The sequence below is a fragment of the Marinobacter sp. DY40_1A1 genome, from assembly GCF_016597815.1.
In the GTDB taxonomy this organism is placed as follows: domain Bacteria; phylum Pseudomonadota; class Gammaproteobacteria; order Pseudomonadales; family Oleiphilaceae; genus Marinobacter; species Marinobacter xiaoshiensis.
Genome location: NZ_VCHA01000003.1, coordinates 230,687 through 286,552 on the forward strand (window position 1 = coordinate 230,687; position 55,866 = coordinate 286,552).

Here is a 55,866-nt window from a genome sequence, read left to right on the forward strand (position 1 = left end):
TTCTGGGCGTGGATGTAGATCTGTTCTTTGTCTGCCTCATCTTCAAACCGCAGCTCGTTACTGCCCTCGCCCTTGTGGGTCTGGGTTTTCAGGGTGGTGCGGGTTTTGTGTTCCGGCAGCGCGTAGGGCGGTGTGTTGGTGGCGTGGTAGGTTCGGCCGGTGATGATGGGCTGGTCCGGGTCGCCATCAAGGAAGGAGACGATGACTTCGTTGCCGATTCTGGGCAGGGCCATAAAACCATACTGGCCGCCAGCCCAGCCCTGGCTGACCCTTAGCCAGGCGCTGCTGTGTTCGTCATTCTTGCTGTATCTGTCCCAGGGGAAGCGGACTTTTACCCGGCCAAATTCGTCGCAGTGGATTTCTTCCCCTTCGGGGCCGGTCACTATGGCGATTTGCGGGCCGTCCATTAGAGGACGATGGCTAACCGTTGGCCGCCAGGTTTTGTCGGCGGGTACGGCACTGAAGGTGTTGTGGTAGGTAGTGGGGCCAGAACCGCCCTCTTCTTTCATGGCCTGGGGCTGTTTGCCGGTGTGGGTCACCGCCGTCAACAGCCAGTCCCGATTCAACTTGGGGTTGTCGTGTTCGGTGAGTTCGGTTTTGGCGCCGCAGGTGAAGTCTGCACGGTTGCTTTCGCCGTTAGCTGTGCTGGCGTCGTTTCTTAGGGCGTCGAGCCTGGCTTCGGTAAACGGCTGGCCGCTGGCATCGGCTTTGAAGCGGCCGGGATAGTCAAAGTGCTGGTAATCCTGCCGTTGATTGGCACTGGTGGTACTGTGTTCGTGCATCAGCGCATAGGCAGGGTTTTTGAAGGTGTAGTCTTTGGCGGCTACGGACGCGGCGCGAACCCGTTCTTCGTAGCGAAAGCGGAATACCACAGATTGTTTGGTACTTCCGCCAGCTTTGCCGTTGTATTCGGCGGCTTCAAGTTTTGGTGCGTCGCCGTGGTGGTCGGCAATAATCAGGCCGGGTTGTTCGCTGCCATCCACGCTGCCGTGCTGGTAGCGGTAGTGCCAACCTTCTTCGGCAGCCAGTCGCCCGATAAAGGCTAGGTCGCTTTCCCGGTGCTGTACGCAGTATTCCCGTTCCTGGGGGGCACGTTTGAGATCAAATACGGTATCTACGGTGCCCCGCTCTTCCAGCAGGGTACGCACAATGGTGTCTGTGGTTTGAGTCTGGAAGATGCGGCTGTTGTGCATCAGCCCCAAGCGCCATACAGGCGGCTCGATAACAATCTCATAGCGGGTGCGGCGGTGGCCGGAATCGCCCCGGGCGAATTCACTGACTACGCCGGTGAAGCGGCGAAGAGGCATGCCGTCCTGCCACACCACCAGATCGACTGGCTGCTCCAGAACTTCGGATGCATCTATGTCCGGGTCGGTACTGGCCAGTTCAAGGCAGCCATGAAATAGCTCGGATAGTCGTTCCGTTAGCGTGAAGCCAACAACGGAAAATAGATCAGAGGGGAGTTCGCCAACACGGGCGGTAAACTGCAGTCCGCTTGCTTGGGGCATATCTTCAATCCTTGAAGGTATGGTTCTGTATGAGTCCGGGCAGGGATTCTGTCGTAAAAGCGGCGGTTAATCAAACTCTCGCTGCTTCAAAAGCGCACCAGTTCTAATCAAGCAAAGGATCAGGCCGAGCCGTGCGCCTGTGCTTTCGCCCGGAAGGGTCGGGTCCACCACTCAGACATGAGCACGCCGAACAAGGTCAGCCCACCACCAATAAAGTGGTGCGAACCCAGTGTTTCGCTCAGCATCACCGAAGCAATCAGCGCCGTTAAAATGGGAATGAGGTTGAAGAACACGGAAGTCCGGCTGGGGCCCAGGTGCTTGATGCCGGTCATCCATGCCAAGGGTGCACCAATAGATGCAAACACACAGGCGAACAAGACCAGTGGCAAGTTATCACTGTTCAGCCCGGTTTGTGGAAGTAGCGCAAACAGCGGGAACAAAACCACGACGGCCACAAGCACTTGCGCGTAAAGCAACTGCATTGCAGGCAGGGGTATCTGCCATTTTTTCAACAATGTGCTGTATATAGCGTAGGCAGCCACAGCTACCAGCATCATGCCGTCGCCGCCATTGATCCCCTGCTGGGCAATAGCAGTCAAATCCCCGGAGGTGATTACAATCAATACGCCAAAAAATGAAAACAGCGATCCGACCACGGCACCTACTGTGAGGCGGTGGCCCAATGCCAGGATGGCCAGAATAAGAGACATCACAGGCATGAGCGCCAATACAATGCCCATGTTGGTCGCAGAGGTTTTAGGTGCGGCAAAATAGGCAAGGCTTTGATAAATCGCCATACCCAGCACACCCAACACAAAAATCTTGCCCAGATTTGCCTTCACCACTGGCCAGGATCGCAGCGTTGGCCGCAATAGCAAAGGCGTGAGGATGACAGCCGCAAACAGCCACCGATAAAACCCGATTTCTGCCGGAAAAATAACACCCACAGCCAGCTTGTTAACTACGGTATTCCCCGCCCAGAAAATGACAGCCAGTAGCGGAAACGCATAATACATAGTCACAAACCCCAGAAAACGAACGAATAATCAGAAGCGTCATTATCCGCTTGCACTTATTAAAGGCTATACTGAGTTCTACGGCGCACGGCTTATGCTTGAAACAATGCCGAAAGTTACCAAGCCCACCTTGCGCCGTGTTCATAAGCAATGTGCTCATACTTACTTTTCAAAATGGCCCGTCATGAAACTTTTAGTCCGTAACCTCGCACGCACCACAACAGAACAGGAAATCAGGGAGCTGTTTGCTGCTCATGGTACTGTCACCGAGTGCACACTGGTTTTAGATAAAGAAACCGGAAATTCCAAAGGCTTTGGATTTGTGGAAATGCCACACGCGAAGGAAGCAAAGATGGCTAAGGCCCAGCTGAACGATGCTCGTGTGGGAAAAAACAAAATACGGGTGAAGTACGCTCAGGATAAGGAACAGCAAGCAGATACCAATAGCTGACGCCTTACACTGCTGGCTCATTGGCTACGCGTTCTTCTATGCACTCGTAGCCTCCCATCTCAAATTCCCGACAAATAAACGGTCGCTTGTCGTAAATCGAACACGACATAGTCTTGCGATCCAGCGCCGCACACCAGCCATCATCCAGCCGCTCCATGGTTCTGCCGCCCCACTGATCGGTTTCAATAAACCGTTCTGGCACGCCTGTCTCGGTAATCAGCATAACTTCCAGGCGACAACAGCAGGCCTGGCAATTTGAGCAGCTAATACCGGGATCAGACATGGCAGTTATTCCCACAAGTTGTTGGCGCTACTCTATCAGAGCAAGTCTTTGCGTAGCTGTGATGGGCTCTTGGGTGACAGCAAACCCGGAGCAACATCCAATACCGATCTGGCACCCACTTCGCCGGCGCTGGCCATCTTATGAACAGCTCGGGTGTAGGCTACCAACACACTGGCTGTGAACTCAGGGTTGCTACCAAGCGCCAGTGAATACTCGATGGTTTGCTTGCTCTGGGTACCGGTTTCGCCACTGCGAATCACGAAGCCGCCGTGAGGCATGGCACTGTGTTCCGCCGCGAAGGTCGCCTCATCAATGAAGTTAACCGTGGTATCGAAAGGCTCGAAATAGTCCGGCATGGTCACAATGCTGTTTCGCACTGTGTCTGCATCTGCACCCTCTTCCAGAACAATAAAGCACTCGCGCACATGTTTTTCCCGGGTGGTCAGTTCAGGCTGTTCACCGTTGCGCACCCGCGCAATGGCGTCCTGAGATGGAAGGGTGTATTGCACACCTTTTTTCACGCCATCCACACGACGAACCGCATCTGAGTGGCCCTGGCTCAGGCCTTTGCCCCAGAAGGTATAGGTCTCGCCTTCCGGCAATATGGTTTCACCAAACAAGCGGTTCAGTGAGAACAGGCCGGGGTCCCAACCCACAGACATCAATGCAACCTTACCGGCTTTGCGTGCAGGTTCATCCAATGCCGCGTGGTATTCGTTCACTTTGGCGTGGGTATCAAAGCTGTCGACGGTATTGAAGAACTGTGCCAGATAAGGGCCTTGCTCCGGCAGATCAGTTTTCGAGCCACCGCAAAGGATCATTACATCAATGTCGTTCTGGTACTGCTCAATATCTGCCATGGCATAAACCGGCACTTTGCTGTCCAGAAGAGCCACACTGGCAGGGTCGCGGCGGCTGAACACACCCACCAACTGCATATCCGGATTCTGTGCCAACGCAGCTTCCACACCCCTACCCAGATTGCCGTACCCGGCAATGGCTACTCTAATCTTGTCTGCCATGTTTACTAATCCTGTACCGTTTGAAAATTTGCGTGGGAAGCTCATCACGTAAGCCGTAACGAGCCCCAAGAACTGAAAGAGTTGTGACTACAGGTATTATGAACGTCAAGCACTCTTATACGACAACTCGATACCTGCCTTGGCAGCCCGTGCTGCGTGCAGCTTCTTGTAGCTTTCGATCAGCCGCAGGTGCCTATCCAGACCTTCCAACTGCATATTGGTCGGGGTCAGGCCATAGAAGCGAACGCTGCCATCCACTGAGCCAACTACGGCGTCCATGGTCTCTTCCCCAAACATACGTCGGAAGTTAAACAGGTAATCGCTTAGCTCAAGCTCTTCATCCAGAGTGACTTCCAGCACTGCGCACATGGCTTGATAGAACAGCCCACGCTCCACAGTGTTGTCGTTGTATTGCAGGAACATCTCCACCCTCTCAAGGGCGTCTTCGTATTGCTTAAGCGCCAGATTGATCAGCAGCTTCAATTCCAGAATGGTGAGCTGGCCCCACACGGTATTTTCATCAAACTCTATGCCGATGAGGGTAATAATGTCTGTGTAATCATCAATCTGGCTGTCGTCGAGGCGTTCAACCAAAGCGGCAAGTTGCTCGTCGCTCAGGATGTGCAGATTGAGAATATCTTCGCGATAGTCCAGTGCCCGGTTGGTGTTGTCCCAGATCAGATCTTCTACCTGGTAAACCTCGGAGTAGCCGGGCACCAGCATTCTGCAAACCGGGGCGCCCAACTCGTCATAAATCGCGGTGTACACTTCGTGACCCATGTCTTCAATAATACCGAACAGGCAGGCGGCCTCTTCTTCGGTGGTGCCGGAGAAGTCCCACTCATGAAACTCAACATCCGCTTTGGCGCTAAAGAATCGCCAGGACACTACACCACTTGAATCGATAAAGTGTTCAACGTAATTGTTGGGTTCGGTGATGGCCAAGCTGTTGAAGGTTGGAGGAAGGAAATCGTTCAACCCTTCAAAGCTGCGGCCCTGCATCAACTCGGTCAGGCTGCGCTCCAGCGCAACCTTCATGGTGGGGTGCGCGCCAAACGAGGCAAACACACCACCGGTTTTCGGGTTCATGAGGGTTACGCAGGCCACAGGGAACTGCCCGCCAAGGGAGGCGTCTTTCACCAGTATGGGAAAGCCCTGGGCTTCCAGCGCCCGCACGCCTTCAAGAATATCCGGGTACTTTTCCAGAACGTGCATCGGCACATCCGGCAGTGCAATTTCTTCCTGGATGATCTGCTTTTTCACTGCCCGCTCAAGGATTTCCGACAAGCACTGCACCTGCGCCTCTGCCAAGGTGTTCCCGGCACTCATGCCATTGCTCAGAAACAGATTTTCAATGAGGTTACTCGGGAAGTAGACGGGGACGCCGTCGGAGTGGCGCACGTATGGCAGAGCACATATTCCCCGCTCCAAATTGCCAGAGTTTGTATCGATCAGATTGGAACCACGCAGTTCGCCATCCGGGTTATAAATGGCGAGGCAATGCTCGTCCAGAATGCCTTCTGGTAATTCGTCGTCAGGCCCAGGCTTGAACCAGCGCTCTCTCGGGTAATGCACGAACTCGCTGTTGGCTATTTCCTCACCAAAAAACTGATCGTTGTAGAAGAAGTTGCAGTTCAGGCGCTCAACAAATTCGCCCAGCGCTGAGCACAGAGCGCTTTCTTTGGTGGAACCCTTGCCGTTGGTGAAGCACATTGGCGAAGCCGCATCACGCATGTGCAGTGACCACACGTGGGGCACGATGTTGCGCCAGGAGGCAATTTCAATCTTCATGCCGAGACCGGCAAGAATGCCGCTCATGTTGGCAATGGTTTGCTCCAGCGGCAGATCTTTACCCTCAATATAGGTATCGGAGCCCCCCTCTGGCTTGATCGTCAATAATGCCTGAGCATCTTCATCGAGGTTATCAACGATTTCAATCTGGAAGTCCGGGCCGGTTTGCACAACCTTCTTGACCGTGCACCGGTCGATGGAGCGCACGATTCCCTGGCGGTGTTTCTCGGGCAGGTCGTCCGGCAGCTCAACCTGAATCTTGAAAATCTGTTTGTAGCGGTTTTCCGGATCAACAATGTTGTTCTGGGAAAGGCGGATGTTATCGGTTGGAATATCCCTCGCCAGGCAGTACACCTTCACAAAATAAGCGGCGCACAGGGCGGATGAAGCCAGAAAGTAGTCAAAAGGGCCGGGGGCCGAGCCGTCGCCTTTGTAGCGAACGGGCTGGTCGGCAATCACCGAGAAGTCATCAAACTTGGCTTCAACCCGGAGATTGTCGAGGTAATTGACGTTGATTTCCATTGCGAGGGTACTCAATTTAGAGATTTCGGCGCGCCTTGACCATAAAGTGCGGGCCATTCAGGCCGGCCATTATAGACGTAACGCTACGCCACTCATACCTCGTACCAATCACTACCTCTGCAACGTACTTACTCTGTAGGCCTGACAGCTGGTGGCCGAAAAATCCGCCACACCCGCTGCAACTTTTCTTTGGGCAGGATCACCAACAAGTTACCGGCAAGCACCAGGGATACGCCCGCAACTGCCTCAACCGTCCAGATGTAATTCTCAAAAACCGTTGACAGCGCAAGCGCTACAATTGGGAAGAGCACCATGCAGTAGGCCGCACGCTCCGGCCCTATCCGCCCGAGCAACGTAAGGAAACTGCCAAAACCAAGAACAGAGCCGATCAAAGCCAGGTAGACCAAAGAGCCGGTGTAGCTCCAAGTGGCCTCAAAAACGAATGCCTCACCCCTGCCCCAGGCAATGAGCGCCAGCAAAAGAGCGCCGTAAGCCATACTGTAGGCGTTGGTTTGCATAACAGGTAGTTTCGATGCCTGGTTGCGGGCAGAGAGCATGTTGCCGAAGGATGTGATGAAGGTTCCTGCCAAGCTGAGAATGATGGCACGTAAGGTGGCACCATCGGCGTCCAGCGCGCGAACCTCCGGCAAAAACACCAGGATAATCCCCACAAGCCCAAGCGCCGCGCCCCCAATCACTGCACGGGGCATTCGATTGCCGAAGAACAGAGCGCCGTTGATGATATTCATCACAATAATTGTGGAAAACACCACGGCAATTAATCCGCTGGTGATATCTGCAGCCGCCTGATAAACCAGCATGTAATTGAAGCCAAATAGCATCAGCCCCTGACCTGCCATCCAGAGATGCTGCCGGAAACCAAATCGCATATTTCGTCGGGTCAGGCTGCACCAAAGCATCAGCACCAGCGCAGACAGCCCAAATCGATAGGCAATGGACACATCGCCCGGTACTTCACCCAATTGCAGAGGGATCGCTATAAACGTCGAGCCCCAGATCAACACGGTCGACAAATAGAGTACAAAAGTGTTCGTCAGCATAGGTAAAGCAGCCTTCAGCCGTGATCAGAAACCGGCTACGCCTTACTCGCCACCGATCCACAATTGAGCGAACTCATTGTCCTACTTATAGTTATCTTGCTCAACAGTTTTATACCAATGTATAGAGGCAAAAACCCGGGGAAGGAATCACATCAGGAGAGGTTTCGGGGCACGAAACATCGTGCCCCGGCAGGTGTTACTCGGGCTTGTAAAGACGCTGAATACTGGAGAAATCCAGTGTTCCATTGCCCTGTTCTGCATGAATGGAAAACAGATTACGGGCAAGAGAACCCATGGGGATAGCCGCCTGATTCTTTACGGCGTTATCGAAGGCCAAGCCAAGATCCTTGTTCATCAGGTTGACCAAAAAGCCTCCTTGGTAGTCACGGGATGCAGGTACACCATCCATCACGCCTGGCCAGGGGTTGTAAACATTCAACGCCCAGTTTCCGCCCGAACTCTGCTTCATAACTTCGGAGAGAACCGCAGGGTCCAGGCCGTTTTTCACACCCAGCGCCAATGCTTCACTGGTGCCTGCCATCAAAATGGCAAGCAGCATGTTATTGCAAATTTTCGCGACCTGACCAGCACCATGATCGCCAGCATGGAAGATGTTCTTGCCCATGGCTTCCAGAATCGGCTTTGCTTTAGTAAAGGTCTCTTCATCGCCGCCACAAATGAAGGTCAGTGTGCCCGCTGTCGCACCACCTACACCACCGGAAACAGGCGCATCGAGGAATGGAATACGCTTGGTCTCAGCCTGTTCCGCGACACTGCGAGCCGTTTCTGGCGAGATGGTGGATGAGTCGATAACCATCGTGCCCTCGGGTAGAGCCGCCAGCAACCCATCTTCACCCAGATACACAGCCTCAACGTGCTTGCCTGCCGGTAGCATGGTGATCACGCACTCAGCTCCTTTGGCCGCTTCGTGGGCTGTATCTGCCGTTTTTGCGCCTTCTGATACCAGCGCGGCTACTGCATCTTTTGACAGATCAAAAACGGTTACTTCGTGCCCGGCTTTCACAAGGTTGCTGGCCATTGGGCCACCCATGTTGCCCAAGCCTATGAAGGTAATCGTTGCCATAATCATCCCCTTGTTTTTGTGTTCGGTTGAGTCGGCCGCCACTACTCAGGCGGCCGGTCAGGCTATTTTTGGAAAAAGCCGTCAATCCACTCGCTGTCCATTTCTTCCAGCGACGCGTAACGCCAGCGGGGCTGTCTGTCCTTGTCGATCAATAGCGCACGGACACCCTCGGCAAACTCGCCTTTAATCAGGCAGTTTTTAGAAAGTATGAGCTCCTTATCAAGCACTTCCCGAAGGCTATCCAGGCGGCAGTTTTGCAGGTGCTGCCAGCACAGAGCCAACGACGTTGGCGATGCAAACGCCAGAGGCTTGGTTGATTTGGCCAACCAGCCGTCACCGCCGGCCAGTTCTTTCATCTGTGCAACCATTTTGGCCAGATTGTCGGCATCGGTTACACGATTGATCTCATCGAAGTGAGCCCGCACCTGAGATTCCGGCAAGGCATCAGCACTTTGGTTTTCATGCTTTCTAAGCACACTACCCACGACAGCAAATGCATCTTCGCCCTGCCAGTTGTGCGCCGTTAAATCCGCGACCACGGCTGCTTTAACTTCATGCCTGATAAAGCGATCGGCAAGGCCCACAAAGATGGCGTCAGCGGCATTCATGCGAGCGCCGGTCAACCCCAAAAACAGGCCGGTGCGCCCTGGTGTGCGGTTCAGGAACCAGCCTGCGGCTACATCCGGGTAGAGCCCTATACTACTCTCTGGCATTGCCAGCATAGAGGCTTCCGTAACAACCCGATGGGAGGCGCCGGCCATGATGCCGATACCGCCACCCATAACAATCCCGTGGCCCCAACATACAACCGGCTTGGGATAGGAGTGGATCATATAGTCCAGCTCATACTCTTCCGTAAAGAAGGTCTCTCCCGCGCTGGCACCTCCGCCACTCTTGGGCTCGGTCATGCTTCGGTAGAGCGCCACAATGTCACCGCCAGCACAAAACGCCTTGTCGCCTTCAGCTTCAATCCAGACAGCGCGAACGCGATCGTCCTCAGCCCAGATTTTGAGCTGAGGCGTCAGCATCCGGATCATCTCAAGAGACAGTGCGTTCAGCGCTTTTGGCGTATTCAGCCTGGCCACAGCAATTACTGCGCCGTCGGCGGCCTTCCGCTCTTCAAAGACAACCGGCTGGTTACTTTCTACAGATTGTTGATGACTCATAACAATTCCTTGAACCCTATGCCTCAGGGATTAAAAGGCTTTTAGCGGTTTTTCCATTCCGGCTTACGTTTTTCCAGGAAGGCATTCACGCCTTCTTTCTGGTCTTCGGTGGAAAACAGCTCAACAAAAAGTTCACGCTCCATGCGCCAGCTGTCGGAATGGCTGCGGCCATCGCGGGAGCTCATCACCAGCGTTTTGCAGCGGGCAACGGAAGACGGGCTCTGCTTGCAGGCCATTTCAGCCAATTCCAGGGCCTTTTCCAGGCCTTTGCCACTGGGGACCACTTCCTCAACCAGGCCGATCTGCAAAGCCTTGTCGGCCTTCACTCTCTCGCCACACAGAATCATGCGCTTGGCCCAGCCTTCGCCCACAATCCAGGGCAGGTTCTGGGTTCCGCCAGCACAGGGCAGCAAGCCAACCGTCGCTTCTGGCAAAGCCATCTGCGCATGCTCTTCGGCAATACGGATATCGCAGGCTAGGGCGCACTCAAGCCCGCCGCCCATGGCGTAGCCGTTAATCGCAGCGATGGATACACCACGGAACGCGGTCAATACCGCAAATGCCTCACCAAAGAGCTGAGCCATTTCATTGGCACGGGCCTTATCGCCATCGGCAAAGGTTTTCAGGTCAGCACCGGCGGAGAAAAACTTCTCGCCTTGCCCGGTCAGAACCAATGCAAAAATATTCTTGTCCTCATTAAGCTCACGGACGATGTTTGTCAGCGCAGCCAAAGAATCCACTGTCCAGGTATTGGCCGGTGGATTGTTGATGGTCAGTATTGCAATGTGTTCGCGTTTCTCGAGCTGAATCAGATCGCTCATCATCCTTCTCCTGTTATTTTTGCGATTTATTGAATGGCCTCGGCCACACCGTCATCCAACAAGCGACGGGCAATAATCAGACGCATAATTTCGTTGGTACCTTCCAGAATCTGGTGCACACGCAGGTCGCGCAGGAAGCGCTCCAGAGGGTACTCCCGTATATAACCGTAGCCTCCGTGCAACTGCAGTGCATCATTCACCACTTCAAAGCAGGCATCAGTTGCGAAACGCTTCGCCATGGCGCAGTGCAATGTAGCTTCAGAATCGCCGGTATCCAGTTTATAGGCACCAAGACGAACCATCTGCCGGGCTGCCACCAGATTGGTTGCCATATCTGCCAGTTTGAATTGCAACGCCTGGAAAGCGGCCAAAGGCTTTCCGAACTGTTGCCGTTCGTGCATATAGTTGCGGGCTCTCACCAGCGCAGCTTGGGCACCACCCAAAGAACAAGTGGCAATGTTAAGGCGCCCACCATCAAGGCCCTTCATGGCAATGGCGAACCCGTCGCCTTCTTCACCCACACGATTGGTGACCGGAACACGTACATTTTCAAGGTTAACGGTACGAGTTGGCTGGCTGTGCCAGCCCATTTTCTCTTCGTTCTTGCCGTAGGTGATACCTTCCGCGTTGGCCGGGATCACAAAGGTGGAAATACCCTTGGCGCCTGAATCTGCCGCACCCGTGCGCGCCATCAACACAAGAATGTCCGTCTCACCGGCACCGGAGATAAACATCTTGCTGCCATTGATCACATAATCATCGCCATCTCGCACAGCTTTAGTGCGCAAACTGGCCGCGTCAGAACCCGCACCGGGTTCCGTCAGGCAGTAAGATGCCAGCAGCTCCCCGCTGGCCAGTTTCGGCACCAATTCCTGTTTAAGGTCATCGGGCGCGAAGCTCGCAACCATCCAGGTCGCCATATTATGAATCGTGATAAATGCAGCCGTTGAAGGGCAGGCAGAGGCCAGTTCTTCAACAATCACAGAGGTATCCAGCCGGGAAAGGCCCATGCCGCCAAGCGCCTCCGGGGTATAAATGCCCATAAAGCCCATTTCGCCAGCTTCTTTCAGAACGCTTACCGGGAAAATATGCTCGTCATCCCACTTGGCTGCGTGGGGTGCCATGGCTTTTTCAGCAAAGGCTCGAGCGGCCTCGCGGAACGCCAACTGGTCTTCAGTGAGGTTAAAATTCATCGTTTCTCTCCAAGTTCTGCGCGTTCTGCACGTTCTCCAGATTAACCTGGCTCAAGTGTGCTTGTTCACTCGGGATGAAAAAAGGGGCCGGAAACACGTTCCGACCCAAACCAACCCACCTTCAAAACAGTTAACGCAGCTGGATAGAGAAGTTCGCCTCAGATGATGTTGCCTCACTGGAGAACCAACGGGAGGTAACCGTTTTAGTCTCAGTGTAGAAGCGAATGGCCTGCTTGCCGTATGCGTGCTGATCACCGTAGAAAGAGCCTTTCCAGCCGGTGAATGAGAAGAACGGCAGGGGCACAGGAATGGGAATATTTACACCCACCTGCCCCACTTCAATTTCATGCTGAAACTTACGGGCCGCGCCGCCGGAGGCAGTAAAGATCGATACACCATTACCGTATGGGCTCTTGTTAATCAGCTCGATGGCGTCTTCCAGGCTGTCCTCTTCCATGCAGGCCAACACAGGGCCGAAGATTTCTTCGTTGTAGATGTCCATTTCGGTGGTCACGCCGGTAAACAGTGTAGGGCCAACCCAGTTGCCATCGGGCAGTCCGTCTACAGTGCAGCCACGACCATCCAGAAGCAGGTTCGCACCCTGGGCCTCACCCGTGGCAATAAGTGCTTCAACACGCTCTTTCGCCTTGGGGGAAATGACTGGTCCATAGCTGGCACCGGAGTCGTTCCAGGCACCCGGGCGAATCTTCGCCATGGCTTCTTTCAATTCAGGAATCCAGGATTGGGCTTCACCCACAAACACGGCCACGGAGATAGCCATGCAACGCTGACCAGCTGCACCTACAGAGGCGCCAACCAGAGCATTGATTACCTGCTGTTTATCAGCATCCGGCATGATCACCATGTGATTTTTGGCGCCAGCAAAGCTCTGAACGCGCTTCATGTGGCGGGTACCGGTTTCGTAGATATAACGGCCCACAGGCACAGAGCCCACAAACGATATGGCTTTAATGGCAGGGTCAGTAAGCAGAACATCCACCTGTTCCTTGCCGCCATGAACAACCTGCAACACGCCCTTGGGGGCACCAGCCTCTTCAAACAGCTCAGCAAGTCGCATCGGAGTCAGCGGATCCTGCTCGGAAGGCTTGAGAATAAATGTGTTGCCGCAGGCGATAGCGAGGGGGAACATCCAAAGTGGGATCATCGCTGGAAAGTTGAACGGCGTAATACCTGCACAAACACCCAGTGGCTGGATCCAGGAGTGGGTATCGACTGTACGCGCTACGTTTTCAACCGTCTCACCCATCATCATGGAAGGGATGTTGGCCGCATGCTCAACCACTTCAATACCGCGCCACACATCACCTTTGGCATCATCGAAGGTTTTACCGGTTTCCTGAGAAAGAATTTCTGCAATTTCGTCGTGATGTTCTTTCAACAGAGCCTGGTAACGCATCATCACGCGGGCACGCTCAGAGACCGGAACCTCTTTCCAGGTTTTGAACATCTCGCCAGCCGTATCGATTGCCTTACGCATTTCAGCATCGGTTGCGCATGGAACCCGGGCGATCACTTCGTTATTGGCCGGATTGGTCACATCAATCCATTCGTTGGTCTGGCTCTGAACAAATTCACCAGCAAGGTACAGTGGAACGTTTTTCATGTCGGTATCCCTGTTTGTTGTTGTGCGAGAGGCTGGCCAAAATCAGGATCACTTTGGCTATGTATGGATAGACCTTAGCACGCCCATCAGCACTTGGTGATTGACTAAATTTCGACCTTGATGGACTATCTTTCGATTACAAGATGGTGAGCAGCAGTAACAATCATGATTCAAACCTCCCAGTGGCCAGTGCCCAAAGACAGCATTCGCTATGTGGTGCCTGCCTCTATTATCAGTCTTTTGTCTGAGCACCCACTTACGCGTGATCTCTACCCGTTGGCCTTCGGCCATTACCGCCGAGCCACGGGACACCACATGCACCGGGAGAATCACCGCGACAATCTTTTGATTTACTGTACCGATGGCCGGGCATTCCTGAGCGTAAAAGGTGTGCCCTACACACTGGAGGCAGGAGACCTTCTCTTGCTGCCTGCGGGCGCCAGCCATCGCTACACAACAGATCCGGATAATCCCTGGACGATCCACTGGGTTCACTACACCGGGCCGCTGTCAAACGAGTTCCATAAGTACATGGGGTTTGATGATTCAACACCCGTCCGTCATCTGGGGCGCCAACCCAGGCTTTTAGTGGATTTTAATGGCTTGCTCTCCGTTCGGCAGACTGGCTTCCGTGCACAGGGGCTGATTCATGCTGCCAATCGACTAAGGCAACTGCTTGCTGCAATCCCCATCAGCATCGATGAAACAAGCCATGAACGAAAAAGCGAACTGGATACCATCAACAACTATATGCACGAGCATCTGGACAAGCGCATCACCCTGGAGCAACTAGCGGATCTTGCCGGGCTATCTCCCACGCACTTCGCCACTCGCTACAAAGAGCAGACCGGAACCTCTCCCATTCAGCACTTTTTGCACCTCAAGGTAGAACGCGCCTGCCAGATGCTGGACACCACAAACCTGAGTTTTGCCGAAATAAGCCATCGCCTGGGCTATGACGACGCTTATTATTTCTCCCGACTGTTCAAGAAAGTAATGGGGCAATCGCCCAGAGACTACAGGCATACACCAAGGCACTAACAATGAATTGGCACGGCACAACAGGCCAGTTACTGCCTTGCCGCCATCTACGACTTTTGTTGGAGTAACGAAACCGCTAGTCTTCGGAACAAAGACACAATAAAGAGCACACGAAATGGCTACGCATACATTTGAAATTGATGAAACCTTCAATGTACCCCGCAGCAGGGTGTTTGCCCTGTTTGCCGACCACCAAAGCTTCGGAAAGCTACTGGGCGCACCCGTAAAGCGCATCAAAAACAGCGGCCAGGCCGACCCTAACGGCTTGGGTTCTGTGCGTAAGGTTGGCATTGGCCCTTTTGGCCTGGAAGAAACCGTCACCAGCTTCGAACCGGACATACTGATTGAATACACAATCACCAGCATGAGCCCGATTCGCAATCACCTGGGCCGGATTCGCTTTGAGGATACGCCGGAAGGTTACACCCGCGTGCGCTACCGGATTACCTTTGAAGACCGCGTTCCCTACACAGGCAAACTGCTTAGCGCTGGTCTGGAGAATGCCATACGCCGCGGCATGAAGAAGGTACCAAGGCTGGCCTGAGCCGCTTTATTCAAGCGAAACAAATCGTTACTTGATGGATATCAGATAATTGACCTGAGGCAATTGTTGTTATCCATCAATTTTGTACTCTCCGCGCAACTTGCAATATCCGGCGATATAGCCGGCCTTCCTTTACTGCGGAGATCAAGATGGCGAACGAGCCGATTGTCCTGTTCGATAACGGGCATCATAAGTGCCTGATGTTTGATTCCCTGGTCACCGGAGAAGGTGTCCAGTCCAATCAGTTCCTGCTAGTCGATGGCAAACACGAGGCCCTGATTGATCCGGGCGGCGACCTTACCTACACACCCCTTGCGGTCGCGGCCTCCAAGTTTATGAACATAAAGGACATGGATTTTGTGTTCGCATCTCACCAGGACCCAGACATAATTGGCGCCATCGACCGCTGGATAGTCCATACCAATGCGAAAATTGTGACATCCAAACTGTGGGCAAGGTTCCTCCCTCACCTGGTGTCCAGCTATGTCACCAACCAGCTGAGCGGAAGCGTTTATGATCGCATTGTCAGCATTCCGGATTCGGGCGCCAACGTCAGGTTCGGGGATTCCTACCTGCAGTGCCTGCCAGCCCACTTCATGCACTCGGTAGGGAACCTGCAGTTTTATGATCCCGTCTCGAAAATTCTGTTTTCAGGCGATCTCGGAGCGTCCATGGGCGCAGACGATGACCATCTGCCCGTAAAGGATTTCGACCAACATATTCCTCACATGATGGGATTCCATCGGCGCTATATTGCTTCAAACAAGGTCTGCCGACTTTGGGCCAATATGATCCGGGATATGGACGTTGAAATGATCGTACCTCAGCATGGAAAGCGCTTCGAAGGGCCTGCGATGATTGACCGCTTCCTGACCTGGGTAAGCAATGTTGAATGTGGTATCGACCTGATGGTGCAGGACAACTATCGTGCCCCTGTTGACTACATCTAAGCGCCAAACGGGTAACCTGAGGGACAGGTCCGTCAAATAGACCTGTCCCAAACTGCTATTCTTGCGTAAAATCCCACTTTTTCCCCAGCAAGTATGAGGCAGCGCAAAAAATGGGCAGAGCCTATCAAAACCGCAAAGAATCCATGGCCAAAACGGCGGCGGCCAAAACCAAGGTGTATAGCAAGTACGGGCGCGAAATTTACATGTCGGCCAAGTCTGGCGGTATAGACCCCCAGGCCAACCTGTCTCTGCGAGGGCTGATTGAGCGCGCGAAGAAAGATCAGGTTCCTTCCCATGTTATTGAAAAGGCGATTGATAAAGCCAAGGGCGGCGCAGGCGAAGACTACTCAACCGCTCGCTATGAAGGCTACGGCCCTGGCAACTGCATGGTCATCGTTGACTGCCTGACCGACAACCCGAACCGCACTTTTGGTGATGTTCGACTGGCCTTCACCAAAACCAAATGCAAGATCGGTACGCCCGGCACCGTCGCTCACATGTTCGATCACTGCGCCATTTTCGTTTTCAAAGGTGAAGACGAAGACGCCGTGCTCGAGGCGCTGATGGAAGCCGATGTCGACGTTACCGACATTGAAAACGAAGAAGGCCAGATCACAGTATTCACACCAAACACGGAATACGCCAAAGCTCGCCAGGCGCTGACAGAAGCCTTTGCCGATATCGACTTTGAAGTTGACGAAATTCAGTTCCTGCCTAAAACCACCACACCAGTGGAAGGCGATGATATCCCGTTGTTCGAGAAGTTTTGCGATATGCTGAACGAACTGGATGACGTGCAAAACATATTCCACAACGCAGAATTGCCAGAACAGTGAGCCAGCCAAAGCCACGAGTGGCCATTCTCAAAACCGGTAGCACCTACCCATCCATCGAAGAGCAGTTCGGTGACTTTGAGCAATGGTTCCTGCGCGGGTTATCGCCTGATCTTGACGTTACCGTATTTAATGCTCAGGCTGATGAGCTACCGAGCGATCCAGCCGATTGGGATGGCATCGTAGTAACAGGTTCACCCGCCATGGTCAGCGATCGCGAACCCTGGAGCGAACGAGCTGCTCAATGGGTGTTACGGGTGGTTGATATGAACATCCCCATGCTGGGCGTATGTTACGGACACCAGCTTCTCGCCCATGCCCTGGGCGGTGAAGTAGGCTACCACCCAGAAGGCCGCGAAAGTGGAACCAGAAGGGTCGAACTGCTTGCCAGCGCCCAGGATGATCCTCTGTTCCGCGACATGCCAAGAGTATTCAGTGCACAACTCACTCACATGCAGTCGGTACTGAGCCTGCCCCCAGGCGCTGTTTTACTGGGCCGCAATGAGTTTGAGCCGCATCAGGCTTTTCGGTTTGGCGAGCGCGCCTGGGGCGTGCAGTTTCATCCGGAGTTTTCCAGTGCTGTGATGAAAGCCTACCTCACCGTGCAAGCGCCCGCTTTGGAGCAGGAAGGGCTTGACCCACAAGCCATGATTAACTCGGTTGAAGAGGCACCGGAAGCCTCTGGGCTGCTGGAGCGCTTCTCTAGATTGGTAAAACACAACCACGCAGGTTAAATCTGCACCGGGCTGCTTATGGCATTGAAGGTATTGCTCGCATTCGTAGTTCTGACACTGGTGGGTGTGGGTTTGTTTCATTCTTACAAACCCCTGCCTCCCGGTATCAGCCATAATGGCGACACACACCCTCTCAATGACGCAATCCTGCTAAAGGATTCGACCAATCATCACAACAATGGCTCAGAAACCCGCGACCACGAAATATTTGACGAAATCCTGCGCCTCATCGGCCAGGCCCAGTCCTTCATTCTGGTCGACATGTTTCTTTTCAACAGCAGCAGCCCTGAAGGCGTGGAGCACCGTCACCTTTCCGAGCAGCTAACCCATGCCCTGATCAACCGGAAGGCAAAACTGCCGGAGCTGGAGATTATTGTTATCTCTGACCCCCTGAACACTCTTTACGGAGGCTCAGAGTCACCCTGGTTTCAGGCGCTTCGGCAGGCTGGCATTTCCGTAACAGAAACCAACTTGCGGCCGCTTCGTGACAGCAATCCTGCCTGGTCTGCCATCTGGCGCGTTTGCTGCCAATGGTTTGGTAACAATTCTGAAGGCGGCTGGCTGCCAAATGCCCTGGGCACAGAACCTGTCACCGTTCGCAGCTACCTTGCCCTACCCAACTTCAAAGCAAACCACCGCAAGGTTCTGGTTACTGATGAAGGGGATAAGCTACGCGCCCTGATAACATCTGCCAATCCTCATGATGGCAGTAGCCGGCACAGCAACATTGCCATTAGCTTTACTGGCCCTGCGGTTGCTGATGTTCTGAAAAGTGAGCAGGCGGTTCTGGCCATGGCATCTCAGTACAACCCAGTACTGGACGCACTGATTAGCCGGACAAGTTCAAAACTATCGACGGCTGAGTCGGCTGATAGTGCGACTGGCTCCGTTGCAATCAAAACAGAATCGGCCATTCGGGATACCGCGCTCGAAATGATCGCCAAGGCCCAAAGCGGCAGCCGCCTGGACCTCGCCTTCTTCTACCTCTCGCATCGCGGAATAGTCACTGCCCTGCTTGACGCGCATGATCGTGGTGTACAGGTGCGGGTGCTTCTCGATGCCAATAACGAAGCATTCGGCCATCAGAAGAGTGGCATACCGAACCGCCAGGTTGCCCTGGAACTTCACAAAGCCGGCATCCCTGTGCGCTGGTGCAACACCTTTGGGGAGCAGTGTCACAGCAAATTGTTAATGCTGAGCCCCTTGGCAGGCTCCACCGAACTTCTTCTGGGTTCCGCCAACTTTACCCGGCGCAATCTTGATGACCTAAACCTGGAAACCAATGCCTGGGTAGCCGTTCCAGCAGATTCGGAAGTGGCTACGAAAGCCGCTGGCTTCTTTGAAACTCAGTGGCAATCGGGCCCAGGTAGTGATCCGGTACTTAGTCTGCCCTATGAGCGCTGGGCTGATAACTCCCGCCTACGCTACTGGCGCTACCGCTTGATGGAAGCCACCGGGCTGTCTACTTTTTAAATCAACCTCTCTGCCCGGCACCTTCGTTACCGAACGTCTCCCTATGCCTTCTGCTTATGCCATCAGGTTTGGTTTTTATCTGGCCTCCATCTAAGCTGGCGCATATCAAAACCAACAATAACAAGGAGATACAGCATTCTCAACAGAGCTACCATGGTATTTGAAGGCCAAATCAGCGCCGGTCTGGTGAACATTTTTTGTTCCCTCCGGCGGATGCCTGGACCAACCTCCTGCAACCCTTCCGGGCTCTGCCTGTACTGGCAATTTTCGGGCTCAAGGCGAAAGACATCATGGGATATTGCCTGATGTTACTGGTCATCACGGGCGTGATCATCAGCGTGGGGCTTACATGGCTTTAAAAACAGAAAACCCACCGGGGGCAAGGTGCCCCCGGTATCTATAGCGGTTTATAGAATAGCACCACATCCTTGCACGGCACCGTCATAGCCCACCCCATACGCTGAGCAATAACGTTTAAGGTGGCTTCCCGATAGAATACAACGTGCGTGGGGTCCCTCCGATAATGCCACCGGTCAAATTGGTCATCACTGGTCTGAAAGCAGGTCATTATGCCCAACCAGCCCCCAGGCTTTAACAATCCATTCAGCTGGCTGAACACCTTGGCGGGGTAATGTAAATGCTCCACAACCTCTGTGCAGGTAATGAAATCATACTGACGGCTGAGGGCTGATTCGGCTGGGTAGAAAAATGGATCGTAGAGCTCCACACCCATACCCGCCTCCCGCATCATTTTTGCAAGCGCAGGGCCCGGACCACAGCCGAAATCCAAACCGCAAGCCCCTGGCTGGATGCAAGCAAGCATGGGCAGGGCAAGTTTTTCAAGAAAAGACCGGTACCCTGTGTCATCCGGATCGTTGTTGTGAAGGTTATAAACGGCACGCTCTTCTTCCGGCGCAAGCCAGTTTACCTGGGCCATAAGGGTTGCCTTGCAATATGGACAACGCAGATATTCCTTGCCCGCCACAACCCTGAACCGCGCCAACAAAGCCTTCTCACAAACCGTGCATGTAGCATTTACGCCCGGACTGACTTTCGAATTTCCCTCGGATACCACCGTCATTTTCTGCAAATGCACCCCAACTCAGTAAGCTCAAACCTGACAAATGTTTCATTGTCATTTCCGGCCATGATGGCCATTTCGTGACAGACCCCCAAAATGCCGCCAGCGCCGCACGCCTATACTGCCAGCCAAGGAAACCCTGCAGTAACGGATTTTCGAAACTAATAACAATCGTAAATCATGACGATGTTAAGGGCTATGCTCGCCCCAGGGACAGGAATATGGACATTTCAAATAGTATGGCTCTTCAGGTGCCACTGATTTCTGCACGCTATGCTCGTCGTTTCATGGAATTCATGGAGCGACGAGGGGTAAAGCGGGCGGTCCTTCTCAGCGACACCAGCATAACCGACTCCATGCTCAATGATCCGGACGCAAGCATAAGCATGCAGCAGATAACGTCAGCACTGCAAAAAGCCGACTGGCTGATGAACGATGAACGGGCGGCTTTCCAGTTTGGGCAACAGTTGGATCTGCCAAGCCATGGTCTGCTGGGCTTTGCAGTGCTTGGCCAAGACAACCCCCGGCAGCTCATCAGTATGATCGTGCAATATCTCCGGGTGGGGCTCCCACTTATGGACATGGAGCTGCACTCTACCGGATCAACCTTCCACATCCGACTGCTCGATACCTGGGGGCTTGGTGAGCTGGCTCCCTGCGTCACGAAAATGTACATGGGCAGCATTCATCGCGTATCTGCAGAAATCTGCGATCATTTCAATTTCCAGTTTGCTTTCTCCTCTAACCGCGACACCAGCTCATGGCAATCACTCGCGCCAGACTGCGAGTTCCACTTTGATGCGCCATATAACCAGATTTCCATGGCGCTGAAGGGACAGCCTACCCAAAAGGACACTGTCAGCCTGAGGTTTCTGCTTGCTCGCAGTCGCAACGCCAAAGAAGAAAAAGCCGGGCTGGCTGATGAAACACTGATGCAGGTTCGAGACATGGTTATGAGCCAGCCAGGCCGATCCTGCACCACCGCAAACATTGCCCGGCGCCTGGATATCAGCACTCGCACCTTGCGCCAACATCTTGCCAGTGCAGGTACGTCGTTTCGTGAAGTCAGAAATGAAATTCGTGAAAACTTCGCAACTCTTTATCTGAACGACACCAATGTGCCATTGGAATCTATTGCCGAAAAACTCGGGTTCAGCGATCAGGCAAGTTTTACCAAGGCCTACCGCGCCTGGACTGGCAAGACTCCCGGCGACGTGCGAAAACAATCCCGTAAAACAACCTGACCCCTGACAAAAAAGACGTGACCGGAGCAATTTGAAGCCGGTCACGGTTTCAACATTCTCCGCACCTTCTCTCCGCTTTGAACAAAGACCATGCCGGGAACGGCAATGACCCCTGGCCACCTTCAAAGGCCTAATACTCGGGCACACTTGCGTTTAAACGCGTGGCAAAAGGGTATTTTGCATGTCCGATCGAGCAGTCCTTAGTCGGTGCAGTCTGCGCGCCCTCCTATAACAACGATGCTTTACAGAGGACGAACTCATGAAACTCAGGAACTCCATCCCCCGCGGTCGCGTGCTTGCACCCGCCCTGGCGGCTGCGGCATTAATGTCCGGCGCCGGGAGCGCTATCGCTGCCCCGGTCTCCACAAATCTCCAATTCAGCTGCCCATTTCCACTCATAGGCGAACAGCCCATCAGTGCCGAAATCACCGCCGATATTCCAACAAACGCAGTCGTGGGCACTCCTTTGCCCGCCTTTGCGGTAACGGCAATGACACTGGTAAACGAAGATTCCCGCACCGGTCTCAAACTGGTTGGTTCAGAAACCGTTGAAGGCACAGCGGTAAATACCAATCAGATTATTACCGCTGGTCGCACGGTCGAGCAAACTGTCACTCTGACAATTCCCCCAAGCCCCATCCCGTCAGCATCCGGCCCATTCACTGTTCCGGCCAATGGCCAAGCTCCGGAATTCACCTTTACCGACCAGGACGTTGGTAACGCGGAAATCCGCGTTGGCGGCCTCACGCTGAATCTGGTGGCTCGCACCGCCAGCGGTGACATTGCACCGGCTCCAATTGGCGAAATCACAACAAACTGTACCCTGCTGGCAGGTCAGGACAACCTGCTGCAAACAGTGACCGTGGAAAATGACACTGTCGAAACACCACGCCTTGCCGTAAATCGCACCGACGTAGCCTTTGGCAACGTGCAGGCGGGTCTTACAAAAGATGAAACCGTTACACTGAGCAATACTGGTAATGCCGCACTGGGCATCAACAGCATCTCGATTGCTGGTACAAACGCCAGTGCATTCATGCAAAGCAACAGCTGTAATACCATCGCAGCCGGTGCAAGCTGTAACGTAAACGTTACCTATATTCCAGACGGCGAAGGCCCACAGAGTGCAACTCTGACCATTAACTCAACCGACGCGGACAACAGTTCTGTCGACGTTGCACTGACTGGCCGCAGTGTTCTTGCACCGGTTCCTGAAATTGCTGTAACACCCGGTTCTGTAGATCTTGGCCGGATTCAGCTGGGCCAGAGCAAATCTGCTCAGGTCACCATCTCCAACAACGGCACCGACACCCTCCTTATCAACAGCATCAACGTTGCAGGCCAAGACGCTAGCGAGTTCCTGCAGACCAATAACTGCACCACGGTCGCACCTGCACAGACCTGCGCCATCGATGTTGGCTTCACAGCCGCTTCCGCAGGCGTGCGCAATGCACAGCTGGTGATTTCTTCCAGCGATCCTGAAAACGCGGAGGTCTCAGTGGCCCTGACCGCTGAAGGCTATGAAGCACCTACGAATGAACTCGAGCTGTTATTGAGCCTTGCAGGTTCTACCTACATTAAATCCTCAGACAGCAGCCTGCCTTTGACCGGCAGCATCGCAACACTTCTGGAATTGGCTAGCGGTACCTTCGAAGCCGATCTGAACGTTGACCCCACTGTTGGTCACTTCTCAATCAAACTTCTGTTCAGTCGCCTGAAAGCGACAGCCAACGTAGAGTTCCAGCAGTCTGAAATGACCACTGGCAGCCTGGTAAACGGCAAGCTGACCGCCAACTCCCACCTGTTTATCAAGGTGCCCAAGGTTCAACTCAAACTGTTCGGCCTTCCCATCAAAGTTGGTGGCGGCGATCAGTGCCAGTCAATCCAGCCTGTGGATATCACCTTGACGTCCAAAGATGGCTCTAACTTCTCGCCTGCAACTGGCGGTGAAGTAAGCGGCGTTTATGACCTGCCACCACTGGAAAACTGTGGTCTTCTGACAAGCGTTCTTAACCAGTTCCTGACTGGTTCCGGCAACACCATCGACTTGACGTTGACTCCGGAACTGTAAGGAAAAGAGGGCTGATTGAACAAAGCCCCAACAGGTCAGCCGGCATAAAAACCGGCTGACCTACATAACAAAAGCAAAAAAGGAATAATTATGAAAAGCCTGAAGAAATCAGTACTGGTGCTGGCAATTTCAAGTCTGTCGCTCGCGGCGCACGCGGAATTAAAGCCCCTTGAAGACACCCACATGGGTAACATCACCGGCCAGGCCGGTGTCACCATTGAGCTGGAAACCCAGGTCAATATTGGAGAGTTCCGCTATACGGATGAAGGCTCACTGTCCGTAAAAGACATTTTCATTGGCGGTGCTGATCGCACAGACATGTTTGCTGAATTTACAGATCCCGGAATCCGGAATCTGTTGTTTGGCCAGTCCAGCACCCTGATTGACAACATCAAGGTAGAAATTGACATTGCAGATGATGGTGACGCGCTCATCAACGTATTCCCATTGGTTGCTGCGCCGATCGATTTCTCTGTAACCACTGGCGAATGGTCACTACAGGGACACACTGATTCCACCCTGCTGGCCAACAACTTTGCCATGGACGGCATCCTGACGGAGCTGAGAATTCGCATCGACACAGCAACCGACAAGATGAACGTGCAAACCATGTTTGCCATAGACGACCTGGATGTCGATATCCCGTTTCTGGCTCTTGGCATTCGTGATATGCGCGTGACCGGCGCTGACTTCGATCCAAACAACCCGCTTATCACCCGTCTTGGCGCGAAAGTGGATTTGGATATCTACAACGGTGCACGGGCCAACGGCAGTTCAGCTTTGGCAATTGATCTGAATACCTTTGAGGCTGACATAACCATCGGGCAGGTGCTCGTAGGCGGCACCTCGATAGGTTCAGTTGCTCTGGACAACCTCGCAATCCAGAACACATCCATGCGGATATACGGGCACTGAAAAAATGGCCTCCGGTTTACCGGAGGCCATCAACTGCGTATGCCCCGGAGTTCTTATAGCGTTTCAGTGATTGAGAAAATGCCTCCAGAAACTCTGATGATGTTCCCGGACTGAAAACCAGGTAAACCGGCCCACCACTGACGGGCTTCTCCGACGCCCTGATCTGATGCGTAATGCCCAGTCGCTCCCCCTGCCCCCGAACAACATTCCGATTTGCCAGCATGGCATCAATACGTCCTAGCAAAAGCATCTTGAGCCCAGACTCAATAGTTGGCATATCCACTTGCTCAAAATGAGTGGCGGCCCTGACTTCAGATGAATAAACATAGCCGGGAGACACACCAACATTCATCCCTCTCAGGGAATCCAGACCCTCATACTCAAAACCTTTTTCCTTCAGCGTGTATACCGCCGTTTCACTAACCAGAAGAGCCTCTTCCGGAAAACGAAAGATTTTCTCCCGCTCATCCGTTATGCCTATACCAATAATACCGTCACGCGAATTTTCTGATACCAGGCGCTGAGCCCGTTTCCAGGGAACGAAATCCAGCTTTACGTCATATCCCATGCTTTCAAGCACATCCCTCGATATGTCCCAGAGCACACCGCTTGGCCCCTGTGGAGTATCATCAATCAATCCAGGCCATTCCTCCGTTACCAGGTGAATCGTCTGCGCGGAGGCTGGAAGAGCAAGCAGCAGAACCAGACCTGCGAAAGCTTTTCGTAGGCGCACTGCCCACGGCAAGAGAAAATACTGGGTATGATTCATTGATGCCTACGCCCTCAGGGCTGATAAGTACGTGTAAAAATAATGACAGACTGAACTATAAAGCGCCAACCGGTGGGCTGCGAGACAGCCAGCCGCCTGCTATGATGCCCCGTCTCAGCCTCACAACCGGACAATAAATGACCAGCAATCATTCCACGCGCCTTAATAAATACATCAGCGAAAGCGGCATGTGTTCACGCCGGGAAGCGGATCGTTACATTGAACAGGGCAATGTCTACATCAATGGCAAGCGCGCCAGCGTGGGCGACCAAGTATCACCCGGCGACACGGTAAGAGTTAATGGCCAAGTGATTGAGCCTCGGGCGGAAGAAGATCTGGTATTCATCGCTCTCAATAAGCCGGTGGGGATCGTCAGCACAACCGATGATGCGGAAAAACACAACATCCAGCGCTTTGTTGGTCACAGTACGCGCATTTTTCCAATCGGACGCCTCGACAAAGATTCACAGGGGCTGATTTTCATGACCAGCAACGGGGATCTGGTTAACAAAATCCTCCGCGCCGGCAACAATCACGAAAAAGAGTATGTAGTCACCGTTGATAAACCCATCACCGCGGCGTTCATAAAAGGCATGTCCGGAGGTGTACCCATCCTCGGCACTATGACCAAAAAGTGCAAAGTGGTTCAAGAAAGCCGTTTTGTATTTCGCATCATACTGGTGCAGGGGCTGAACCGGCAGATTCGAAGAATGAGTGAACATTTCGGGTTTGAAGTAACCCGGCTTGAACGTGTTCGTATTATGAACGTCAATCTCAAGGGGTTGGCAGTGGGTCAGTGGCGGGATCTTACAGAGAAAGAACTGGCGGGCCTATACGATGCCATACGGGATTCTTCGTCTGATGGCGCGCCAGCCAAGCCCGCCGCCAGGAAAAAGGCGACTGGCAAACCCAAGGGTTCCCCGCGCCCGCCTGCACCCGGGCCAAAAACTGGCCAGCGGGATAGCAATACAGGCAGAAAAAAAACCGGGCCTTCGAACACAAGGCCCTCTGCAGGAAAAAAACCTGTGTCGTCAAAGCGCCCCAAAGCCGGAAAGCCACGGCAGCGCAGTGTTAAGCGATGATCGCCAAGCACGAAATGGCGGCTGCATCAGCGAAGATTTAACCAAATCAATGCCAGGACAGCCATTGTCAGCAAAAACCAGCGGGCATAAGAGTCCGGCTTACCCTCAACGGTTTCCGTGGCAGGAACGGCCTGACCATTTGCCTCATACTCTGCAATCACCTGCCGGGCCGGATAAAGATCCTCATCATCTACATGCACATTGCTAAAACCCGCTGCACCAATCTCACCCATTGCACCCTGCAGATAAAGCCCGCCCACATGGGTTTTAATGCCGCTGGCGTTCAGTAACCCGGCAACGATATGCGCTTCTGTGATGTCCTTGGCACGATAGGCTATTTGCATCGCCCTTCTCCTTCTGTGAAATTTGGGGGCATCAACCGCAAAAATCTGCGATGCTTTATACTCAAAGCATAGTGTGCCCGGCCCATCCGGGCCAACTCTCAGGATACGGGCTACTCATGTTCTGGATTATCGCCACTGTCGTTCTGTTTATTGTTGCACTGACCTTTCTTCTTTTCCGCATAGAGGACCTTTCCCACCTGGACAAGGAAACCTATTCAGTAAGGGCAACAAGCCCCAGTGCAGAGAACCAGAATGTTTTGGAGCGATTGAAGGAGATGCGCAGAGCTGGTATCGGGCTTCGCGGCAAAGCAAGACTCATGGCACTTCGTAAACATCTGGACAGCCTGAGTGATGGCCTTGAACTTACATCAGAATTTCGGCGATGCGATAACCCTCGCGGCGAATGGGTGATCGCGCCGGGTTGTGATACCCGCAGGCGCATTCTCTACATCCATGGCGGTGCATGGGCAGCCGGGAGCTCCCGAAGCCACAGGGCCATTACCAATCGGCTGTCCCACATAGCCAATGCAGCCGTCTTTGCCGTGGATTACCGCCTGATGCCAGAGCATCGTTTTATGGATGGTGTGCGTGATTGTCGTGAAGCCTACACCTGGCTGGTCGATAACGGCCCGGAGGGTGCTGGGGAGGCATCATTCATTCTGGTGGCGGGAGACTCTGCGGGTGGCAGCCATACACTTGGCCTGCTGGCCTGGATTCGTGACAGCGGCCTGCGCCAGGCAAACGGCGCCGTGGCGTTTTCACCGTCCACAGATCTCACTCTTTCAGCACCGAGCAACCGTAACAATATCTCTACAGATCCTATGCTGGGGCCTGTTTTTGGCGGTCTGTCGAAGATTCCAAAGCCGGTTATCTGGTGGGCAACACTGGCGGCTTTCCGTATTTCACCAACCAGTCCTGTTGCATCACCCCTGCTGGGTAATCTTGCTGATTTGCCCCCTATACTGATCCAGGCCAGTACGTCCGAGATGCTACTGGACAACGCCCGGCGATACGCCGCCAAAGCAAACGCTGCAGGCTCACAGGTGGAACTGCACACCTGGTCGGACATGGTTCACGTATGGCAGATTTTTACACCCGTGCTACCAGAGGCTGAAGAGGCCTTTGCAGACGTAGAGGCCTTTATCAAGAAGATTGAAGCCGTCAACCGCGAATCAGAGATGACTCACACCTGAACCTTGCCGCGCAGTGCTTTGGTTTTGCCTTTTTGAGTTTTTTTATCCACTCGTTTGCGCTGGGCAGATTTGGATGGCCGGGTAGCACGGCGCACTTTCTGTACCTTGACTGCCTCCTGAATCAGCTCTTTCAGGCGCTCAAGCGCATCTTCCTTATTCAGCTCCAGTGTACGAAACGACTGGGCTTTAATAATGATCACACCTTCCTTGCTGATGCGCTGGTCCTGCAGCGCCATGAGGCGCTCCTTGTAAAACGGCGGCAGTGCAGAGTTTGGCACATCAAAGCGCAGGTGCACCGCCGAGGCCACTTTATTTACATTCTGCCCACCGGGACCCTGAGACCGAATCTGGGTAATCTCAATTTCCCATTCAGCAATTTCGACAGCATTTGATAGTTTCAACATGCCGCAAGGATACCAAATCGTGCAAACCGTAACCTGACATAACTGCAGTTCGGTAATAAAGTAGGTTCAAAGAACGATTGCTCAGGTATTTGTATGTCTCAGGTTTTCAGGTTTGGCTTTATTATTTTTCTTTCCTCCCTGTTTCTCGGTGGTTGCGCCAGCAACCAGGCTCTGCAATCCGGCAATGCTTCAGCACAATACTCATCACCCGAGTTCATACCGGGTAATGCGAAAGCTGAAAAGCTGTGGCAAGCCTTCGAACGCTACCAGGGAGCGCCGTATCAATACGGCGGCACCACTGCGCAAGGGTTCGACTGTTCAGGTTTTATAACAACGGCCTATCGTGAGAGTTTGGGGCAAACCCTGCCGCGCACAACCTCGAAAATGCTGAGCTATGGCGATGTCGTTCATCCGGGAGACGTTGAACCTGGTGATATCGTGTTCTTCAGAATCGCGGGGAAAGACCAGCACGCTGGCATTTATATGGGCGATAACCGCTTCATCCATGCATCAACGTCGTCCGGCGTCATCATGTCGAATCTGAATGGGTATTACTGGAAAGATCGCTTCTCAGGCGCTCGGCGGTTTGACTAGGACTTCCTGATTATGGCTCCAGGCTGCCATTGAGAGCCAGTTGAAGAGCAATGGCAGCCATCATCACACCAATAACGCCATCAATAACTCGCCAAACCAGTGGGCGAGACAGGACAGGCGCCATTGCTGACCCACCCCAAGCCAACAAGCCGAACCAAAGAACAGACGCACTGCTGGCGCCCGCTAAAAAAGCGGCTGCGCTTGGCTGCTGGGCACCCACTGCGGGCACTAACAGTAAAGTATCAAGATATACATGAGGGTTAAGCAGGGTAACCGCCAGGGTGGTGAGCAACACGCCTTTCACACTTCGGCGCGAAACCTCTCTGGCCTCAAGCGTTGCCCTGCCCCGACTGGCGCGAACAAAGGCTTGTACCGCAAGCCAGCCAAGAAAAACCACGCCAAACCAGCGCAGAACCTCCAGCGCCTGAGGCATGGCCATTAAGGCAGCACTAACTCCGAACATACCAAGGGTGAAAAGGGTGATATCTGCGGTCATGCACACACCGGCCGCCCACCAGTGGTGCTCTCGCCGGATAGCCTGACTTAGCACATAGGCATTCTGTGCACCGATCGCAACAATAAGCCCGCCACCGACTATTAAGCCCGTAAAATAACTTTCAACCACAGGTTTTCACTCCAAATTTTATGCCGCAAGAATAGCCGCTTCTCCGTATACTTGAAATTCATATTCATAATGCTGCATTAATTTCTCTTATGATCGATTACAAATTACTGGAAGCCCTCGCAACGGTTATCGAAACAGGCGGTTTTGAACGGGCAGGTGTCGTGCTTGGCCTGAGCCAGTCCGCTATTTCACAGCGCATCCGAACTCTGGAGATCCGGATCGGACAACCGGTTCTATTACGCAGCCCTGTTCCAAGAGCCACGCCTGCCGGGCAGCGGCTGCTAAATCACGTTCAGCAGGTTCAACTACTTGAAAGGGATCTGGCAAAATCCCTTCCATCGCTTCCCGAACCGACAGCTCGATTACGCATCGCCCTGAATGCTGACAGCCTCGCAACCTGGTGGGCCAGCGCCATCGGCGAATTCTGTCGGGACGAAGCATTGTTGCTGGATATGGTCATTGAAGATCAGGACATAGCACTGCGCCGCATGCGTGAAGGTGATGTGGTCGCATGCCTGTGCAGCAATTCACAACCCGTACCCGGGGCTCGCTGCGTTCCGCTTGGCAAAATGTCCTATCTGCCTCTGGCAACACCTTCATATAAAGCACAGCATTTCAGTCAGGGCTTTAATGAGCAGAGCCTTCAATCAGCACCGGCAATTGTATTCGGGCCAAACGATCAGCTACAGCATCGGTTTTTGGCTCAGAGTGGCTACCATGGCGCCTTCCCCTATCATTTATGCCCGTCTTCAGAAGGTTTTGTGAAACTGGCTCTGGCAGGCATGGGTTACGGCATGATTCCGGAGATTCAGGCAAAGCCTGACATCGAGGCAGGGCGCCTTATCAGTATTGCTCCCGGTCAATCACTGGAAGTAACCTTGTACTGGCACTTCTGGCGTCATAGCGGGGGTGTTATCGAGCGGCTGACGGCAGCATTGAAAGCGGCACGCTCTTAATCTCTCGAGTGCAGGCTTATGCCAAACCACTCAGGAAACCGAAGCAGACAGAACAGCGCTACCATGTCGTAAACGCCGTGCCAGATCATAACCAAAAGGATGCTGTCCGTCATCGCATAAGCCAGGCCCAAAACCAGCCCAAGGACGGTAGCCACAATAAAGTAAGTGAAGGATATGTAGTGGACCAGGCCAAAGAGTACTGACGCTATCAGCACGGCAGGTATAGCGCCTGCGCTTGTGGCGAGCCAGCCTTGCAAGGCTCCCCTGAACAAGAGTTCCTCCCCCACCCCGGCAAACACCGAAAGCAGAAACAGAACGAACCATGAATACCCTGACGCAAACCGGTGCAAGCCGTGCATTTGGCGTTCGAAATTGCCCGGGAACAGACCTGGAATCTGACTGACCAGCAACAATGCGCCGTAGGTGCAAAGCGCACCCAGTACTCCATAAAATACGCTTGGCAGAATCCCGGTACCAAACGTCTGAATCGGGATATCGGCGACCAGAATCACCAACAACCCAGCAACCCCTATCCCACCCTGAAACATCAGGGCGGAAACAGGAGAAACTTTCGCGCGATTGTGTTTCGTCACCGCCGATTACTTTTCAAAAAGCCCCTTCACCGGGAACAGGTCATCGTATTGTGGCGCCTGCTTCTGGGCCTTAGCCTGGAAGGTTTTCATCATATCGGTGGGTCTGAACATTCCTGCCTGCCAGGTTGCCATGTACTTCAGGCTATCAGCGACCGTATGGTCACGGCTGTAGTTCAGCATTTCTTTACAGCCGGTAACCGCCAGCGGTGAATTAGCCGCAATTTGAGAAGCAATATCCATAACGCCTGCAATCAGTGCGTCCTGATCAGTGAAAACAGCATTCACAAACCCCAGCCCTTTGGCTTCCTGCGCGGTAAACTTGCGACCGGTGTAGGCCAGTTCACGCACAACGCCTTCCGGCATCAATTTGGGCAACCGCTGCAGAGTGCCCACATCGGCGGTCATCCCCAGTTCGGTTTCCTTGATAGTGAAATATGCATCTTCCGTGCAGTAACGGCTATCTGCCGCACATACCAAATCCAGAGCACCACCAATACAGCCTCCATGAATAGCGGCAAGCACTGGTAAACGAACATTTTCCAGCGACGTGAGAGTATCCTGAAGCTGCATAACAACCCGGCGCAGATTCTCTGCCATTCGGCCAGGATCACCGCTCATAGGCACTGCCTTGGAGTCTGTAAAAACACCAAGATCCATGCCGGCTGAAAAGTGCTTCCCCGTGGACGACACTACAATTACCCGGGCATCAGTGTTCGCTTCGATGTCCTGCATGCACTTGGGCAGTTCGAGCCAAAAGGCCTTGTTCATGGAGTTCAGTGCTTCGGGGCGACTGAACTGCACATGGGCAATCTTGTTTTCGACACTTACAGAAAAACTTTCGTAGGTAGATAGCTCAGACAAGGCGGAAACTCCTTTGTTAATTAATTGATATTTCAAATTGCTGAGGCAAACATACCTCATGTTGCTGAAAATGTCGGGTTTATGCGTACAAGAAAGTCCTTTGCTTTTCATCGACCAGCAGGTACAGTGGCCCTCGTTGGAAAGATTTAGCAAAGCACTTCATCAATATGACGCATTCCAGTAGTTGTACGTCCTGTTTTTGATCACGCCCGTTGTTTGTTTCCGCATACCGCTGACCAGCCATCAAAATGATGATCTGGCGGCACTTTAAAAGATTGAAATCAGGATTATATTATGTCTACTGTTACCGGTACTGTTAAGTTTTTCAACGAAGCAAAAGGTTTTGGCTTTATCACTCGTGAAGGCGGCCCCGACGTATTTGTTCACTACAGCGCTATTCAGGGCGGCGGCTTCAAGACTCTGGCTGAAGGCCAGCAAGTTGACTTCACCGTGACTCAGGGCCAGAAAGGTCCTCAGGCTGAGAACGTTGTTGCTGTTTAATTAACAGTCAGCGTTAAAAAAAGGCGGCTTCGGCTGCCTTTTTTGTTGCCCGATTTTTTTTACCGCTGCAGCTCTCCCTCCTGCTCTACACGATTTCGTCCTCCAGCCTTGCCGCGATATAACGCCCGATCTGCACGGCTTATCACAGATGCCAGATCGTCATTTGCACAGACCTCGCTCACACCAACGCTGATAGTTACATCAATCGACTCACCTGTAGCCTGCTTCCAGTCATTACTGCGGAGTGCAACTCTGATCCTCTCGGCACTAGCCAGTGCACTTTCAATTTTGGTATCCGGAAGAATAACCAGAAATTCCTCGCCTCCCCAGCGTGCAGCAATATCCTGGACTCTCAGCTGTGCCGGGATTAACCGCCCGATTTCAGTCAGAATCGCGTCACCCGTCCCATGGCCAAACTGATCGTTGAATGACTTGAAGTGATCCACATCAAGCAGCATGAATGCGACAGGGTGCCCCACCCTGCGAAAGCGTGCGATTTCATTTTCAGCCAGGTCGCTTCCATGGCGACGATTTAAAAGCCCAGTTAGCGAATCAACCGTGGCCAGCCTCTGGAGTTTGCGCTGTGCTGAAACCACCATCCTCATATAAAAGAATGACAGGTAAGCAAACATCGCAAATACAACACTAAGATTGAACAAGTGAACGCCGAGCAAAGCGCCTGAAGGTATTGGCTGGAAGGGCTCCATGAACCACATAAGAATATCGAGCCCTATGTAGTAACCCCACAACACGACTATCAAGGAAATAATAGTACCCGGGCGCACCGAGCTGATACACACGGTAGGGATAAACATTAGCAAATAGTAGTGAAAGCCACTCTCCCATCCGATCATCAGGGTTCCAAGTGCGGAGTGGATAATGACCTCTGACCAGATAAGCGCAATCGCAAGGCGGTTCTGCCTGCGATTGATCGCATAATACGCAGCCGTATACATAGCCACGCTGGCAACGTTTATCCACGCCAGGATAGGTGACCCGAGAAAAAGAAACAGGAAGAAAAAAGATATATCGATGGTCGCGGCAAGCTGACATACCCGGCGTGTAACTCGCCAGAACTTCACCCCTCGCTCACGCCGCGATGCGGACGTGACAGCACCACTGTGGTCAGCCATAAACTGCAAAATCCCTAACTATTAAACAATCTGTCCGGCCCCAGATTTTGCCGTTAAAGCTGCAGCAAGCGCACTCAAAGCTTTGAGCCTGGCTATGACCTTGTAGCCCATGACTTTAGCACATAAATGAATCCCCACTCAGTTTTTTGGATGTGCGTCTAAGCAGCCTCTTCAGCAGGCTGCCTCCGTAAAAACATGCATTGACACTTTCGCAAACTCGCCATAACATCCATACAAAATGAATCTTATTGTTCACCCAGCAGGAAACATCAAATGACACAACTATTTAAAGAAGTGACCAGCTCAAACGAAGGCGCCAAAGCGAGCGCAGATCAACCCACAGACGGTGCCGTTCAACAAACTGCTAACGCAGCCGAAAGCACAGAGAAAAACACAGAAAAGAAAGGCAAGCACGGGGATCCGGGCGTTTGCTGCGGTGGCTGCTCGTAAGCGCGCAGCAAATAGAATTGGCACCGGTGGCGCTTCTACTGCATCTGCTATTTGCAGGAAACGCCACCGGGGTTCTCACGGGAAAAGGCTCAATGCTCCATTCCGTGCCCTGAATGATCCATTTCCACCTCTTTAGTGTCAGCGTCGAGCGACTGCACACTTAGCTCTACATTAACTGCTTCTGCGCCTTCAAATTCCAGCGTCAGAGGAATGCTCTCCCCTTCCTTGATAGGCTCCGCCAGCTTTTCCAGCATCAGGTGATAGCTGAGGGGCTTGAGTTCTACTACACCACCTGCTGAGATGGCCAGCCCCCCCTTAACCGACTGCATACGCATAACACCATCCACCATGACTGTTTCATGAATTGAAACATGTTCAGCTTTGGGTGTAGTTGCACCAACCAAGGTCACAGTCTTATCACTGTGATTTTTAATAACCAGATAACCCACACCCATAGGCGTGCCCGGCGGCGTTGGCCGGCTCCATGGATGTCCTATTTCAATATCTCCCACAGAATATTCATGGGCCATGGCAACACTGGCAAAAACCGAGGTAAGAGATGCGCTAATGGCAAACAGCAAAATGTTTAGTTTTTTCATGAACTCTCGCGTCGCTACTATTGATCTGGAAATGACTAATGTCAGAAGTGAAGATGACAATGTCCACAGTGTTGCTTTCAGCTCAACCCGACGCAAGAATTAAGGTGCGTCGAATGGTCGCAGCGAGCGAGATTAAACCCGGCTTCAGGTATCAAGCTTTCTTGACAAACTCGGATTTCAGCTTCATGGCGCCAATACCATCAATTTTACAATCGATATCGTGATCCCCTTCAACAAGACGAATACTCTTCACCTTGGTGCCCACTTTTACGACTGAGCTGGACCCCTTAACCTTCAGATCCTTGATGACGGTCACCGCGTCACCATCCTGAAGTTCATTACCGTGAGCATCACGTACTACTTTACCTTCTGCTGCAGCTGCCGATTCGGCCTCTGTCCACTCATGGGCGCACTCAGGGCACACGAACTGAATGCCATCTTCATAGGTGTATTCAGAAGCACACTGGGGGCAAGGAGGAAGTTGAGACATTGGATTTTCCTGTTAGTTGAATTTACGGGGATTATACCACCTGGAACATTTCTGTTCTGGCGGTGTAAATTGGCGCCCACTTCCACACCTGTTGCCACAACAGGTAAACTCCTCTTCATCATTCAACCGCTAAAAAACCGCTTAAAGGAATACGCCATGGCAATCTGGGTCGACGCCGACGCCTGCCCCGTACCCATTCGGGAAATACTCTGCCGCGCGGCCACCCGCTGGCAGGTTCAGACAACGTTTATTGCCAACCATATGATCAACCTGCCGCCCAGCCCTTACATCAAAGCCAGGCAGGTAATGCAGGGTTTCGATGTGGCGGATAACGAGATTATGGATCAGCTCAGCGCTGGTGACCTGGTGATTACCCAGGACATCCCGTTAGCGGCTGAAGCTATTGAGAAGGGTGCGGATGTGTTTAACCCAAGAGGCCAGGCCTTCACCAAGGAAAACATCCGCCAGCGCCTGGCTATGCGGAACTTCATGGAAGAGATGCGTAATGCCGGACAGGTTACCGGGGGTGCGGCACCATTCAATCAGACTGACCGAAAAGAGTTCGCTGACAAACTGGACAGCTGGTTACAGCGCAACCGCAAGCCCGATAACAACTAACGCCGCAAAAAGGCCAGCACCCGCCGCAATTTTTAGCCCTTCCATCATTTCCTGTTCTGCCGTCATGGCTGTATCTCCCTGTGCTTATGGTGTAAACAGATTCTGTGAAGATTATTTGTGCTGTATGAACAAGCACAAAAATATCTTAATGATATTGATTATCATTTGCAATGCTTAAAGGACGACTCATGCGCCTTATTCAATTCTTGATGCCGTTGAGCGGCATGCTACTTCTAAGCATCCCCTTCGCTATAGCAGCCCAGACATTTAGCAGCCATAACACGCGCTTCAGCCTGGAAACCGTTGCTGGTGGGCTCGAACACCCTTGGAGCCTGGCCTTTCTCCCCGACGGATCCATGCTTGTTACGGAGAGAGCGGGCCGCCTGCGAGTCATCAAGAGCGGAAGGCTTCTGCCCCAAGCCATTGAGGGGCTTCCATCACTCGCTGTGTCTGGCCAGGGCGGATTGCTAGATGTGGTTCTGCACCCGGAGTTTGCAGACAACAAAACACTCTTCCTCAGCTATGCACATCGCTCCAGCCAGGGAATGACTACTCGCGTAGCCCGCGGGATTTTTGAAGGAGAGCGCCTGAAAGATGTCAGCACCATCTTCGAAGCGCTCCCTCGCTCCAATACGTCCCGCCACTTTGGTGGGCGCATGGCATTCGACGCATCCGGCTACCTCTACATATCCGTTGGTGACCGCGGTGAGATGGATCGCGCTCAGGACACCCGGGACGATGCCGGCGGCGTTCATCGCATTACACTGAATGGCGAACCGGCTCCCGGCAACCCGGGGCTTGATGACCCAAGCATAAATGATACTTTTTTCACCTGGGGAAACCGCAATATTCAGGGCATGACCCTGCATCCTGAGACCGGAGAGCTCTGGACTCACGAGCACGGCCCGCGCGGTGGCGATGAAATAAACATTCTGAGCTCCGGCACCAATTACGGCTGGCCTGAAATCACCTATGGCATTGGCTACTCCGGGCTTCCGATAACCTTGCATACTGAAAAAGAAGGCATGGCTCAGCCCCTGCACTACTGGGACCCATCCATTGCGCCCTCAGGCATGGCGTTTTACACCGGCTCTGAATTCCCCCAATGGCAAGGTAGCCTGTTCGTAGGCGCACTCAAGCTGCGCAAACTGGTACGACTGGAAATCGAAAATGGGCAAGTAATGGAGGAAGAAGATTTGCTCACCAGCCTGAACGAACGTATTCGCGACGTTCGAACAGGGCCAGATGGCAGTCTTTGGTTACTGACAGATTCGTCAAAAGGGAAAGTCTACCGGGTGGTGCCTGCTCAGTGAGGGTCGCCGGTGCGTTCGGTTTTCTCAAACTGGGGCAGCGCATCGGTAATTTCAAACCAACCCGACTTCGAGCCTGTGTAGACATGCTGCACCCGCCCCTTTTCTATGGGTTCATTGATAGCGCCCACTCGCAGTCGAAGAATGCCCGGAATTGCATCTACGCGACTGTACAAATGGCTGCCACAACGGCTGCAAAACGCCCGATATTTTCCGGGACGTGACTCGTATTCAGTGAGTTGTGCTTCTCCGGACAAAAACCGGAAGCGCACTTTCTGTAGCGGGGAGCTGGCCGAAAACGCACTGCCATGGGCCCGCCGGCATTGACTGCAATGGCACAGGGACAGCGGCCCCAAAGGGCCGTCGTATTCAAACGTAACATCACCACACAGACACTGGCCGGTATACATAGGCATCCTGACAATCGTTTCATGAGCACATTAATGGATGATTATAATACCTGCCTTACAGCCCATGAAACAGAGTTGCCGTACAGAGATCCCCACTGGAGCTGCTATCCATACTGCGTTTGCAGATAGGCCAGTATGCGAGCAGATTCAAACAGCCCTTCCCCGGTATTCGGATCTTCAAGGTAAGGTACCTGTACCCGGCCGTGAGCCTTGAAAAAGGCATCTCTCTTACCACCCGGAATTGGTGTGTATGGCCCTGGCTTGATTCGCTGTGCTGCCGGACCTATTTCCGTCCAGTGCTCTTTGCCGAGATTATGCAGAGTGTAGGGAACTTCCAGCTCACACAACTTCTCTCGCACCAGCCGGGAGAAGGGACTGCCCTCAAAACTCCACAAATGCAGCGGTTGCTCCGGCTGGTTTCCTGCACTGGCACGCAGGCCTCGCATGGCGCTGGCAACAGACGCCATCGACCCCAGAATCGGCTGCCAGACTCGTTCACGGTAGTAGCCGGGAACCTTACAACCAGCATATTGCCGAAACAGGTACTCGATGATGGCTTCCGATTCATACATTACAGCACCGGTGTTCTGGTCAACCAGCAAAGGGAACTGCTGCTTCCCACCGGTCGCTTCTGCATGCTTGCGGAATACGCGGCCACCTTTGGGACAAGGCCGAATTTCCACATCAAGATTGAGGGCTGTCAGTGCTTCGCGAACTCGCCGGCAGTATGGGCATCCCTCCATGTCGTAAAGTATCAGGGGCTGCTCGGGCTGAGGTACCGCTTTTACTACGAGGCACCCACGCCAGGCTGTCAGCGAGGAGGTACCCACGGAACCCAGCACCTTTGCATGGTGAGTCAGCACATTAGCCATAATTGAATCCTTTTGTTGAAAGCACCGTTATTATCATCAGATATCCCGTTTTTTCATTGGCCAACAATACCACCGGATACTGGCCGCAACGCAACTTACACCCTGTGACAAACCCCAATACAAACAAGCTGTCTACTGGCATTTTTTAACGTCATGTAGAGGTTTTCTGCATAGTACATTTACCAAAGATGGGCTATTGTTTAATCAGCGAACCTCTCCGCACATTTTATCGCGTGGCCATTAGGATGATTTTGGGTATGCCGCAAACAAACAGCGCAGGAACAGCCACTCGCCGGCCAAAGCGCCCTGCCTTGGTTCTGGCCGCGGCGCTTGCTTTGACTCCAGTCTTGGCAAACCTGCCATCAGCACTGGCTGCCGACAGTGGCGATGCCAACTACAGCGACAACCGTCTGTGGGCCAGCCAGATGAGGGATTTCGCCATGAAATCCCTCAACAGTGACGAAGCCCTGAGCATGGCCGCAATTCCCTTGAACGGCCCCGGGCTTGATCAAAACATTAACGCCGACGTGCCCATGAGCCCGGGCTCTATCATGAAGGTGATCACAACCTACGCTGCCCTGGAGATCCTTGGCCCCACGCACCACTGGGATACGGATTTTCTGACTGACGGGCAGATGGTTGGCGATACTCTCGCGGGCAATCTCTACGTGCGCTTTGGAGGTGATCCCAAACTCACCTTTGAACGACTCTGGACAGCCCTGCGGGAACTCCGCGATATGGGGATTAACCGCATTGATGGCAACCTGATATTGGATGGCAGCTATTTTAAAATTGACGGCGGCTTCCCTGCCTTTATAGACAATGGTGACAATCCGCACGCGCCGTTTTTGGTTGAGCCTTCTGCTTACCTGACCAACCTCAACCTAATACACTTCCAGATTCGGGCTGACGAGCGTGGCACTCAAGCCTGGAGCACACCCGCTCTTGGCGAAGTTGTTATCGACAACAGGGTAACAGCAGTAGCCGAAGGGCCCTGCCCATCACGTCGCAGTTTCGATTGGGAACCGATGGCCCAGGCAGGCGGAAAGGTAACTGTGCGGGTAACGGGAGAACTGCCACAAGGATGTCGCACCACAACTTATCTGTCGTTGCTTCCCCATGAGCAATACAGTGCTTCGATGATCCGCAGCCTCTTTTCGGAAATGGGCATCATCGTAACTGGCGGAAGCCAGACAGGGCTAACTCCGGAAACTGCGCGGCTGGTTATGAAAACCACATCGCCAGATCTGGTTACCATGGTGCGGGACATCAATAAGTGGAGCAGCAACGTGATGGCTCGGCAACTGCTGCTGACCATAGGCGCTCAAAACCGGCTGGATAGTGAAAACGACGACCGGGTTGCCGGCATTCGCGTTATTTATGACTGGCTGGGAAAGAAGGGCATAGATACCACCGGAATGGTAATCGATAACGGTGCAGGGCTTACTCGCCATGGCAGAATTACTGCCAGACAAGGCGCCAAAATTCTCCAGCACGCTTGGAACAGCCCCTACTCTTCAGACCTTATGGCCTCCATGCCGATTATTGCTATGGACGGAACCATGGCTCGCCGCCTTCGTAATACTGGCATGGATGGCGAAGGCCGCATTAAAACCGGCTATCTGGAAAACGTGAGGTCCATTGCTGGCTTTACACGGGATGAGAACAATACAACCTGGGCTGTTGTGGGCATGGTGAATAATGATCCGGCCTGGAATGGCCAAGCCGTTCTTGACCGGATTCTTTACTCTCTGCATTACCGGCCGCCTGTTGGAACGGCTCTATCACAAGCCTCTCCCGAAACGTCTGCAACCACTATTCAGTAAAAAAGACCCCGGAGATCCGGGGCCTTGGCTTTTGCTGAAACTGCGGCGCGCCCTATCAGGGTTGTGGCACCACAAAATTATCAAACAGGATCAGTCCGAGCTGGTTGAGTGGAGCCTGCTCCCCAGGATCGGCATCCCGGGCAACCGCCGTGTAAACATCGCCCGCATTCAACTCGACGCCCTCAGCACTAATCGCCACGGTACCCGTGCCGGTCGGAGTAATGTAGACGTTGTAAGTTCCGTCTGCCACGGCAAGATAATCTGTCACGGCCTTGAAGGGCACGTTTGACAGAGCTGGGGCAAAGTTACCAATGCCGCTCTGAGTCCCGGGTACCAGGTAAATATCGACGTTACCTGCCTGAGTAGAAGCATGAATGATTCTCAAAGAAGCCTGGGTCGCAATGCTGCGCACCTGATCTTCAACTACCAGAGCCTCAATACCAGCCAGTTGACCAACTGCCAGCGCCGTGTAGCCCTGACCATTAACAAGTGGCAGCGTCTCATCAATCACGACCAGCCCACCACCGAGGCCAGTTCCAGCGGCCGCAACCTGAATGCGAGCATCCCCGGCTGGCAAGGCAGCATAACCATCCAGGAAGGCGAACGGAGCAACACTGCCAAATGCAATGTCTGCCAATGGAGTTGATTGTCCATCAACATACACGTCAACGTTTGGCGCATCAGAGGAAGCATGAACAACGCGCACACCGGCTGCCTGGTCTGTGTCGTAGATTTCTGCGACATCACCACCGTTCAACACAACGAGGCTAATCGGGCTGGCGTCACCATTGGCGCCGGTGTTATCAACAGCGCCAATCAATAGATTGGTGCCTGCCTGCAAAGACACTTTGCCACTATCAAAGACAACAGTGCCTGAACCCGCGGGGGTCACACGAATCTGGTAATCATTTGCCGGCAACTCCAGTGGTCCAATGCTCTCTTTGAAAGAAAAACTGAAGTTGGCTTCAGGAGGAAGTTCAGCACCGAAAGCAGTTACATACACGTCAACGGGTCCCGCAGCTGCTGCCTGAGCTGCCGGCGAAAGGTGGGCAACGCGCAAACGAACTGCATTGGCATCGGTGCGAGAACCATCATCCGCCAAGATTAACGCGTCAATATTGCCAACTTCACCAACTGCGATTACGTCGTAATCGAAGCCATCCTCAAGCGTAACGTCGGTAGGATCAATAACTGTTGTCGTGGAGCCGCCAGGGAGGATAGCCTCGACTGCCAGAGCATAGGTTCCCAACGTTGGAGAAATCACAGCCGCCTGTTTGAATTCAGCGCCGGAAATAGCCGGGCTCCCGTCCACAAGTACGTTCACCGCCGGCGCATCGGAAACCGCATGCACCGCCCTGACTTTTGAGGTAGGTTGTTGTGTTACAGAGTCATTGTCATTATCACTGCAGCCCACCAGCATCGCGCTGGCAGCCAAGGCCATCGTCAGTGCAACTTTTGTTTTCATTGCCTCTTGCCCTCTATTCCAAAGTTAAAAACCAGGATCAAGTAGTTTAAACATGCACAAGTTCAGTAACTCACATGCACGTAAAACAACCTACGGGAGGGCAATAAAAACAGATTACGGAATTTTACATTTCAGTTTACAGATGTGTGCTCATTCTCATTGCCGGGTCGCCCCAGCGTCATTTCAGTGAGTTTCACCGCAACCGGTGCAATAAAGGTTACCAGCGGGAAGGCAACTGCCCATGCCACCAGAAAAGCCGGCATCCAGCGATACATAAATGCGCTATCCATACCTGTGTTGATAAATGTAATCACTCCAGACATCAACAAAGACATCATTCCCGACATATAAAACCCAAATACCAACTGGCGCAGGCGGGCGGGTTTAATTCGGCTCATGGGCACTCCTGATTAAATTAAAGGTCTTCGAATGGCCACATCTAAAAGCCTTCGGATACCGTAGACTGTCAAGGCATAAGCGCGAGATTATAATGAGCTTGCAACCTTTTATCGATAGGCTCATACCGAGCAAGGCACCCTATGGATCAGTCTAGAGTTAGCAACGTTCGAACGGCAGCAGTTCTTTTGGCCACAATTCTTGTCATCACAGGGTGCAGCTCAACCCGGCTTGCCTATCGTTACGCTGACTGGGGCATTGTGTGGTGGGTTGAGGATTTCATCACCCTCACAAAGCCCCAAAAGCGGCAGTTGAATGCCGACATTGAAGAACTGAAACAATGGCACTGTAGCACCGAACTCCCGCGCTATCAGGCATGGTTACACAACCTCCGGAGTGAATTGGCAGAAGGCAAGCCAGGCCCGGCGGAAATAAGTAGTCATCAAAACCAGCTCCTTTCGCTTCTCCAGCCCTTGATGCACCAAATAACACCTGGCGCGGTGAACCTGCTTTCCAGTCTCAGTGATGAGCAAGTGCGTGAGCTGGCGAAAAACATGGCAGAAAACCAGCGAGAGTTGGAAGAGGAATTCCTGACTGGAGACGCGAAATCAATTGAACACGCACGAGCAGAACGCACGGAAGAGCGAGCTGAGCGCTGGCTGGGTAGCCTGAACCCGGTTCAGAAAGACATTATCAAGGTCTGGTCAGAAGACCGTGCCGGGCAGACTGAAATCTGGCTCGCAGGCCGTCGAAATTGGCAGGATACCCTGCTAAATGCTCTCGAATATCGCAGCCAGGCTGATTTTGAAGCAACGATTACTGAACTGATTAACAACCCAAAAGCGGGCCGGGGCGATGCCTATGCGCAAAGGATAGATGAAAGCATGGTAGCCATGAATTCGTTGATTCAGGAACTGCTGCTGGCAAGCCACGCCTCACAGCTTGATCACCTGAACCGGCGGATATCGGAGTTGGGCGGCGACTTCAAAGCGCTGACCTGCAAGCCAAGCCCCGAAGTCGCCTCACGCAATAGATAGCGGGCAATCAGACCGTCAGGTAACCGCCATCGGCATTAATGCAGGCGCCGGTGGTGTAGCTGGATGCACCCGATGCCAGATACAACACAGTGCCTGCCATCTCGTTGGGATCGGCCACACGCTTCATGGGAATGTGTGCCATAGCCTGCTTTTTAATAGCTTCGTTGGTAGTCAAGGCACTGGCAAACTTGGTGTCTGTGAGCCCCGGCAGCAAGGCATTCACACGAATATTCTGCTGGCCCAGTTCCATGGCAAAGGATTTGGTCATTGAGATAACTGCGGCCTTGGTCACCGAATAGATGCCCTGATAATGGCCCGGGTTCACACCGTTTACTGACGCCACGTTTATGATTGAACCACCGCCGTTCTTCTTCATCAGTTGCGCACCGCGAGCACACATAAAGAAGTAGCCGCGAATATTCACATCAATGGTTTTCTGGAAGGCACCCAGGTCTGTGTCCTCAACCGGGCCAAAATACGGGTTGGCTGCGGCGTTGTTTACCAGAATATCCAGCTTGCCGTGCTCTTTTTCGATATGAGCCCAGATCGCTTCTATCTGATCCATCTCACCAATGTGGCAAGCGTAGGCTTCAGCGCTACCACCCGCTTCACGAATGCTGCTGGCGACGGCTTCACAGCCATCAATCTTGCGGCTGGTCACAATCACGTGAGCGCCGTAATCCGCCAGCGTGCGGGCTATGCTCTCTCCGATACCACGGCTGGCACCAGTAATCAGGGCAATCTTTCCAGTCAGATCAAACAGGTCTTTCTTGCTCATTGGTTCACCTCAATTCGTTATCGGAAGGTCACCAGGGCGGGGTCTTCCGCTTCCAGGTGGCTGTAATTATTGAAAACAGACAGGCTGCGGCGGCCAGCGGAATAGAGCACACGGGTAACGCTGGTATTAGCAATGACTTCGTTCAGCCCTAATGTCCGTTCGTCGCTTAGGCTCAAAAGGTGCTGGCACATAACGGCAATAGGCCCGCCGGATGTAGACACCAGAACATCACCGCCGCCTGCGTATTCGATCATTTCATCAAAGGCCGAGAGAACCCGGGCTTTGAACTCCCCCCAGGTCTCATCGTATTCACTATCGAACTTGCCAGACGCCCAGCGGCGTACGGCTTCAACAAATGCCTTCTGGAAGGCCGCAGCGGGCTTCGGAGAAGCCGCAAGGTCCCTCGCCATCACCTGCCGATCACGCCACTGGGGTTTATAGGCGTTTACGATGGACTCATGATCAAACTCGTTAAATCCCAGCGCAACCTGCATATCCGGCAACTCCGCGCCGTACCCGGTGGCAATGGCTTCTACGGTTTCGCGATGCCGCTGCAAGTCGCCGCCAAAAATCGCCGCTGGTTCAAATTTATCGGCCATCCAGCGGCCAAGTACCTTGCCCTGCTCCCAGCCCTTTTTTGAAAGCTGATCGTAATTTTCTTTACCAAAGCTGGCCTGGCCATGGCGTACCAGGTACACCGTAGCCATTAGAGCGAGCTCTCTGCGATTAAACGCTTACAGCGCTTCTCCAGGCTATTGGCTGCGTGGCCGAATATGGCAAAACGCTTGTCGCTGGTTTGCCCGTGATAGAAGCGGTAATAAATCTGCTGCACGATCACCGCCAAACGGAACAACCCGTAGATCTCATAAAAATCGAAATTATCTGCCCGAAAGCCGGACTTCTCCATGTAGTAGTCAACCACTTCCTTGCGGGTAAGCATTCCGGGGCGATGCGTAGGTTGGCGACGAAGCATCTTGAAGGATTCATCGTCATCCGCCTCTATCCAGTAGGCGAGCGTATTGCCCAGATCCATCAGCGGGTCACCAATGGTGGCCATTTCCCAATCCAGCACACCGATCACTTCAAAGGGGTTGTCCGAGTTCAATACAACATTGTCGAAGCGGTAGTCGTTGTGAATCACAACCTGGGCCACATCGTTTGGCATTTTTTCGTTGAGCCAGGCCATCACTTCCTCAAAGTCGCTAACGTCGTCGGTGCGAGCCTTGCGGAATCGATCGCTCCAGCCGCCGATCTGGCGCTGCACATAACCCTCGCCCTTACCCAGAGAATCGAGGCCTGCGGCTTTAGCGTCAACGCGATGCAAGTCCACCATCTTGTCGATTACGCTCAGGCAAAGCTTGCGGGTGTCGGCTTCATCCATTTCAAGATCTTGGGGGAAATCCTGGCGCAGAATGATGCCTTTCAGGCGTTCCATCACGTAAAAATCGCAACCCAGCACATCATGATCGTCGCAAATGGCAATGATGTTGGGCACATAAGGGTACACAGGCTTCAGCGCCTGCATCACCCTTGCTTCACGCAGCATGTCGTGGGCGGATTTCGCAATTTTGCCGAAGGGCGGGCGACGCAAAACAAAGGAACGGTCGCCGTAGTCCACCTGATAGGTGAGGTTGGAAGCGCCACCGGGGTATTGGCGGATAACCGGCTCGCCGGTCAGGTCGGGAATGGCGCCTTTCATGAAGCGGTCTACTGCGGATAGATCCAGCTCTTCGCCTTCTCGGATATCTGCTGCCTGGTCAATCTGGGTCATTCATCACTCTCCTTTTGTTCCCGTGTGCTAATCAGGCTTTGGCCTTGTTGCCCATCTTCTTCATCCAGCGTTTGCTCTCTTCGTACATCAGCTTGTCGAACACTGCTGGTGCATAACGCTTGAGTATCCACAAGCGGCGCTCTTTCACGTGGGGCAGCACCCAGAAATTATGTTTCTTGACCGAGCGTACTATGTCGTCGGCAACCTGATCGGCAGTAATTGTGGAGCGCTTCATCAGCTTGTTCACGTTCTGCTGTATGCCGGGAATGTCTGAGCGCATGCTCTGCGTGAGGTTGGTCTGGAAGAACGCCGGGCATACACAGCTTACGTGTATGCCGTCGCCCCGCAGTTCCTGGCGCAGGGTTTCGGACAGTGCAATTACACTGGCCTTGGACACATTGTAGCTGTCCATCAGCGGCGCGAGCATGAGGCCGGCCATGGATGCGATATTCACGAAGGTTCCTGAGCCCTGCTTTTTGAACTGCGGCGTGAACGCCTTACAGCCGCGCACAACACCCAGTACGTTGATGTCGATAATCCATTCCCAGTCGGCCATGGTGGTGTCTTCAATGGAGCCGGCAGAGGCCACGCCAGCGTTGTTCACCACTACGTCTACTCCGCCCCACTTTTCGGTGAGATCGGCGCAGATTTTTTCGAGATCTGTCAGGCGCCGAACGTCGCACTCCACAAAGTAGCCTTGGCCACCGGCATTGTTAATTTCCTGCTCAACACCTACGCCCTGTTCGGGATTGATGTCACCGATGCAGACTTTGGCGCCTTCTCTGGCATAACGCAGTGCAATGGCTCGGCCAAGGCCGCTTGCGCCGCCTGTTACGAATACTCTTTGTGTCATGGGTTTGTCCGTTGTTTGTTATTGAAAACAATATCTAAGCATTGGAGTACGGCGGAGCCAACGGAGTGGCGGGTTGCTGAAACACGCTGTGAATACGTCCTTGTACGCTTGGCTCCGCACAGTTTCAGCAACCCGCCACTCCGCCGGCTCCTCTCATCATTTTCGCTGGCCGTCAGCTTTTGTATTTACGCAGCTCCAGCCTGGCAACTGTTGCACGATGCACTTCGTCCGGGCCATCTGCCAATCGCAATACACGAGCATAGGCAAATAATTGAGTCAACGGGAAGTCGTCATCGCTCACACCGGCGCCGCCGTGAATCTGGATCGCTTGATCCACGATGGTTTGGAGCATGTTTGGAATCAGCGCCTTGATCATGGCGACTTCCTGAATGGCACCTGCAATGCCTTTGGTGTCCAGAGCCCAAGCGCATTTCAGGGTCAGCAAACGGGCCTGTTCGATCGACATGCGGGCGTTAGCTATGATATCCGGGTTTCCGCCTAGCTTCGCTAGCGGGCGTCCAAAGGCTTCACGGCTCAGTGACCGCTTCACCAAAAGTTCCAGCGTACGTTCTGCGGCGCCAATTGCGCGCATACAGTGGTGCACTCGGCCAGGCCCGAGGCGGCCTTGGGCAATCTCGAAACCGCGGCCAGGGCCAGCAATGAAGGCGCTCTTGGGCAGCCGAACGTTTTCGAACAGCACTTGGCCGTGGCCGTAGGGCTCGTCGTATTCGCCGAATACAGGAAGCATACGTTCAATTTTCACGCCTGGCGCATCCAGGGGTACCAGAACCATGGAGTGGCGGCGGTGTTTGTGGGCATCGGGGTCAGACAGTCCCATAAAGATGGCCACTTTGCAGTCGGGGTGGCCAATGCCGGTGCTCCACCACTTGCGACCGTTCAGCACAACTTCATCGCCTTCCACTACGGCTGTTGCTTCCATCGTAGTGGCATCGGAGGAAGCCACGGCAGGTTCGGTCATGCAGAACGCGGAGCGGATTTCGCCGCTAAGCAAGCGTGGCAGCCATTCAGCTTTTTGCTCATCTGACCCATAGTGAATTAACACTTCCATGTTGCCGGTGTCGGGCGCATTGCAGTTGAAGATCTCAGGCGCAATAAAGCTGCGGCCGGTTTCTTCTGCAATCAGGGCGTAGTCGGAGTTGAGCAGGCCACAACCATGCTCCTCATCCGGGAAAAACATATTCCATAGGCCCTGTGCCTTTGCCTTTTCTTTCAATTCTTTGATGATTGGCAGTACAACCCAGCGATTGTCCAGAGACGCCAGTTCCTTATGGTACTGGGCTTCTACCGGGAGAATTTCTTCCGCCATAAACGCTTTTACACGCTCGAGATAATCCTGACCTTTCTCGGAGATACTGAAATCCATTGCCAAACCCTCTCAGAAATTGAACAACATCTATTAGATAGACCAGCAAACGGTGCGATGACTATAAGCACGATTAAACCAGTCTAGGGCTGCTCAAACTATTACGCGACTGAATTATTCTTATCGTTTACTATTAATGAAACTAATTCTTATAGAGATTAATGACTATGGCCGGGAATCGTCTGGATCTCAACCTGCTGCATGTGTTTGACACGATTTATCGGGAAGGCAGCCTTACCCGGGCGGCAAAGGCGTTACACCTTACCCAGCCCGCCGTTAGCCATTCGCTGTCCCGATTGCGCGACCATTTTGACGATCCGCTGTTCACCCGCCAGGGCAATCAAATGGTGCCTACACCTCTGGCCCGTCGCTTCCTGGAATCCATGAAGCCTGGGCTTACGCAGATTCAGGGAGCGGTGAATCAATTCCATGCGTTTGACCCGGCGAATCAGCGCAAAACCTATTCGTTGGGGCTGAGGGATGTACTGGAATCAACGTTTCTGCCACCGCTGATGCAACGATTAAACGCCTATCCGGAGTTGGAGATAGCCAGCAAACGGATTCCCCGGCGGGATATGGAAACGCAATTGGCTGCAGGCAAACTGGACTTCGCTGTGGATGTTTTGCTGCCGGTCAGCAACCAGACATCCCATGAACTTCTCAGGCAAGACAGGCTTGTGGTTCTGGCGCGGGAGGGTCATCCCCTGGCGGGAAACACGCTGGATATGGATGGGTACCTTTCTGCGCGCCACGTACTGGTTTCATCACGCGCAGAAGGGCCGGGAATTGAGGATTTTGAATTATCAAGGCTAGGGGTTCAGCGCAGCATCCGCCTGCGCTGTCAGCACTATTACGCCGCCTGCCGGGTGGTGGAGAAAACGGACCTGTTGCTGACTATGCCGGAAACCTACGCCCAGATTATTTCCGAGCGGGCAAACATCACCATAATGAACCCGCCAGCCGACCTGCCCTCAGTCGATGTGCACCTGTACTGGCACACAGCCTACGGCCAGGAGCCGGCGCTTATATGGTTTCGGGAGCAGCTCAAGGCGATTCAGTAAGCACCCACGGCAATCAGAAAGCCGAAAAAGCCGACTGCGGTAATGCCGAGGGAGGCCAACACTATACCGAATCCCCACCAAATGGCCGCGCCATCGGAGATGTCGACCCCGTGCCCACGCAGGGTGCGATAGAACGCCCAAGGCCCAAGGATAAACGCTCCAACTACGGCAAACACCAACCCAATGCTGATGCCGGCAAAGGTCCAGGTAGCGAGCTCGGTTGTGCGGTCTGAAAGGTTATCGATAACGCCGTGGCGCTGCAGAAACTTTTTGCAGAAAATCCATACCAGCGCAAAGAGCGCCGCCACAAATACCAGGCCGCCAATGACGGTAAGAAGTCGGTAAAGCAAAGCTGCCTTCCTGTAGTAAGTTGAAACGAAAAAAGCACGAATGCGCCAATTGCGGACACACTATAGCGCCGGGCTGCAGGTGGGTAAAAGGGGTTTATTTCCCACACCGGTGGCAACCCCGGCTTCCCTGACTAAACTGGGTTGGTTATCCATACGAGTCAATTTTAAAAGGAGTCTCCAAAATGGCCCAAACTACCCGCATTGCAGTAACACCGGGCGACGGTATTGGCCCGGAGGTTGTTGGGGAAGCCATACGCTGCCTGGAAACCCTGCGCACCAAGCACAACCTCAACCTAGAGTGGGATCAGTTCCCGTGGCCGTCGCACGCCTGGCACCAAGAGCATGGTGAATCCATGCCAGAGGATGCCCTCGCTCAACTCAAAGCTTATGACGCCATATTACTGGGTGCTCTGGGTGATCCCGGCCCCTTGAACGATCCCGATCGCTACCTTTTGACCGATAGCGTTTCATTGGCACCGCTGCTGGAAATGCGCAAAGGCTTTGATCAGTGGGTATGTGAGCGCCCAGCTCGCCTGCTGCCCGGTGCCCGCCAATATCTCGCTGATGAGCGCGCAAAAGACATAGATATGCTGGTGATTCGGGAGAATTCCGAGGGCGAGTACGTGAGTCAGGGCGGGCGCCTGCGCAAAGGCACCGAGGATGAGATTGCGACCCAAATGGAGGTGTTTACCCGCAAAGCCACCAATCGCATTATTCGCTATGGCTTTGAGCAGGCTCGTGCCAGAGCGGCGGATCGCTCAACCGAAGGACGCATTCGGGAGTTTCGCGCGCTCAATGGCAACACATGTGAAAGCCAGGTGTGCCTGATCACCAAACGTAATGCGCTGCGTTATTGGGGCGATATGTACACTGAAGCCTTCGAAGAAATCAGCAAGGAATACCCGGATGTGGCCACGCACCACGAACTGGTGGATGCAGCCTGCATGAAGTTTGTGCAAGTCCCCTGGGCGTTCGATGTGGTGGTTGCGAGCAACCTGCAGGGAGATATTCTTACAGACCTTGCGGCCGTATTATCCGGCGGTATGGGCGTTGCCCCTTCCTGCAACCTGAACCCCACCGACCCGGACATGCCTTCCATGTTTGAGCCAACCCATGGCAGCGCCCCAGACATCGCGGGTCAAGGCTTGGCAGATCCAACCGCCATGCTGTTTACTGCGGCACGTATGCTGGAGTGGTTTGGCCGGAAAGACCCGGTAATGGCGACCGCTGGCAAAGAGCTTTTTGGTGCAGTAGCGGCAGACCTGGCGGAAAATGCCGGCGCGCGACGGGGAACACAGGAAATCGGAGAGGCAATCTGCCAACGGCTGTCGGCCTGATCGATTGCTTAACCAGAGCCAGGAAGCAGTTTCTGGCTCTGGTCTGATAAAAGCCGCTTACTTGTCAGCCATTACAAACTCAAGACGCCCCGGCGCTACACGCACATCCATCGGCACCATTCCAAACATACGCTGGGCCATATTGGTTTCGTCCAGACGATATACCGGCATGGTTTCCAGCATCTGAGCCACCACACTCATCACGGTGTCGGTAACGGGCGCAAGGTCACCCTTGAAAAAGCCGGAATCTATGCTGCTTTCAAGTAACTTGATCCTGCGAATATAGATGGCTTTTTCCTTGCTGTCATAAACCGGTGCGCCTTCCACTTTCAGGGCAATATCAACCGGTAGTTTGGCCAGAAAAGCGTTCAGCGCTACCTGCCCTTTCAGATCAATCACTGCCACATCCCGGCCATCTGGTCCCAGGGTAATGTCGGCATCGCTAAGACTCATACTCAGCGGCGAGCCATTCTTTAACTGAGTGCGATCAAAATCGCTAACAACATCTCGCAGGTGCCGTTCCAACTCCCCTTCCGATATTGCGTAAGGGGACATGCTGGCACAGCCGCTCGTCAGGGCAAGAACCAGCAACACCAAGCCCCAGAGGCCATTAAGGTGCGTGTATTTCATCGTTTGATCTCCATGGACTGACCCCCTATCCTGCGGCAGCAAGGGAGGCGAGACAAGATTGGCAGGTTAATGATCGGTCAGAATCTGAGCACTTCTACTCGTTTTCGGCCCGGACTTCTACATGCGGGGTGAGATTATCATCGAAAACAACCTGCAATAGAATGGGCTGGCAGCATACCTGGCAATCTTCAACATATTCCTGTTCCGCCACTGAAGGGTCGACGCTGATATCCAGCGTCTCCCAACAGTAGGGGCACTGGATAAGGACCGAATCCAGAGCCGACATAAGCACTCCTCAGAACTTCTGTTTGGCCATCCACGGAATGATACGATCAAACGCCGCATCAAGATTCTCGCAAGTGGTAGAGAAGCTGATCCGAATGGCATTGGTACAGGCCTCTCCAAATGCATCTCCCGGCACCACACACACTCCGGTTTCTTTGAGCATCCGCAAAGCCAGGTCCGACCCATCAACATGGGGCGGCAAATCCGGGAAGACAAAAAACGCTCCTCCTGGTTTGTAACCGGTCATGTATGGAGTCTGATCAATCAAGTCAACTACTTTATCTCTGCGCTCCCGATAGATGTCCAGCATGTCCCTAACGCACTGCTGGTCACTCGTTAATGCTGCCACTCCCGCATATTGGGAGGGCGTATTAGCCACCGACGTGGTGAACATGTGGTAGCGCCGCAGGTATTTGATCGTGGCCTGGCTGGCAATGACCCAACCCACTCGCAGCCCCGCCATACTGTAGGTTTTCGAGAAACTACTGATGCACATGATGTTGTCCAGATCCACGGAGCAACTGAGAACACTGGCAAAATCTTCATCATCAAAAATCATGTGGTCGTACACCTCATCGGCATACACCTGTATGCCCCGATAGGCGCACTCTTCCAGAATGGCTTCCACGGTACTGCGGGGATATACCGCCCCAGTAGGGTTATTCGGATTGTTCAGTATCAAGGCAAAGGTGCGCGGCCCCATGGCTGCGATCACTTCGTCGGGATCAAGCTGATGATCGTTTTCCACACGGGTCGGTACAAACTTGACCTCTCCCCCGTTCATACGAATAAGCGGTGCGTAAAGCAGGAAAGAAGGATCCGTAACAATAAATTGGCGGCCCGGTGCAGATGTAGCCGAGATAGCCAGATACATGGCTTCGGTTGCTCCGCTGGTCACCAGAATATTATCTCTGGTGAGTTTCCGGTTGTATCGTTTGCCGTAGTAATCCCTTAAGGCCACTAGCAGTTCAGGCAAACCGGCATCCATGGTGTAGCCAGTTTGTCCTGCATTTAGGGCGTCAATATAAGCATCAATAACATGCTTGGGTGTTGGGAGATCAGGCTGGCCAATCGAAAGATGAATAACATCCTTCATAGTGGCCGCCATATTGACCATGCGCCTAATCCCCGGTACCGGAATTGCCTGCATTGCAGGGTTCCAACTGGCCTTCGCCTTCCGGTATTTCACTCTCCGCACTTTATCCTCGCCGGTATCTTTATTGGCGCCATTTGCCATAACAACCTCCTACAACGGGAACGGGAGGGCCAAAACAGACCCCTTTGCAGGTTAGTCACGAAAATCCGGGCATACAAGGTAATGCCGGAAAGGGTTTGATAGGTACAAGTACCCACCAGGATTCCCGATGATCACCACTGTATGTGCGAGCTGAGGTTGACCAGACGACATCCGCCTACCAGACTAACCTCAGGGTTTTGTAGAGGAAAATGCCTGGCCCATAAAAACAACTCTCGACAATCAGCAATCGAAGCCGCGGAGGTTCAATGTCCCATCTCAGCAAGCCTGTTGTAACTGTCCTTACTGCTCCCGGAGAGCAGGAGCCACCAGGAATGGATTCTCTTCGGGCTCGTGCCGAAGTGCGTTTCGCCAGTGACGAAGCAACCCTGCGAAGCACCTTGCCGGGTACTGATGTGATGATGGTGACAGATTTTAGAACCGAGGCGCTGGAGGCTGCCTGGGGCTGTGCGGACAAATTGAGATGGATACACGCCACCAGCGCCGGGGTAGATGCGCTGATGTTCCCTGCCCTCACAAACAGCAGTGTGGTAGTCACTAACGCCAGAGGCATATTTGACCGCACCATCGCTGAATATGTGCTTTGCACCATCCTGATGTTTGCCAAGGATTTTCCCGGCTCAATCCGCCTGCAAATGAAACACAAGTGGAAGCATCGGGATACGGAAAGAGCAACAGGCAAGCAGGTTCTGGTAGTTGGTGCAGGCTCTATTGGCAGGCAGATTGGCCGCCTTGTTGCCGCTGCTGGAATGAAGCCCCACGGCATTGCCAGAACCGCCCGTACGGACGACCCGGATTTTGTAGCGGTTCATGGTAATGATGAGTTATACCACCAGCTGGAACTGGCCGATTACGTGGTGATTGCTGCACCGCTGACGCCGCAAACTGAGGGGTTGTTTGACGAAAAAGCCTTCAAGGCCATGAAAAACACGGCGCGCCTGATTAACGTTGGCCGCGGCCCGATTGTAAAAACAGCCGATCTTATTGCTGCTCTGGAGAGTGGTGACATTGCTGGCGCCGGGCTTGATGTATTCGAGGAAGAGCCCTTACCGGAAGACCACCCGCTTTGGGACATGGAAAACGTCATCATGACGGCCCACATGGCCGGTGACTTTATCGGCTGGCATCGTGCGCTTACCGATCAGTTTCTTGAAAACTTTGATCGCTGGCACGGTGGTGAGGAACTGTTCAATCTGGTGGATAAAGAGCTGGGGTACGCGGGGAGCAAGTAGCCGACGTTCCCTCAAATGCCGGATCGGGCGGGGGAGGTGTTCCTAAAACCGTGCGGAGCCATGGATGACGGAGCCGAGCTTACAGGGATGTATTCACACCGCATTTTGGGAACACCTCCCCTGCCCGGTCTCCTGACTTACTGGGTCTACCTCAGCTGCCAGACAACGACTGATCCGCTGGATCAATCTCCATCTGCTGTATCGCAATCACAGCCTGAGTGCGGTTACGAACCCCAAGCTTACGGAACACAGCTGTGATGTGAGCCTTGATCGTTGCCTCAGACACCTCAAGATCATAAGCAATCTGCTTGTTCAGAAGGCCTTCCGCCAGCATACCCAGAACGCGAAATTGTTGCGGGGTCAGTGACGCCAGCTTTTCAGAGAAGTCTGTGGTATCGGCATGCATGCGCTCAAGCTTGTCTGCTACACCTTCCGGCAGCCACACATCCCCCTCAAGAACAGCCCGTATAGCCTCGGTGATGGTGGGCAGCGGCGCCGACTTCGGAATAAAGCCAGACGCCCCATAGTCAATCGAGCGCCGCATTACCTGCAGTTGTTCCGACCCTGACACAACCACCACGGGTAGCCCGGGGTATTGTCCACGCATGAACACCAACCCCGAGAAACCGTGGGCACCCGGCATATTCAGATCAAGCAGGACCAGATCTGCATCCGGGTGCGAATCTACCGACGCCTGGAGTGCCTTGATGCTGTCAACTTCTACTGTTTCCGCATCAGGTACCGCCTGACTGACCGCCTGTTTCAGGGCAGCCCGAAACAGCGGATGATCATCAGCGACGATAATTGTTTGTGTCATTAAACCGATTCCTCACAGGTTTTCGGCCTGTTATCAGACCTTATTTAAACTCACGATTGCTGATCAGATCGTCCACTACACTCGGATCTGCAAGTGTGGATGTGTCTCCCAACTGGTCGTGCTCGTTAGCAGCAATCTTACGCAAAATCCGGCGCATAATTTTGCCTGACCGCGTTTTAGGCATGCCCGGCGCCCACTGGATAACATCCGGAGAGGCAATGGGGCCAATTTCCTTACGAACCCATTGTACCAGCTCTTTCTTGAGCTCATCTGAAGGCTCTTCACCCTGCATCAGAGTCACGTAAACATACAGCCCCTGACCCTTTATGTCATGGGGGAAACCAACAACTGCGGCTTCTGCCACCTTGTCGTGGGCCACAAGGGCGCTTTCAACTTCAGCGGTGCCGAGGCGGTGCCCGGAAATATTAAGCACATCATCAACGCGGCCGGTAATCCAGTAATACCCGTCTTCATCTCTGCGTGCGCCATCTTCGGAAAAGTACATTCCGGGGTAGGCACTGAAATAGGTTCGGATAAAGCGCTCATGGTCACCATAGATCGTGCGCATCTGCCCAGGCCAGCTGTCCAGAATAACCAGGTTACCATCAGCTTTTCCTTCTAGCAGATTCCCTTCGTTGTCCATCAGGCCCGGCTTCACGCCAAAGAAAGGTACGGTCGCGGAGCCCGGTTTCAAATCAACGGCGCCGGGTAGTGGCGCAATCAAAATGCCGCCGGTTTCCGTTTGCCACCAGGTATCCACGATCGGGCATTGGCTGTTGCCGATTACACGGTGGTACCATTCCCAGGCTTCCGGGTTTATGGGTTCGCCCACAGAACCCAGCAACTTCAGGCTCTTGCGCGTTGTACCCGCCATGCAGGCTTCGCCTTCGGCCATCAGTGCCCGAATAGCCGTTGGCGCTGTGTACAGGATGTTGACCTGGTGCTTGTCTACAACCTGGCCCATACGTGAGCTGTCCGGGTAGTTGGGAACGCCTTCAAACAGAAGCGATGTTGCACCGTTACACAGAGGCCCATAAAGAATGTAACTATGGCCTGTTACCCAGCCAAAGTCTGCGGTGCACCAGTAAACATCACCATCTTTGTAATCAAACACATACTCATGCGTCATGGAGGCGTATACGAGATAGCCACCGGTA

At 53.4% G+C, this 55,866-nt stretch carries 59 protein-coding genes and 1 pseudogene (2 of these 60 only partly in view); 24 read left to right on the top strand and 36 right to left on the bottom strand.

What is annotated here, in order from left to right; translation table 11 throughout:
* Together FFI61_RS09480 and FFI61_RS09485 are read right to left on the bottom strand one after the other, a co-directional pair.
* A protein-coding gene (locus tag FFI61_RS09480; protein WP_200370080.1) for a type VI secretion system Vgr family protein crosses the window boundary here: on the bottom strand, positions 1-1,508 show its 5' portion. Its footprint begins 577 nt before the window's first position; the window shows 1,508 of its 2,085 coding nt (coding positions 1-1,508); its start codon is at positions 1,506-1,508; the stop codon falls past the left edge of the window.
* Between the two features lie 119 nt (positions 1,509-1,627).
* The gene (locus FFI61_RS09485) at positions 1,628-2,524 is read right to left on the bottom strand and encodes a DMT family transporter (RefSeq protein ID WP_200370081.1); all 897 of its coding nucleotides are present in this window, start codon (positions 2,522-2,524) and stop codon (positions 1,628-1,630) included.
* Positions 2,525-2,618: 94 nt separating this feature from the next.
* On the opposite strand from FFI61_RS09485, the gene FFI61_RS09490 reads away from it, so the two are divergent.
* Positions 2,619-2,975 (top strand): RNA recognition motif domain-containing protein, encoded by a 357-nt coding sequence (locus tag FFI61_RS09490; RefSeq protein WP_413785030.1) that lies wholly within the window; start codon positions 2,619-2,621, stop codon positions 2,973-2,975.
* 4 nt (positions 2,976-2,979) lie between these two features.
* On the opposite strand, the gene FFI61_RS09495 is transcribed toward FFI61_RS09490, so the two are convergent.
* The 9 genes from FFI61_RS09495 to FFI61_RS09535 all read right to left on the bottom strand — a co-directional run bounded on the left by FFI61_RS09495 (position 2,980) and on the right by FFI61_RS09535 (position 13,542).
* Positions 2,980-3,258 carry a YkgJ family cysteine cluster protein gene (locus FFI61_RS09495; protein WP_200370082.1) on the bottom strand — a complete coding sequence of 93 codons (279 nt, stop codon included), beginning with the start codon at positions 3,256-3,258 and terminating at the stop codon, positions 2,980-2,982.
* Between the two features lie 35 nt (positions 3,259-3,293).
* A complete protein-coding gene (locus FFI61_RS09500) occupies positions 3,294-4,280 on the bottom strand; it encodes a diaminopimelate dehydrogenase (RefSeq protein WP_200370083.1) in 987 nt (328 codons plus the stop codon).
* 105 nt (positions 4,281-4,385) lie between these two features.
* Positions 4,386-6,593: an OsmC domain/YcaO domain-containing protein gene (locus FFI61_RS09505; protein ID WP_200370084.1), complete on the bottom strand. Its 2,208-nt coding sequence runs from the start codon at positions 6,591-6,593 to the stop codon at positions 4,386-4,388.
* A gap of 128 nt (positions 6,594-6,721) precedes the next feature.
* Positions 6,722-7,654 (bottom strand): DMT family transporter, encoded by a 933-nt coding sequence (locus tag FFI61_RS09510; RefSeq protein ID WP_200370085.1) that lies wholly within the window; start codon positions 7,652-7,654, stop codon positions 6,722-6,724.
* Between the two features lie 196 nt (positions 7,655-7,850).
* On the bottom strand, positions 7,851-8,738 hold the full coding sequence (mmsB, locus tag FFI61_RS09515) for a 3-hydroxyisobutyrate dehydrogenase (protein WP_200370086.1): 888 nt from the start codon (positions 8,736-8,738) through the stop codon (positions 7,851-7,853).
* Positions 8,739-8,800: 62 nt separating this feature from the next.
* Complete coding sequence (locus FFI61_RS09520) at positions 8,801-9,904, bottom strand: enoyl-CoA hydratase/isomerase family protein (RefSeq protein WP_200370087.1); 1,104 nt, start codon at positions 9,902-9,904, stop codon at positions 8,801-8,803.
* A gap of 41 nt (positions 9,905-9,945) precedes the next feature.
* On the bottom strand, positions 9,946-10,725 hold the full coding sequence (locus FFI61_RS09525; RefSeq protein WP_200370088.1) for an enoyl-CoA hydratase: 780 nt from the start codon (positions 10,723-10,725) through the stop codon (positions 9,946-9,948).
* A 26-nt stretch (positions 10,726-10,751) separates the two neighbouring features.
* Entirely contained in the window at positions 10,752-11,918 is a 1,167-nt protein-coding gene (locus FFI61_RS09530) for an acyl-CoA dehydrogenase family protein (RefSeq protein WP_200370089.1), read from the bottom strand.
* A 130-nt stretch (positions 11,919-12,048) separates the two neighbouring features.
* Positions 12,049-13,542 (bottom strand): CoA-acylating methylmalonate-semialdehyde dehydrogenase, encoded by a 1,494-nt coding sequence (locus FFI61_RS09535; RefSeq protein ID WP_200370090.1) that lies wholly within the window; start codon positions 13,540-13,542, stop codon positions 12,049-12,051.
* Positions 13,543-13,707: 165 nt separating this feature from the next.
* Between FFI61_RS09535 and FFI61_RS09540 the strand changes: the two genes are divergently transcribed.
* From FFI61_RS09540 to FFI61_RS09570, 7 genes and pseudogenes are all read left to right on the top strand, one after another.
* Positions 13,708-14,583 carry an AraC family transcriptional regulator gene (locus tag FFI61_RS09540; RefSeq protein ID WP_200370091.1) on the top strand — a complete coding sequence of 292 codons (876 nt, stop codon included), beginning with the start codon at positions 13,708-13,710 and terminating at the stop codon, positions 14,581-14,583.
* A 115-nt stretch (positions 14,584-14,698) separates the two neighbouring features.
* Positions 14,699-15,127: an SRPBCC family protein gene (locus FFI61_RS09545; protein WP_200370092.1), complete on the top strand. Its 429-nt coding sequence runs from the start codon at positions 14,699-14,701 to the stop codon at positions 15,125-15,127.
* A 149-nt stretch (positions 15,128-15,276) separates the two neighbouring features.
* The gene (locus FFI61_RS09550; RefSeq protein WP_200201831.1) at positions 15,277-16,077 is read left to right on the top strand and encodes an MBL fold metallo-hydrolase; all 801 of its coding nucleotides are present in this window, start codon (positions 15,277-15,279) and stop codon (positions 16,075-16,077) included.
* A 110-nt stretch (positions 16,078-16,187) separates the two neighbouring features.
* Entirely contained in the window at positions 16,188-16,913 is a 726-nt protein-coding gene (locus tag FFI61_RS09555) for a YebC/PmpR family DNA-binding transcriptional regulator (protein ID WP_200201832.1), read from the top strand.
* A complete protein-coding gene (locus tag FFI61_RS09560) occupies positions 16,910-17,644 on the top strand; it encodes a glutamine amidotransferase (RefSeq protein WP_320159506.1) in 735 nt (244 codons plus the stop codon). Before FFI61_RS09555 ends, FFI61_RS09560 begins: the two co-directional genes overlap by 4 nt.
* Before the next feature lie 18 nt (positions 17,645-17,662).
* Positions 17,663-19,117, top strand: coding sequence for a phospholipase D family protein (locus FFI61_RS09565; RefSeq protein WP_200370093.1), 1,455 nt, complete (start codon positions 17,663-17,665; stop codon positions 19,115-19,117).
* 212 nt (positions 19,118-19,329) lie between these two features.
* A pseudogene (locus FFI61_RS09570) lies at positions 19,330-19,476 on the top strand (TIGR00366 family protein); the annotation flags it as partial.
* A gap of 38 nt (positions 19,477-19,514) precedes the next feature.
* On the opposite strand, the gene FFI61_RS09575 reads toward FFI61_RS09570, so the two are convergent.
* Positions 19,515-20,054: a class I SAM-dependent methyltransferase gene (locus tag FFI61_RS09575; protein ID WP_227714802.1), complete on the bottom strand. Its 540-nt coding sequence runs from the start codon at positions 20,052-20,054 to the stop codon at positions 19,515-19,517.
* A 365-nt stretch (positions 20,055-20,419) separates the two neighbouring features.
* Between FFI61_RS09575 and FFI61_RS09580 the strand changes: the two genes are divergently transcribed.
* The 3 genes from FFI61_RS09580 (at position 20,420) to FFI61_RS09590 (ending at position 24,428) form a co-directional block, all read left to right on the top strand.
* Entirely contained in the window at positions 20,420-21,442 is a 1,023-nt protein-coding gene (locus FFI61_RS09580) for a helix-turn-helix domain-containing protein (protein WP_200370095.1), read from the top strand.
* Between the two features lie 259 nt (positions 21,443-21,701).
* The gene (locus tag FFI61_RS09585; protein ID WP_200201836.1) at positions 21,702-23,513 is read left to right on the top strand and encodes a choice-of-anchor D domain-containing protein; all 1,812 of its coding nucleotides are present in this window, start codon (positions 21,702-21,704) and stop codon (positions 23,511-23,513) included.
* Positions 23,514-23,603: 90 nt separating this feature from the next.
* Complete coding sequence (locus FFI61_RS09590) at positions 23,604-24,428, top strand: DUF6160 family protein (RefSeq protein WP_200201837.1); 825 nt, start codon at positions 23,604-23,606, stop codon at positions 24,426-24,428.
* Positions 24,429-24,444: 16 nt separating this feature from the next.
* Here FFI61_RS09590 and FFI61_RS09595 read toward each other — a convergent pair whose 3' ends face one another.
* Positions 24,445-25,197 (bottom strand): substrate-binding periplasmic protein, encoded by a 753-nt coding sequence (locus FFI61_RS09595; RefSeq protein WP_200370096.1) that lies wholly within the window; start codon positions 25,195-25,197, stop codon positions 24,445-24,447.
* A gap of 137 nt (positions 25,198-25,334) precedes the next feature.
* On the opposite strand from FFI61_RS09595, the gene rluF reads away from it, so the two are divergent.
* Positions 25,335-26,279, top strand: coding sequence for a 23S rRNA pseudouridine(2604) synthase RluF (gene rluF / locus FFI61_RS09600; RefSeq protein ID WP_200370097.1), 945 nt, complete (start codon positions 25,335-25,337; stop codon positions 26,277-26,279).
* 26 nt (positions 26,280-26,305) lie between these two features.
* Here the strand turns inward: rluF and FFI61_RS09605 are convergent, their stop codons facing one another.
* A complete protein-coding gene (locus FFI61_RS09605; RefSeq protein WP_200370098.1) occupies positions 26,306-26,623 on the bottom strand; it encodes a DUF2007 domain-containing protein in 318 nt (105 codons plus the stop codon).
* Positions 26,624-26,739: 116 nt separating this feature from the next.
* On the opposite strand from FFI61_RS09605, the gene FFI61_RS09610 reads away from it, so the two are divergent.
* Positions 26,740-27,816 carry an alpha/beta hydrolase gene (locus tag FFI61_RS09610; RefSeq protein WP_200370099.1) on the top strand — a complete coding sequence of 359 codons (1,077 nt, stop codon included), beginning with the start codon at positions 26,740-26,742 and terminating at the stop codon, positions 27,814-27,816.
* On the opposite strand, the gene arfB is transcribed toward FFI61_RS09610, so the two are convergent.
* Positions 27,807-28,220, bottom strand: coding sequence for an alternative ribosome rescue aminoacyl-tRNA hydrolase ArfB (gene arfB / locus FFI61_RS09615; RefSeq protein ID WP_200370100.1), 414 nt, complete (start codon positions 28,218-28,220; stop codon positions 27,807-27,809). The genes FFI61_RS09610 and arfB overlap by 10 nt on opposite strands.
* Before the next feature lie 93 nt (positions 28,221-28,313).
* Here arfB and FFI61_RS09620 point away from each other — a divergent pair, with 93 nt between their 5' ends.
* Positions 28,314-28,814 (top strand): C40 family peptidase, encoded by a 501-nt coding sequence (locus tag FFI61_RS09620; protein ID WP_200201843.1) that lies wholly within the window; start codon positions 28,314-28,316, stop codon positions 28,812-28,814.
* A 10-nt stretch (positions 28,815-28,824) separates the two neighbouring features.
* Here FFI61_RS09620 and FFI61_RS09625 read toward each other — a convergent pair whose 3' ends face one another.
* Positions 28,825-29,439, bottom strand: a complete 615-nt coding sequence (locus FFI61_RS09625; RefSeq protein WP_200370101.1) for a LysE/ArgO family amino acid transporter — start codon at positions 29,437-29,439, stop codon at positions 28,825-28,827.
* 89 nt (positions 29,440-29,528) lie between these two features.
* Between FFI61_RS09625 and FFI61_RS09630 the strand changes: the two genes are divergently transcribed.
* Positions 29,529-30,395 carry a LysR family transcriptional regulator ArgP gene (locus FFI61_RS09630; protein WP_200370102.1) on the top strand — a complete coding sequence of 289 codons (867 nt, stop codon included), beginning with the start codon at positions 29,529-29,531 and terminating at the stop codon, positions 30,393-30,395.
* On the opposite strand, the gene FFI61_RS09635 is transcribed toward FFI61_RS09630, so the two are convergent.
* Positions 30,392-30,988 (bottom strand): CPBP family intramembrane glutamic endopeptidase, encoded by a 597-nt coding sequence (locus FFI61_RS09635; RefSeq protein WP_310966876.1) that lies wholly within the window; start codon positions 30,986-30,988, stop codon positions 30,392-30,394. The genes FFI61_RS09630 and FFI61_RS09635 overlap by 4 nt on opposite strands.
* 6 nt (positions 30,989-30,994) lie before the next feature.
* Complete coding sequence (locus FFI61_RS09640; protein ID WP_200201846.1) at positions 30,995-31,849, bottom strand: crotonase/enoyl-CoA hydratase family protein; 855 nt, start codon at positions 31,847-31,849, stop codon at positions 30,995-30,997.
* Positions 31,850-32,143: 294 nt separating this feature from the next.
* On the opposite strand from FFI61_RS09640, the gene FFI61_RS09645 reads away from it, so the two are divergent.
* Complete coding sequence (locus tag FFI61_RS09645) at positions 32,144-32,350, top strand: cold-shock protein (RefSeq protein ID WP_071266268.1); 207 nt, start codon at positions 32,144-32,146, stop codon at positions 32,348-32,350.
* A gap of 59 nt (positions 32,351-32,409) precedes the next feature.
* Here the strand turns inward: FFI61_RS09645 and FFI61_RS09650 are convergent, their stop codons facing one another.
* Positions 32,410-33,483 carry a GGDEF domain-containing protein gene (locus tag FFI61_RS09650; RefSeq protein ID WP_200370103.1) on the bottom strand — a complete coding sequence of 358 codons (1,074 nt, stop codon included), beginning with the start codon at positions 33,481-33,483 and terminating at the stop codon, positions 32,410-32,412.
* 273 nt (positions 33,484-33,756) lie between these two features.
* Between FFI61_RS09650 and FFI61_RS09655 the strand changes: the two genes are divergently transcribed.
* On the top strand, positions 33,757-33,933 hold the full coding sequence (locus FFI61_RS09655; RefSeq protein ID WP_200370104.1) for a CCGSCS motif protein: 177 nt from the start codon (positions 33,757-33,759) through the stop codon (positions 33,931-33,933).
* A gap of 89 nt (positions 33,934-34,022) precedes the next feature.
* Here the strand turns inward: FFI61_RS09655 and FFI61_RS09660 are convergent, their stop codons facing one another.
* Both FFI61_RS09660 and FFI61_RS09665 read right to left on the bottom strand, forming a co-directional pair.
* A complete protein-coding gene (locus tag FFI61_RS09660; RefSeq protein WP_200370105.1) occupies positions 34,023-34,532 on the bottom strand; it encodes a copper chaperone PCu(A)C in 510 nt (169 codons plus the stop codon).
* 151 nt (positions 34,533-34,683) lie between these two features.
* Positions 34,684-35,022, bottom strand: a complete 339-nt coding sequence (locus FFI61_RS09665) for a zinc ribbon domain-containing protein YjdM (protein WP_200201850.1) — start codon at positions 35,020-35,022, stop codon at positions 34,684-34,686.
* A 156-nt stretch (positions 35,023-35,178) separates the two neighbouring features.
* Between FFI61_RS09665 and FFI61_RS09670 the strand changes: the two genes are divergently transcribed.
* Both FFI61_RS09670 and FFI61_RS09675 read left to right on the top strand, forming a co-directional pair.
* Positions 35,179-35,640 (top strand): YaiI/YqxD family protein, encoded by a 462-nt coding sequence (locus FFI61_RS09670; protein WP_200201851.1) that lies wholly within the window; start codon positions 35,179-35,181, stop codon positions 35,638-35,640.
* Between the two features lie 188 nt (positions 35,641-35,828).
* Positions 35,829-36,953 (top strand): PQQ-dependent sugar dehydrogenase, encoded by a 1,125-nt coding sequence (locus FFI61_RS09675; RefSeq protein ID WP_200370106.1) that lies wholly within the window; start codon positions 35,829-35,831, stop codon positions 36,951-36,953.
* Here FFI61_RS09675 and FFI61_RS09680 read toward each other — a convergent pair.
* Both FFI61_RS09680 and FFI61_RS09685 read right to left on the bottom strand, forming a co-directional pair.
* Positions 36,947-37,360, bottom strand: coding sequence for a GFA family protein (locus FFI61_RS09680; protein WP_200370346.1), 414 nt, complete (start codon positions 37,358-37,360; stop codon positions 36,947-36,949). The genes FFI61_RS09675 and FFI61_RS09680 overlap by 7 nt on opposite strands.
* Positions 37,361-37,464: 104 nt before the next feature.
* On the bottom strand, positions 37,465-38,232 hold the full coding sequence (locus FFI61_RS09685) for a glutathione S-transferase N-terminal domain-containing protein (protein ID WP_200370107.1): 768 nt from the start codon (positions 38,230-38,232) through the stop codon (positions 37,465-37,467).
* A 257-nt stretch (positions 38,233-38,489) separates the two neighbouring features.
* Between FFI61_RS09685 and dacB the strand changes: the two genes are divergently transcribed.
* Positions 38,490-40,058, top strand: a complete 1,569-nt coding sequence (gene dacB, locus FFI61_RS09690) for a D-alanyl-D-alanine carboxypeptidase/D-alanyl-D-alanine-endopeptidase (RefSeq protein WP_200370108.1) — start codon at positions 38,490-38,492, stop codon at positions 40,056-40,058.
* Between the two features lie 55 nt (positions 40,059-40,113).
* Here dacB and FFI61_RS09695 read toward each other — a convergent pair whose 3' ends face one another.
* Positions 40,114-41,523: a DUF4397 domain-containing protein gene (locus FFI61_RS09695; protein WP_200370109.1), complete on the bottom strand. Its 1,410-nt coding sequence runs from the start codon at positions 41,521-41,523 to the stop codon at positions 40,114-40,116.
* A gap of 131 nt (positions 41,524-41,654) precedes the next feature.
* Complete coding sequence (locus tag FFI61_RS09700; RefSeq protein ID WP_200201856.1) at positions 41,655-41,921, bottom strand: DUF2798 domain-containing protein; 267 nt, start codon at positions 41,919-41,921, stop codon at positions 41,655-41,657.
* 186 nt (positions 41,922-42,107) lie between these two features.
* On the opposite strand from FFI61_RS09700, the gene FFI61_RS09705 reads away from it, so the two are divergent.
* Positions 42,108-42,956, top strand: coding sequence for a DUF6279 family lipoprotein (locus tag FFI61_RS09705; RefSeq protein WP_227714804.1), 849 nt, complete (start codon positions 42,108-42,110; stop codon positions 42,954-42,956).
* Positions 42,957-42,963: 7 nt separating this feature from the next.
* Here FFI61_RS09705 and FFI61_RS09710 read toward each other — a convergent pair whose 3' ends face one another.
* From FFI61_RS09710 to FFI61_RS09730, 5 genes are all read right to left on the bottom strand, one after another.
* Entirely contained in the window at positions 42,964-43,734 is a 771-nt protein-coding gene (locus FFI61_RS09710) for an SDR family oxidoreductase (protein WP_200201858.1), read from the bottom strand.
* Between the two features lie 17 nt (positions 43,735-43,751).
* Positions 43,752-44,441, bottom strand: a complete 690-nt coding sequence (locus tag FFI61_RS09715; RefSeq protein WP_200370111.1) for a histidine phosphatase family protein — start codon at positions 44,439-44,441, stop codon at positions 43,752-43,754.
* Positions 44,441-45,505, bottom strand: coding sequence for a phosphotransferase family protein (locus FFI61_RS09720; protein ID WP_200370112.1), 1,065 nt, complete (start codon positions 45,503-45,505; stop codon positions 44,441-44,443). Before FFI61_RS09720 ends, FFI61_RS09715 begins: the two co-directional genes overlap by 1 nt.
* 31 nt (positions 45,506-45,536) lie before the next feature.
* On the bottom strand, positions 45,537-46,358 hold the full coding sequence (locus FFI61_RS09725; protein ID WP_200370113.1) for an SDR family oxidoreductase: 822 nt from the start codon (positions 46,356-46,358) through the stop codon (positions 45,537-45,539).
* A 172-nt stretch (positions 46,359-46,530) separates the two neighbouring features.
* Positions 46,531-47,742 carry an acyl-CoA dehydrogenase family protein gene (locus FFI61_RS09730; protein WP_200370114.1) on the bottom strand — a complete coding sequence of 404 codons (1,212 nt, stop codon included), beginning with the start codon at positions 47,740-47,742 and terminating at the stop codon, positions 46,531-46,533.
* 167 nt (positions 47,743-47,909) lie between these two features.
* Here FFI61_RS09730 and FFI61_RS09735 point away from each other — a divergent pair, with 167 nt between their 5' ends.
* The gene (locus tag FFI61_RS09735) at positions 47,910-48,803 is read left to right on the top strand and encodes a LysR family transcriptional regulator (RefSeq protein WP_200201863.1); all 894 of its coding nucleotides are present in this window, start codon (positions 47,910-47,912) and stop codon (positions 48,801-48,803) included.
* On the opposite strand, the gene FFI61_RS09740 is transcribed toward FFI61_RS09735, so the two are convergent.
* Complete coding sequence (locus FFI61_RS09740; RefSeq protein ID WP_200370115.1) at positions 48,797-49,153, bottom strand: hypothetical protein; 357 nt, start codon at positions 49,151-49,153, stop codon at positions 48,797-48,799. The two genes, FFI61_RS09735 and FFI61_RS09740, sit on opposite strands and share 7 nt — an antisense overlap.
* Positions 49,154-49,335: 182 nt before the next feature.
* Here FFI61_RS09740 and FFI61_RS09745 point away from each other — a divergent pair, with 182 nt between their 5' ends.
* Positions 49,336-50,490 (top strand): isocitrate/isopropylmalate dehydrogenase family protein, encoded by a 1,155-nt coding sequence (locus tag FFI61_RS09745; RefSeq protein WP_200370116.1) that lies wholly within the window; start codon positions 49,336-49,338, stop codon positions 50,488-50,490.
* 57 nt (positions 50,491-50,547) lie between these two features.
* On the opposite strand, the gene FFI61_RS09750 is transcribed toward FFI61_RS09745, so the two are convergent.
* From FFI61_RS09750 to FFI61_RS09760, 3 genes are all read right to left on the bottom strand, one after another.
* Complete coding sequence (locus FFI61_RS09750) at positions 50,548-51,120, bottom strand: DUF1439 domain-containing protein (protein ID WP_200370117.1); 573 nt, start codon at positions 51,118-51,120, stop codon at positions 50,548-50,550.
* Between the two features lie 94 nt (positions 51,121-51,214).
* Positions 51,215-51,406, bottom strand: a complete 192-nt coding sequence (locus tag FFI61_RS09755) for a CPXCG motif-containing cysteine-rich protein (RefSeq protein ID WP_200370118.1) — start codon at positions 51,404-51,406, stop codon at positions 51,215-51,217.
* Between the two features lie 9 nt (positions 51,407-51,415).
* On the bottom strand, positions 51,416-52,642 hold the full coding sequence (locus FFI61_RS09760; RefSeq protein ID WP_200201868.1) for a pyridoxal phosphate-dependent aminotransferase: 1,227 nt from the start codon (positions 52,640-52,642) through the stop codon (positions 51,416-51,418).
* Between the two features lie 266 nt (positions 52,643-52,908).
* Here FFI61_RS09760 and FFI61_RS09765 point away from each other — a divergent pair, with 266 nt between their 5' ends.
* Positions 52,909-53,892: a D-2-hydroxyacid dehydrogenase gene (locus FFI61_RS09765; protein ID WP_200201869.1), complete on the top strand. Its 984-nt coding sequence runs from the start codon at positions 52,909-52,911 to the stop codon at positions 53,890-53,892.
* Positions 53,893-54,043: 151 nt separating this feature from the next.
* Here FFI61_RS09765 and FFI61_RS09770 read toward each other — a convergent pair whose 3' ends face one another.
* Both FFI61_RS09770 and acs read right to left on the bottom strand, forming a co-directional pair.
* Entirely contained in the window at positions 54,044-54,709 is a 666-nt protein-coding gene (locus tag FFI61_RS09770; RefSeq protein ID WP_200370119.1) for a response regulator transcription factor, read from the bottom strand.
* A 40-nt stretch (positions 54,710-54,749) separates the two neighbouring features.
* Positions 54,750-55,866 carry the 3' portion of an acetate--CoA ligase gene (acs, locus tag FFI61_RS09775; protein ID WP_200201870.1) on the bottom strand. The gene runs 833 nt beyond the window's last position, so the window shows 1,117 of its 1,950 coding nt (coding positions 834-1,950); its start codon lies off the right edge, out of view; its stop codon occupies positions 54,750-54,752.

Bases quoted from the DNA above. Each gene is read 5' to 3' on its own strand.
- FFI61_RS09505 (WP_200370084.1), bottom strand. From the start codon at position 6,593: ATGGAAATCAACGTCAATTACCTCGACAATCTCCGGGTTGAAGCCAAG.
- arfB (WP_200370100.1), bottom strand. From the start codon at position 28,220: ATGTTGAAACTATCAAATGCTGTCGAAATTGCTGAATGGGAAATTGAG.
- FFI61_RS09725 (WP_200370113.1), bottom strand. From the start codon at position 46,358: ATGACACAAAGAGTATTCGTAACAGGCGGCGCAAGCGGCCTTGGCCGA.
- FFI61_RS09590 (WP_200201837.1), top strand. From the start codon at position 23,604: ATGAAAAGCCTGAAGAAATCAGTACTGGTGCTGGCAATTTCAAGTCTG.
- FFI61_RS09750 (WP_200370117.1), bottom strand. From the start codon at position 51,120: ATGAAATACACGCACCTTAATGGCCTCTGGGGCTTGGTGTTGCTGGTT.
- FFI61_RS09550 (WP_200201831.1), top strand. From the start codon at position 15,277: ATGGCGAACGAGCCGATTGTCCTGTTCGATAACGGGCATCATAAGTGC.
- FFI61_RS09595 (WP_200370096.1), bottom strand. From the start codon at position 25,197: ATGAATCATACCCAGTATTTTCTCTTGCCGTGGGCAGTGCGCCTACGA.
- FFI61_RS09555 (WP_200201832.1), top strand. From the start codon at position 16,188: ATGGGCAGAGCCTATCAAAACCGCAAAGAATCCATGGCCAAAACGGCG.
- FFI61_RS09745 (WP_200370116.1), top strand. From the start codon at position 49,336: ATGGCCCAAACTACCCGCATTGCAGTAACACCGGGCGACGGTATTGGC.
- FFI61_RS09630 (WP_200370102.1), top strand. From the start codon at position 29,529: ATGATCGATTACAAATTACTGGAAGCCCTCGCAACGGTTATCGAAACA.
- FFI61_RS09585 (WP_200201836.1), top strand. From the start codon at position 21,702: ATGAAACTCAGGAACTCCATCCCCCGCGGTCGCGTGCTTGCACCCGCC.
- FFI61_RS09760 (WP_200201868.1), bottom strand. From the start codon at position 52,642: ATGGCAAATGGCGCCAATAAAGATACCGGCGAGGATAAAGTGCGGAGA.
- FFI61_RS09710 (WP_200201858.1), bottom strand. From the start codon at position 43,734: ATGAGCAAGAAAGACCTGTTTGATCTGACTGGAAAGATTGCCCTGATT.
- FFI61_RS09675 (WP_200370106.1), top strand. From the start codon at position 35,829: ATGCGCCTTATTCAATTCTTGATGCCGTTGAGCGGCATGCTACTTCTA.
- FFI61_RS09495 (WP_200370082.1), bottom strand. From the start codon at position 3,258: ATGTCTGATCCCGGTATTAGCTGCTCAAATTGCCAGGCCTGCTGTTGT.
- FFI61_RS09525 (WP_200370088.1), bottom strand. From the start codon at position 10,725: ATGAGCGATCTGATTCAGCTCGAGAAACGCGAACACATTGCAATACTG.
- FFI61_RS09605 (WP_200370098.1), bottom strand. From the start codon at position 26,623: ATGCAAATAGCCTATCGTGCCAAGGACATCACAGAAGCGCATATCGTT.
- FFI61_RS09770 (WP_200370119.1), bottom strand. From the start codon at position 54,709: ATGACACAAACAATTATCGTCGCTGATGATCATCCGCTGTTTCGGGCT.
- FFI61_RS09540 (WP_200370091.1), top strand. From the start codon at position 13,708: ATGATTCAAACCTCCCAGTGGCCAGTGCCCAAAGACAGCATTCGCTAT.
- FFI61_RS09580 (WP_200370095.1), top strand. From the start codon at position 20,420: ATGGACATTTCAAATAGTATGGCTCTTCAGGTGCCACTGATTTCTGCA.
- FFI61_RS09610 (WP_200370099.1), top strand. From the start codon at position 26,740: ATGTTCTGGATTATCGCCACTGTCGTTCTGTTTATTGTTGCACTGACC.
- FFI61_RS09510 (WP_200370085.1), bottom strand. From the start codon at position 7,654: ATGCTGACGAACACTTTTGTACTCTATTTGTCGACCGTGTTGATCTGG.
- FFI61_RS09730 (WP_200370114.1), bottom strand. From the start codon at position 47,742: ATGGATTTCAGTATCTCCGAGAAAGGTCAGGATTATCTCGAGCGTGTA.
- FFI61_RS09535 (WP_200370090.1), bottom strand. From the start codon at position 13,542: ATGAAAAACGTTCCACTGTACCTTGCTGGTGAATTTGTTCAGAGCCAG.
- FFI61_RS09720 (WP_200370112.1), bottom strand. From the start codon at position 45,505: ATGACCCAGATTGACCAGGCAGCAGATATCCGAGAAGGCGAAGAGCTG.
- FFI61_RS09650 (WP_200370103.1), bottom strand. From the start codon at position 33,483: ATGGCTGACCACAGTGGTGCTGTCACGTCCGCATCGCGGCGTGAGCGA.
- FFI61_RS09500 (WP_200370083.1), bottom strand. From the start codon at position 4,280: ATGGCAGACAAGATTAGAGTAGCCATTGCCGGGTACGGCAATCTGGGT.
- FFI61_RS09490 (WP_413785030.1), top strand. From the start codon at position 2,619: ATGCTTGAAACAATGCCGAAAGTTACCAAGCCCACCTTGCGCCGTGTT.
- rluF (WP_200370097.1), top strand. From the start codon at position 25,335: ATGACCAGCAATCATTCCACGCGCCTTAATAAATACATCAGCGAAAGC.
- FFI61_RS09620 (WP_200201843.1), top strand. From the start codon at position 28,314: ATGTCTCAGGTTTTCAGGTTTGGCTTTATTATTTTTCTTTCCTCCCTG.
- FFI61_RS09685 (WP_200370107.1), bottom strand. From the start codon at position 38,232: ATGGCTAATGTGCTGACTCACCATGCAAAGGTGCTGGGTTCCGTGGGT.
- FFI61_RS09715 (WP_200370111.1), bottom strand. From the start codon at position 44,441: ATGGCTACGGTGTACCTGGTACGCCATGGCCAGGCCAGCTTTGGTAAA.
- FFI61_RS09695 (WP_200370109.1), bottom strand. From the start codon at position 41,523: ATGAAAACAAAAGTTGCACTGACGATGGCCTTGGCTGCCAGCGCGATG.
- FFI61_RS09645 (WP_071266268.1), top strand. From the start codon at position 32,144: ATGTCTACTGTTACCGGTACTGTTAAGTTTTTCAACGAAGCAAAAGGT.
- FFI61_RS09665 (WP_200201850.1), bottom strand. From the start codon at position 35,022: ATGTCTCAACTTCCTCCTTGCCCCCAGTGTGCTTCTGAATACACCTAT.
- FFI61_RS09765 (WP_200201869.1), top strand. From the start codon at position 52,909: ATGTCCCATCTCAGCAAGCCTGTTGTAACTGTCCTTACTGCTCCCGGA.
- FFI61_RS09680 (WP_200370346.1), bottom strand. From the start codon at position 37,360: ATGTATACCGGCCAGTGTCTGTGTGGTGATGTTACGTTTGAATACGAC.
- dacB (WP_200370108.1), top strand. From the start codon at position 38,490: ATGCCGCAAACAAACAGCGCAGGAACAGCCACTCGCCGGCCAAAGCGC.
- FFI61_RS09565 (WP_200370093.1), top strand. From the start codon at position 17,663: ATGGCATTGAAGGTATTGCTCGCATTCGTAGTTCTGACACTGGTGGGT.
- FFI61_RS09485 (WP_200370081.1), bottom strand. From the start codon at position 2,524: ATGTATTATGCGTTTCCGCTACTGGCTGTCATTTTCTGGGCGGGGAAT.
- FFI61_RS09755 (WP_200370118.1), bottom strand. From the start codon at position 51,406: ATGTCGGCTCTGGATTCGGTCCTTATCCAGTGCCCCTACTGTTGGGAG.
- FFI61_RS09530 (WP_200370089.1), bottom strand. From the start codon at position 11,918: ATGAATTTTAACCTCACTGAAGACCAGTTGGCGTTCCGCGAGGCCGCT.
- mmsB (WP_200370086.1), bottom strand. From the start codon at position 8,738: ATGGCAACGATTACCTTCATAGGCTTGGGCAACATGGGTGGCCCAATG.
- FFI61_RS09670 (WP_200201851.1), top strand. From the start codon at position 35,179: ATGGCAATCTGGGTCGACGCCGACGCCTGCCCCGTACCCATTCGGGAA.
- FFI61_RS09735 (WP_200201863.1), top strand. From the start codon at position 47,910: ATGGCCGGGAATCGTCTGGATCTCAACCTGCTGCATGTGTTTGACACG.
- FFI61_RS09520 (WP_200370087.1), bottom strand. From the start codon at position 9,904: ATGAGTCATCAACAATCTGTAGAAAGTAACCAGCCGGTTGTCTTTGAA.
- FFI61_RS09660 (WP_200370105.1), bottom strand. From the start codon at position 34,532: ATGAAAAAACTAAACATTTTGCTGTTTGCCATTAGCGCATCTCTTACC.
- FFI61_RS09575 (WP_227714802.1), bottom strand. From the start codon at position 20,054: ATGGCCCAGGTAAACTGGCTTGCGCCGGAAGAAGAGCGTGCCGTTTAT.
- FFI61_RS09655 (WP_200370104.1), top strand. From the start codon at position 33,757: ATGACACAACTATTTAAAGAAGTGACCAGCTCAAACGAAGGCGCCAAA.
- FFI61_RS09700 (WP_200201856.1), bottom strand. From the start codon at position 41,921: ATGAGCCGAATTAAACCCGCCCGCCTGCGCCAGTTGGTATTTGGGTTT.
- FFI61_RS09545 (WP_200370092.1), top strand. From the start codon at position 14,699: ATGGCTACGCATACATTTGAAATTGATGAAACCTTCAATGTACCCCGC.